Below are 54,310 nucleotides of genomic sequence, written 5' to 3' on the forward strand. Positions count from 1 at the left end.
CCGGCCACCCATTGGCTGACGATGGTTTCCGCCTGGAAGGGCGGGGTTTCGGGATGGTGGTAGCGGAAGACGGTCACCGCCGCCTCCAGCGCGTAGCGCTCCGGCTGGCCGCAGTCGCAGAGGCCGGCGTAGCAGCGCTGGACCGCGTCGCGGCAATTCAGGCTCACCGCCGGGTAGGGATCGATCGTCAGCCAGCGCATGCTCTTCATCGACGCTCCCCGTCTTCCCCAGAGTTGCCGTCCAGCGCGCCGCCGCCGTCGAGAGACACGCCGTCGAGCGGAACGCCGTAGATTTCCAGCCGGTGACCGACGATGCGGTAGCCCAGCTCCCGGGCGATGCGCTCCTTCAGCGCCTCCAGCTCCGGGCTGGCGAATTCGATGATCCGCCCGCTGCGCGTGTCGATCAGGTGGTGGTGATGGTCGGTGGAGGCTTCTTCATAGCGGGCGCGGCCGTCGCCCAGGTCCACCTTCTCGATCACCTGCGCGTCTTCGAGGAGGCGCATGGTGCGGTAGACCGTGGCGATGGAGATTCGCGGGTCGATCAGCACGGCGCGGCGATGGACCTCTTCCACGTCGGGATGGTCCTCCGACTCCGACAGGACCTGGGAGATGACCCGGCGCTGGCCGGTCATCTTCAGTCCCTTTTCCAGGCACAAGGATTCGAGCCGCGACGTCATTGCCCCACCGCCTTTGCCATCCGTTGCAGCGCCGTCCCCCGCGATCCGGGGCGCCATGCTGCAGCGCGGATCATAATACTGAAATTCATTCGCAATCCTATACCCCGTTTTTTTGTCCGGGAATTCCCGCGGCAAAATGCCTCACCCGCCGGAACATCACACCCAGCCGCCCCCACCGTCCCCTGGAACCGCCGCCCGTCCCAGGGACATTTCCGGTCCGGAACGGGGCCAAGGTCCTTGTTTGCTTGCCAAAAGCCGCCTCACCCCCTATGTGTGGTCGGTCGATTTTGCTTTGGGGCTGCCGGCTCCTCGTCGTCCCGGTACCGGCGCCGCTTGCGCCTTCCCACGGTGAATTGATGGCTCCGCGCACTCCCGCGGCGGAGCGCCCCAAGCCACGCCGCCCCGGCCTTGTCCGGGCACGGCCCAGGTGCAGCCTCTGTTCACGTGACCAGGACCCTCCCCGTATGACCGAATTCAGTGGCCTCGGCCTGATCGAGCCCCTTCTGCGCGCCGTCGCCGAAGAGGGTTACCAGACCGCCACGCCGATCCAGGCCGGCGCCATCCCCGTTCTTCTGGAGGGCCGCGACGTGCTCGGCCTCGCCCAGACCGGCACCGGCAAGACCGCCGCCTTTACCCTGCCGATCCTGCAGCGGCTGTTCCAGAACAAGAAGCGCGTGCAGGCCAAGGCGCCGCGCACGCTGATCCTGACGCCGACGCGCGAGCTGGCGCTGCAGATCGGCGAGAGCTTCCGCACCTACGGCCGGCACCTGCCGATCCGCCGCACGGTGATCCACGGCGGCGTCGGGCAGAGCCCGCAGGTCGCCGCTCTGGCCCGCGGCACCGACGTGCTGGTGGCGACGCCGGGCCGTCTGCTCGACCTGATGGCCCAGAAGCAGTGCGTGCTCGACCAGGTCGAGATCTTCGTCCTGGACGAGGCCGACCGCATGCTCGACATGGGCTTCATCCGCGACGTGCGGAAGGTGGTCGCGGTCCTGCCGAAGCAGCGCCAGACCCTGTTGTTCTCCGCCACCATGCCGGAAGCCGTGGTCGAGCTGGCGCACAGCATCCTGACCGACGCCGAGCGGATCGAGGTGGCGCCGCAGTCCACCACGGTGGAGCGCATCGCCCAGCGCGTGCTGTTCGTGGACCGCGCCGACAAGCGCCGCCTGCTCGCCGACCTCCTCCAGGAAGGCGCCATGGAGCGGACGATCGTCTTCGCCCGCACCAAGCACGGCGCCGACCGCATCGCCGACCATCTGAAGAAGGCCGGCGTCCCGGCCGACGCGATCCACGGCGACAAGTCGCAGTCGGCCCGCGTGCGCGCCCTGGAATCCTTCCGCAGCGGCGACCTGAAGGCGCTGGTGGCGACCGACATCGCGGCGCGTGGCATCGACATCGACGGCATCACGCACGTCATCAATTTCGACCTGCCGAACGAGCCGGAAAGCTACGTCCACCGCATCGGCCGCACCGCCCGCGCCGGCACCGACGGCAGCGCGGTGTCCTTCTGCGACGCGGAGGAGGTGGCTTATCTGAAGGCCATTGAGAAGACCATCCGCCAGCCGGTCCCGGCGGACCACGACCACCCCTACCACGCGTCGGTGGTGGCGGCGATCCACGCCTCCTCCGCCAAGCCGCCGAAGCCGGCGCCCAAGCAGCCCCGTCCGGGCCGCGGCCAGCCGCAGCAGCAGGCGGGCGGCAACAAGCCGCAGGGGCAGAAGCCGCAGGCGCCGAAGGCCCACGGCGCGAAGCCGTCGGCGCCGCAGGGCGCGCGGGTTGCTGGCGCCACCGGCGACCAGCCGCTGAAGGCCAAGGTGTCGGCCAACCAGCAGAACCGCCACAACCGCCGCCCCGCTCCGCACGGCGGTCAGCCGGGCGGGAGCAAGCGGTCCGCGGCCTGAAGTCTGTTCGGTGCGCGGCGGGATCACCGCCCGCCGCGTGCCGCCCGATTCGCCGCGGCCTGCTCGTCGATCACCGCGCCACGCGTCGGCGCCGCGCCGCTGTCACCGTAGCGCTGGACCTGGACGCTCCCCCCAATCTGTTTGGCGATGGCCGCGGCGATCACGTCCCGCCGCTGCGCTTCGGACAGGGCAGCGGTCTGCCGCTCCAGCGCGGTCCAGTCGAGCCGCGACGCAAGCCCGTTGCCCATCTGCGTCTGCCCATCCCGCCAGACGGCGGCGACGACCTGACCACCCTGCCGGAACACGGTGTGGGCCTGCACGGCGCGGCTTCGGGCCGCAACCGCCGGGTCCACGGCGTTCGGGTCCGCCGCGATCCTCATCTGCTGCTGAAAGGCGGAATCGCCGACCCCGACCCGCGCCATCATCTCCGGACTGGCCTTGGTCGCCGCGGAGAAGCGGGTGACCATGCCGCCGTTCAATGCGTGGATGCCGGATGATCCAACTCCTGGCATGGAGACGGACAGGCTGCTCATGAAACACCTCGGGGTTGATTGGTGAAACCGCTTTGGCAATCTGCTATTAGCAGGTTCCATGCCATCCCCGATGGCGCGTGAGCGCTGCCTTACGCTGAAGCGGCAGGGAAAATCGAACCGCCGGCATGGGCCGAATCTTCCCCTCCACGGTGAAGGAAATGCCGATGGCGTCGAAGCATTGCGGCCGGCGTCACCGCGCGAAAATCTGCCCCATGTCCTGAAAGCTTTTGAACTCCAGGGCGTTCCCGCTCGGGTCGAGGAAGAACATGGTGGCCTGTTCGCCCACCTGGCCCTTGAAGCGGATCTGCGGCTCGATGAGGAATCGCACCCCTTCGGCCTTCAGCTTGTCGGCCAGCGCGTGCCAGTCGTCCCAATCCAGAATCACGCCGAAATGGCTGGCCGGCACATCCTCACCATCGACCGGGTTGGTGGCGCGGGTTCCGGCCTCCTCCGTCACATGCGCCACCACCTGATGGCCGTAAAGGTCGAAGTCGATCCAGCGGTCGGATTCACGCCCCACCCCGCAGCCCAGCAGGCCGGCGTAGAAGGCGCGCGCCTCCTCCTTGTCGCGGACGGGGAAGGCGAGGTGGAAGGGCGGAACGGGTTTGCGGTCGGTTGCGCTCATGCTCGTCGGGGTCTTCGCCCCCTCCCTGCTGGTGATTGCCCGAGCAGTCTACTCGGACAATCACCAGCCTGTCTCGGGATCGAACAGGTGCGTCCCCTCCCCGTCCGGTACGCGGTCAGGCGATCCCTTCCGCCGCCAGCGTCGCGGCCACGGCCGGGCGCCCGGCGACGCGGGCCATGTAGGCGGTGATGTTCGGGTAGCCGTCCAGCGGCAGGCCGACCCGCGGCGCCCAGCGCAGCACCGTGAATCCGTAGGCGTCGGCCACCGTGAAGCGGTCGCCCGTCAGGTAATCCTTGCCGGCGAGTCCGGCCTCCACCACCGCGAACTTGGCCGTCAGCGTCTGCTTGGCGATGTCCTTGAAGGCGTCGGGCGTGGTCGGACGGAACAGCGGGCTGAAGGTCTTGTGCAGCTCGGTGCCGATGAAGTTCAGCCACTCCAGCACGCGGTAGCGCTCCATCGTCCCTACGGCGGGCAGCAGACCGGTCTCCGGCACGCGGTCGGCGACGTACTGAACGATCGCTGCGCCCTCGGTCAGGATGGCGCCGTCGTCGAACGCGAGCGTCGGCACCTGGCCCTTCGGGTTGACGGCCAGGAAATCGCTGCCGTCCTCCAGTTTCTTGGCGACGAGGTCGACGGCCGCGACGTCGAAGGCCAAGCCGCTTTCGCGCAGAACGATGTGCGGCGACAGCGAGCAGGCGCCCGGCTTCAGGTAGAGCTTCATGACGTTTCTTATCCTTGTTTCCGGCGGGACGTTACGGATCGACAGTGGGGCACGGGGCGGCTGCGATTGCAACAGCGCGCCCCGTTCAGTCCAGCACCCGCTCAATCCGGCGCCCGTTCAGTCCGGCAGGCGCCGCCCGGTCTCCGCGTCGAACAGGTGCAGGGCGTCGGGCGGCGCGCCGACGCGCAGGGTCTCGCCCTCGCGGCAGAACGGCAGACCGGCGACTCGGACCACCATTCCCTCCCCGTCCGGCAGGCGGCCGTAGACCACCGTGTCGGCGCCCAGCGCTTCCACCAGATCGACCGCGACGATCAGCGGTCCGTGACCGGGTGTGACGGCCAGATGCTCCGGCCGCACGCCGAGCTTGATCGGCCGTCCGGCCATGTCGGGGCGCGGGCGCGGCAGGAGGAAGGCGGTGCCGCCGGGCAGCGCCACCGCCTGCCCGGCACCGTCGAAGCGCGCGTCCAGCACATTCATCGGCGGCGACCCGATGAAGCCGGCCACGAACAGGCTGGCCGGGCGCTGGTAGACCTCCAGCGGCGTGCCGACCTGCTCGGCCACCCCGTGATTCATCACCAGGATGCGGTCGGCGAGCGTCATCGCCTCCACCTGATCGTGCGTCACGTACAGGCTGGTGATGCCCAGCCGGTCCTGGAGCCGCTTGATCTCGACGCGCATCTGGGTGCGCAGCTTGGCATCCAGGTTGGACAACGGCTCGTCGAACAGGAAGGCGGCGGGCTCGCGCACGATGGCGCGGCCCATGGCGACGCGCTGGCGCTGCCCGCCGGAAAGCTGGCTGGGCCGGCGGTCGAGGAAGCGGTTCAACTCCAGGATTTCCGCAGCCTTGGCGACGCGCGCCTGGATCTCCGCCTTGGGCAGGCCGCGGATCTTCAGCCCGTAGGCCATGTTGTCGAACACGCTCATGTGCGGGTAGAGCGCGTAGTTCTGGAACACCATGGCGATGTCGCGGTCCTTGGGCTCCAGCCCGTTGACCACCCGCCCGCCGATGGCGATCTCGCCGCCGGTGATGCTCTCCAGCCCGGCGACCATGCGCAGCAGCGTGGACTTGCCGCAGCCCGAGGGGCCGAGCAGCACGAGAAACTCCCCGTCCGCGACGCTGATGTCGATGCCCTTGATGGCCTCGACGGCGCCGTAGGACTTGCGGACCCGATTCAGATCGACCGTTGCCATTTCTTATTTCTCGCTGTCCACAAGGCCTTTGACGAACCAGCGCTGCATCAGCACGACCACCGCCACCGGCGGCAGCATGGCCAGCACCGTCGTCGCCATGATGAGGTTCCAGTCGGTCGCGGCCTCGCCGTTGCCGATCATCTTGGTGATGCCGATGACCACCGTCTCCATCTCCGCGCTGTTGGTGATCAGCAGCGGCCACAGATACTGGTTCCAGCCGTAGATGAAGAGGATGACGAACAGCGCCGCGATGTTGGTGCGCGACAGGGGCAGCACCACGTCCAGGAAGAAGCGCAGCGCCCCCGCCCCGTCGATCTTGGCGGCCTCCGCCAGCTCGTCCGGGATGGTCAGGAAGAACTGCCGGAACAGCAGCGTCGCCGTGGCCGAGGCGATCAGCGGGATGGTCAGCCCGGCGTAGCTGTCGATCAGGCCGAGGTTGGCCACCACCTCGTAGGTCGGAATGATGCGCACCTCCACCGGCAGCATCAGCGTGATGAAGATCATCCAGAAGAAGACCATGCGCAGCGGGAAGCGGAAGAAGGCCACCGCGTAGGCCGAGATGATCGAGATGGCGATCTTGCCCAGCGCGATGACCAGCGCCATGACGAGGCTGTTCCACATCATGATGCGCACGGGCGTGTGCATGACGCGGTTGCCCTGCGACTCGCTCCAGGCCGAGGCGTAGTTGTTCAGCATCTCCCCGCCGGGCGTCAGCGGCAGGTTGCCGCGTCCGATGGTGGCGGCGTCCCAGGTCGAGCCGATGACCGTCACGTAGATCGGAAAGGCGAAGATCAGGACGCCCAGCATCAGGATCAGGTGCGGGACCATGTCCATCAGGCGCCCGCCGGAGCGCGGGGTGTCGCGGTCGCGGGTCATGAGTAATGCACCTTGCGCTCGACGAAGCGGAACTGGATGGCGGTCAGCGCGATGACGATGACCATCAGGATCACCGACTGCGCCGAGGAACCGCCCAGGTCGTGGTTGACCACGCCGTCCTGGTAGACGCGGAAGATCAGCGTCTCCGTGGCCTTGCCCGGCCCGCCGTGGGTCAGGGCGTGGATCGTGCCGAAAGTCTCGAAGAAGGCGTAGACGATGTTCACCACCAGCAGGAAGAAGGTCGTCGGCGACAGCAGCGGGAAGGTGATCGTCCAGAAGCGGCGCACCGCCCCCGCCCCGTCGATGCTCGCCGCCTCAAGGACGGAGCGCGGGATGGCCTGCAGCCCGGCCAGGAAGAAGATGAAGTTGTAGGAGACCTGCTTCCAGCTCGCCGCCAGGATGACCATGGTCAGCGCCTGCCCGTCGTTCAGCCGGTAGTCCCAGGCGTAGCCGAGGTTGTTCAGCGCGCGGCCCAGGATGCCGATGTCCGGGTTGAAGATGAACATCCACAGCACCGCCGCCACCGCGGGGGCCAGCGCGTAGGGCCAGATCAGCAGCGTCTTGTAGGCCGACGCCGCCCGGATCTTCGAATCGGCCGTCACCGCCAGCCCCAGCGCGGAGGCCAGCGACAGGACGGTCACCGACGCGCTGAAGACGATGGTGGTCTTGACCGTCTCCAGATAGTTCGGGTCGCTCAGCACCGCCTCGAAATTCTCCAGCCCGACGAACTGGCTGCGCAGCCCGAAGGCGTCCTGGAGATGCACCGACTGCCACAGCGCCTGCGCCGCCGGCCAGATGAAGAAGATCAGCGTCACCGCCACCTGCGGCGCCAGCAGCAGGTAGGGCAGCGCCTTGTTGTCGAAAATCACGCGACGTTGCATGGAACCCTTCGGTTGTCTCCGGTTCTTTCAGCCCTCTCCCGCCCTGGGAGAGGGAAGGGGCCCGCGCCGCAGGCGTGGGAAGGGTGAGGGTGCTGCCAAGGACACCGCCTTGATCTTCGTACGACCCTCACCCGCCCGCTACGCGGGCACCCTCTCCCGGGACGGGAGAGGGGGACGAACCGCCGCGCCACTCAGGTCTTGTTGGCGCGCTCGAAGTTGCGCAGGACCGTGTCGCCGCGCTTCACCGCGTTGTCCAGCGCCTGCTGGGCGGTCTGCTGGCCCTGGAACGCCTTCTCCATCTCCTCCTGGATGATGTTGCGGATTTCCGGCAGGTTGCCCAGCCGCAGCCCCATGGTGTTCTCGGTGGTGGCGGTGCGGGTCAGCTGCTCCGCCGGCACCTCGGCGCCGGGGTTCTTGTCGTAGAAGCCTTCCTTCTTCGCCAGCTCGAAGCCCTGGAGCGTCACCGGGACGTAGCCGGTGTCCATGTGCCACTTGGCGTCCACCTCCGGACGGGCGAGGTGGCTGAAGAAGGCGGCCACGGCCTTGTACTCGTCGGCGGTGCGCTTGGGCGAGGTCATCACCCAGAAGGAGGCGCCGCCGATGATCGAGTTCTTCGGCGAGGCGATGGCGTCCGGCCAGTAGGGCAGCGGAGCGGCGCCCCAGTTGAACTTGGCCTCCTTGACGATGCGCCCGCGCAGGCCGGACGAGGCCTGGATCATCGCGCATTCGCCCGACGGGAACAGCGAGTCCGCGGCATTGTCGCGGCCGCCGTAGCGCAGCGCGCCTTCCTTCTGCAGGTCGATCAGCGTCTGGAGATGCTTCACGAAGAACGGGTCGTTGATCTTCAGCGTGGCGTTCAGCCCGCCGAAGCCGTTGGCCTCCGACGCGAAAGGCTTGTCGTGGAGCGCGCCGACCTGCTCGAACTGCGTCCAGGTCGGCCAGGAGAAGGTCATCGGGCAGGTCACGCCCGCCGCCTTCAGCTTGCGCGCCGCGTCGGCCACCTCCGGCCAGGTCGCCGGCGGCTTGTTGGGGTCGAGCCCGGCCTTCTGGAAGGCGTCCTTGTTGTAGAAGGTGATGGTGGTGGAGCTGTTGAACGGCAGGGCCATCATCTTGCCGTCCTTGGAGCTGTAATAGCCCCGGACCGCCGGGATGTAGGCCGCGGCGTCGAGGCCCGAGCCCGTCTCGCTCATCAGCTGGTGCACCGGCTTGATGGCCGGGCCGGCGGACAGCATGGTGGCGGTGCCGACCTCGAACATCTGCACGACGTGCGGGGCGTTGCCGGCGCGGAAGGCGGCGATGGCCGCCTGCATCGTCTCCGGATAGCTGCCCTTGAAGGTCGGGTTGACCTGGACCTTGTCCTGGCTGTCGTTGAAGCCCTTCACCACCTGCTCGAGCTGGCCGCCGAGCGGTTGGGGCAGGCCGTGCCAGAATTCGATGACGGTCTTCTGCTGGGCGTGGGCGGCACCGGTGAAGCCGGCGGCGAGCGCGAAGGCGGCCGTCGAGACGGCGAGCTTGCGGCGGGTCAGCATGGTGGTCTCTCCCTGGAACCAATCGATTGCGTGATGTGCTGACATGCAGGGCGCGGGTTGCGGTCCCGCGACGGTCTTGTGAAGATTTGGTGACGTGTCCCGAACACGCGCGCAGGGGCGCGCCGCATCCGCTCCTCGCGGTTGCAACGTCGGTCCTGCGTAAGGCATGGAACGGGACTTAAATCGGTGGCGGATGCTGCGCCGGCATCGATGGTTTTCCTCCCCGCATGTGTGTTTCTTTTTTGCAAGCCTTAAGGATAGAGGGGGAGGCTGTCAATCAGCCGTACGTATCAGTACGGTCTATCACCCTTACGTCATCTCTCGGGGTGCCCTGTTTGGGCGAGCGCCCACAGCGCGGCGTCGTCCCGGCACAGGGTCCCGGCCAGTTGCGACAGGCTGTCCCCCATCAGGCCGGAGGAGCGCAACAGGCAGTAGGACCGGCTCGGCGCCGACAGATAGAGCGACGCCGTCGGGGCCGCGACCGGCGGCGCGGGATACTGCGCGGCGGGCGGCGGGCAGTAATAGGGCTGCGCACCGGGGTTGTAGCCGGGCACCAGCCGGTCCAGGCCGGGCCGGGGACCGAAGACGCAGCCGCGCTGGTCCCAGTCCAGGCTCGTCGTCTGCGCGGCGGCGGGCAGGACGACGAAGGCGGCCATCGTCATCCCCGCCAGACAACCGGCCAGCCGGCACCCTGCTTCGCGATGCATGCTCCCCTCCGATCCCGGGCCGCGCCCGTGGCGCACCCAGACCATGACGCCAGGGCCGGCGGGCCGTGAACGGCCCCGGCCTTCGGAGGAAGTATGCGCGCTCCATCGACGCCCGGTGCGGCGCCGATGGACGGGTCGGCGGGCGCAAGCGAGGACGACGCTCTCTGTTCGTTCGGTGGGAGGGAGCGCTCCGGCTATTCCGGCAGGATGCCCATCGACGTCGCGAAAGCCGTCATGTCCGCCCGGAAGCTGTCCTCCACCGCGATGGCCACCGGAACATTCTCGGCGGCACGGGCGTAATCGTAGCCATCGTAAGCATGGCGCAACGCGTGCCGGAAGGAGCGCAGCTTTTGAAGGCGACCAGCCGTTTCCGACGTGATCATGGCCGGACGCAGCCCCGCGACGGGCGCGGCGGCGCGGCGGATCAACTCGGCATGATAGGCCACTCCGCTGGGCAAGCCGCCGTCCACCGCCTGCACCAGCCGCTCCAAGGCGCACTCCATGGCGCCATAACCATTGTGCAGCATCAGGCCGATCGCGTATTCGCGATCTATGCGCAGATCGCCGGAAAGCTCTCCACCCGCTTGAAGGGCATCGGCCCGCATCGCCGCGTTTCGGATGTTGGTCCGCGCGGCGTCCAGGTCCCGCTGGATGTCAGCCCAGAGCGCCGGGTTCGCAGCCATGGCGCATCACACGGTCTCGGAGGGACGGCGACAGGAAGCGATCCGGAATGACATCCGCCTCGAACCCGGCGATGGTCAGCAGGGTGTCCACATCCGCCGCCACGTCGCTGTCCATCCCCGCCGGCACGCCGATCAGCGCGACGTCGAGGTCGGACCGCTCGTGAAATCCTCCCTCGGCCAGCGATCCGAACACGACGAGCCGCCCGCCGGCACGGCGCGCCACGGCGTCGGCCTGTTTCAACGCCCGCAACGCCGCAGTGCGGCGTTCCTCAAGGCGGCGGCGTCGGATGTCGTCGTACCGTGGATGACTCGCGTTGGTGATCTCCATAGCCTTTGTCCGAACCCGATTGAAGCTGGCCCAGAAACGGACTGTACGGAAACGATCATATCCGAAATCAACCCCGGCCACGCACCAGATTCGCCAACGACCAAGTCACGCCGCGCTGCTGCTCTCGACCGGCAGTTCCGCGGCGCTCGCCGCCGCCAGCGGGACGTCCACCGCGAAGACCGACCCCTTCCCAGGCACCGAGCGCAGCGAGACCGGCAGGCCCAGCAGCGTCGCGAGACGCCGCACGATGGCGAGGCCGAGCCCCAGCCCGTGCCGGCGGTCGCGGTTCGGGTTGCCGAGCTGGTGGAAGTCGTCGAAGATCGCCGACTGGTCGGCGGGGGCGATGCCGAGGCCGGTGTCCCACACCTCGATGCGCAGCGCGCCGCCGCGCCGCCGCGCCGCCAGCAGCACGCCGCCCGACTCGGTGAAGCGCAGGGCGTTGGACAGGATCGGGCGCAGAAGCTGCTCCAGCAGCACCGGGTCGGTGCTCACCTCCGCGTCCGCGGGACGGACGTTGAAGCGCAGGGCCTTGGCGTCGGCTTCCGGCGCGAACTCGTTGAGCAGGCGGCCCAGCGTCTCGTCGATGGGGAAGGTCTGCACCTGCATCCGGACCAGCCCGGCCTCCAGCTTCGACACGTCCAGCAGGGCGCGCAGGAGCGCCTCCGCCGCCTCGATCGACATCTCCAGCTTCTCGCCCAGATCGCGCGCGCCGGGATCGGTCAGGCGTCCCATCAGCAGATGATGGAACAGGTGCATGGCCTGGAACGGCTGGCGCAGGTCGTGGCTGGCGGCGGACAGGAAGCGCCCGATGGCGGTGCGCCCCGTCTCGGCCTCCTGGCGGACCCGCTCGGTTTCGGCCCGCGCCCGCTCGGCCTCGGCGCGGGCGGCGGCCAGAGCGGCGGCGTTGGTGTCGGCGATGGCGGCGACCGCGGTGATCACCCCGTCCGCGTCGCGCACCGGGCTCAGCACCATTTCGCCCCAGGGCAGCAGGCCGAAGGCCGACAGCGGGGTCCCGGTGAGGACGACGCGGCGGACCTGGGCCTCGACCTGGGAGACGATGGCCGCCGGGACCCCCAGCTCGGTCAGATCCTTGCCGTCCGCCTCCTCCGGCAGGCGACCGAAGGCCGCGGCAAAAGCCTGGTTGACCACGAGAAGCCGAGCGTCCAGCCCAAGCAGAGCGTGAGCGGCGCCGTTGGCGGAGACCAGAGCCTCAAGCCAGATCGCACGATCCGTCATATGACCTTCGGTTGAGTTCTTTCCGGTATACTCGCCCACAACTTCACCGCTAAAACTGAGATTGCAGCACATTTATCCGGCCACTTGCCCGTCCGAGTCAAATATCACATGCAAAACTCACTTGGGACAAATTCCGTTTGAATGTGAAGGAGAACGGTCCCATTGGCCCCGATCGGCCATGCGGGCTATAAGTCAGGTATGCTCTTCCGCCGCAAATCCCACCCCTCCAAATCCCCGGCTCAACGCCCGAAGGCCCCGCGCGCCCTGGCGGTCGCCGGCCTGCCCGTGCCGCTGGAATTGCGGGAAAGCGCCCGCGCCCGCCGGATGACCCTTCGGGTGGATGCCGGACGCGGGCTGATCCAGGTGGTGATCCCGGTGGGCGTCCCGGAGGCGGAGGCGCTGCGCTTCGTCGGGCGTCACGACGGCTGGGTGCGGGCGCGGCTGGCCGCCCTGCCGCCGCAGCTTCCCTTCGCCGACGGGGCGGTGGTGCCCTATCTCGGCGTCGATCACGTCATCCGGCACGCCCCCGACCTGCGCGGGGCGACCCGGCGCGAGGATGGCGCGATCCTGGTCGGCGGCCGGGCGGAGCATGTCGCCCGCCGGGTGCGCGACTTCCTGATGGCGGAGGCGCGGCGCGAGCTGGCCGAGCGGTCGCGCGCCAAGGCCGCGCTGATCGGCGCGCGGGTCGCCGCCGTCACCGTGCGCGACACCAAGAGCCGCTGGGGAAGCTGCTCGGCCACCGGGCGGCTTTCCTTCTCCTGGCGGCTGATCCTGACGCCGGAATCCGTGCTGGATTACGTGGTGGGGCACGAGGTGGCGCATCTTCGCGAGATGAACCACTCCCAGCGCTTCTGGACGCTGTGCGCGCAGCTGACCGGCGACGTGCGCACGCCGCGCCTCTGGCTGAAGGCCAACGGCGCGCGGCTGCTGCGGTATGGCGAAGGGGGCGAAGGGGGAGCGGAAATGGTTTCACCTGCAAATGACGGTCATGCCGAAACGCCGTGACGGGGTCGCGCCGAGCCTCTGCTAGAGTGCGCCACCCCCACCGTCCCCGGCCCGGCTCTCTCTCCATGCCCCGTCCCGATTCCCTGACCGTCCGCGTGCTGCTGACGGCGCTCGTCGCCTTCGGCCCGCTGTCCACCGACCTCTACCTGCCTTCCCTGCCGACTCTGGTCAGCGTGTTCGACACCGACATCGCCACGGTGCAGCTCACCCTGTCGGTCTTCCTCGCCGGCTTCGCGGTGTCGCAGCTCGTCTACGGACCGGTGTCCGACCGCTTCGGGCGGCGGCCCGCCCTGCTCGGCGGCATCCTCATCTATCTGGTGGCGAGTGCCGCCTGCGCGCTGACCGACGACATCGAGACGCTGATCGTCGCGCGCTTCTTCCAGGCGCTGGGCGCCTGCTGCGGCCCGGTGGTGGCGCGAGCGGTGGTGCGCGACGTCTTCGGGCGCGACCGGGCGGCCACCGTGCTGGCCTACATGGCGATGGCGATGACGCTGGCCCCCGCCGCCGGCCCGATCCTGGGCGGCGTCCTGACGGAGTGGTTCGGCTGGCGGAGCAACTTCCTGCTGCTGACCGGCTTCGCCGCCCTGATCCTGGCCGCCACCTGGACCCTGATGGGCGAGACCAACGCCAACCGCGACGAGACGGCGCTCCAGCCCGGCCGGTTGCTTGCCAACTACGCGCTGCTGCTGCGAGACCGCGGCTTCGTCGGGCAGATGCTGACGGTGGCCTTCGCCTACAGCGGCATCTTCGCCTTCATTTCCGGGTCCAGCTTCGTGCTGATCGGGCGGTTGCACCTGACGCCCGCGCAGTTCGGGGCGAGCTTCGGCGCGGTGGTCCTGGGCTACGCGGTGGGCTCCTTCCTCGCCGGGCGGCTGAGCGTGCGGCTGGGCGGACCGCGGATGATCCGCACCGGCACGGCGGTCTCGCTGGCCGGCGGGCTGCTGGGGGTGGGGCTGGCGCTGGGCGGGGTGCTGCATCTGGCGGCGGTCATCGCCCCGGTCTTCCTCTTCCTGCTGGGCGCCGGGCTGACCCTGCCCAACGCCATGGCCGGGGCGGTCGGTCCCTACCCGATGATGGCCGGGCTGGCCTCCTCGCTGGTCGGCTTCGTGCAGATGACCGTGGCGGCGCTGATCGGCGTGGTGCTCGGCCACAGCCACGCGGACAGCCAGCTTCCCATGATGACGGCGATCGGGCTGGTCGCGCTGGGCGCGGCGCTCGCCCACCGGCTTCTGGTCAGTCCTCGGACTTGACGGAGTCGGGAATCCAGCGCAGGGCGTAGGAGAAGACGATGGTGACGGCGAGACAGAGCGCCAGCGCCATCCCCGCCAGCACGTAGAAGCCAGCCCCGCAGGCGATGCCCAGCGCGCCGGCCATCCAGATCAGCGCCGCGGTGGTCGCCCCGCGCACCGTGGTCCCGGCGCGGAACATCACCCCGGCGCTGATGAAGCCGATGGCCTGGGCGATGCCCTGGATGACGCGGGTGGGGTCCATGTCGCCCCCGCCGGTCCCCTTCCCGGCCATGCCCCAGTAAAGCTCCAGCGCAACCAGGGTGGTCACGGCCGCGCTGATGGCCACCAACGTGTGGGTGCGCAGCCCCGCCGCCTTGCCCCGGATCTCGCGGTCGAGTCCCAGCGCCGCCCCGCAAACCGCCGCCGCGGCCAGCCGGGCCGCCATGTCCCAGACCGGAATGGCCGTACTCAAGTCCATGTTATTCCTCCCTATTTTTACCTTTGCGTAACGCTTGCTACTTTTTTGCGCCCGGTCGCATTTTTCACTTTAAAAGGCGGTCCGTTCGATCTATGTAACCGCAACTCGCAAGCGCACGTGCCGCTGGCCCGCCCCTCGTCCTTTTCGAGATGTGGTTATGCAACGACGTAACGCGTGATCCCCGACCGTCCCTTAAGCAAGGCGGCGTCTTGGAGGTTACGATGGTTCATGTTGTTGTGGGTGGGCGCCGGCTCACCCGTCTCCGACTCTTTCCGGTTCTGTCCAGTCCGGTCCTTCCCCGCAAGGCAGCACGGCAGTCCAGTATGGGCGGCCTGAACGCCTGACCGTCTTTTCTTTCTGACCGGTCAGCAGCGTTCGGCCGCTCCGCCCCTGCTTTTTCACAATTCGTCCGACACCTTCATCTTGCGTCCGGGAGACTGAGATGACCGATAAGATTGCGCGCTTTTTCGAAGAGCAGCGTCCGCAGACCCCGTGCCTCGTCGTCGATCTGGACGTCGTGGAAGCGAACTACCACGACCTGGAGGAAGCGCTCCCGGACGCCAGGATCTTCTACGCCGTGAAGGCCAATCCGGCGCCGGAGATCCTCGGCCTGCTGACCCGTCTGGGCTCGGCCTTCGACACCGCCAGCGTCCCGGAAATCCAGATGGTTCTGGCCGCCGGCTGCGCGCCGGAGCGCATCTCCTACGGCAACACCATCAAGAAGGAAGCGGACATCCGCCGCGCCTTCGAACTGGGCGTGCGCCTGTTCGCCTTCGACAGCGAGGCGGAGCTGGAGAAGATCGCCCGCGCCGCTCCCGGCGCCCGCGTCTTCTGCCGCATCCTGACCTCCGGCGAGGGCGCCGAGTGGCCGCTGTCGCGCAAGTTCGGCTGCGACCTCGCCATGGCGCGCGAGCTGCTGCTGAAGGCCAAGGGCATGAACGTCGTTCCCTACGGCGTGTCCTTCCACGTCGGCTCGCAGCAGAAGGACCTGATGCAGTGGGATCACGCCATCTTCCAGGTGGCGCAGCTGTTCCGCGAGCTTGAGGTGCTGGGCGTCGACCTCGGCATGATCAACCTGGGCGGCGGCTTCCCGACCCGCTACCGCACCGACGTGCCGGAGACCACCGCCTACGGCCAGGCCATCTTCGAGTCCCTGCGCACCCACTTCGGCAACCGCCTGCCGGAAGCCATCGTGGAGCCGGGCCGCAGCATGGTCGGCAACGCCGGCATCATCGAGAGCGAGGTCGTCCTCGTCTCCCGCAAGTCGGCCAACGACGTGAAGCGCTGGGTCTATCTGGACATCGGCAAGTTCAGCGGTCTCGCCGAGACTATGGACGAGGCGATCCAGTACCCGATCCAGGTGATGGGTGACGACGGGGAAGGCGACACCGAGGCGGTCGTGCTGGCCGGCCCGACCTGCGACAGCGCCGACGTGCTCTACGAGCGCGCCGAGTACAAGCTGCCGATGGACCTGAAGGCCGGCGACCGCGTGCGCATCCACGCCACGGGCGCCTACACGACGACCTACTCGGCGGTCTGCTTCAACGGCTTCGCCCCGCTCCAGCAGATCTGCATCTGATCGGGCGGCGTTTCGACTGAGAAAAAGGCCACTCTTCCTTCGGGAGGAGTGGCCTTTTCTTTTGACCGCTTGCGGAACCCCCGAGACCCGAACGCGAAAAGGGCCGCTCCCTTAGACAGGGGCGGCCCTTTTCCTTGCGGTCTCCCGCAGCCGTGACGGCGGCATCAAGCCTTCCAGAACGGCTTGCTGATCTCGCCTTCGACGTCGATCTGGGAGATGCCGATGTCGTGCAGCATCCGGTCGTCCAGCCGAGCCAGCTCGCGGCGGGTGATGGTGCGCTGCCGCCACAGGGCGAACGTGTCCAGAACGCTGTCCAGCACATACGCCACCGGAGCAGGGCGCAGGGTACGGCCGGCGGGGGCCGTGCGCAGAGCGATTGCCATGGTGGTCATCCTATCTTTGAAGGTCCCGAGGGGGCCTGCCGGAAGTGGCCGCCGCACCCTCGCTTTGTGAGAAAGAATATTGCTCATCCCGCGCAAACCCGCCACCGCCATGTGGGTATGCGAGCCGTGAGCTTTCTCGATAGCTGTCGTAGGAATATCACCGATGCAAGAATAATGGACGAATGCACAGCTTTTGGGCGTCACAAATTGTGCAGTTCACCAACAAACCGGGTTTGAAACGGAGCGCTGGACAGGCGCCGCGGGGCGGCCTACCTGTGATCCCGACCGTCGTCCGACACCGAGTTCTTCCCATGATCGACACCATCGCCTTCGACGGCGACGACACGCTGTGGCACAACGAGTCCCTGTTCTCGATGACGCAGGACCGCTTCCGCGCGCTGCTCGCCAACCATCTGGCCGATCCGGCGGACATCGACCGGCGGCTGTTGCAGGCCGAGCGCGAGAACCTCCGCGTCTACGGCTACGGCATCAAGGGCTTCGTCCTGTCGATGATCGAGACGGCGGTGGACCTGACCGACGGCCGCATCGGCGGGCGGGACATCCAGAGCCTCGTCGAGTTCGGCAAGGCGATGCTGGAGCACCCGGTCGATCTGCTCGACGGGGTGCAGGAGGTGGTGGAGGGTCTGTCCGGGCGCTACCGGCTGCTGCTCGTCACCAAGGGCGACCTGTTCGACCAGGAAAGCAAGATCGCCCGCTCCGGCCTCGCCGGGCGCTTCGACGCCATCGAGATCGTCAGCGAGAAGGACCCGGCCACCTACCGCCGCCTGCTCGACCGCCACGGGGTGGACCCGGCACGCTTCGTCATGGTGGGCAATTCCGTGCGGTCGGATATCCTGCCCGTGCTGGCCGTGGGCGGCCACGCCGTCCATGTGCCGTACCACGTCACCTGGGCGCACGAGGTGGCCGAGCCGCCCACCGAGAATTACCGCCGTATCGACAGCCTGCACGGCCTGCCGCCGCTGCTCGCCGCCTGGTGAAAAGAACCTGGTGAATGGGAGACCGCGTGATGAGCTTCGCCCTGCTGACCGACCCCGCCCGCCCCGCCGTGGAACCCGAGACCGGCGGCCCGGCGCCCGACCGCATCCTGTCCGGCGCGCCGGTCTTCACCACCTGGAACGAGTACGAGTCGGCGGACGGCAAACGCTTCGCCGGACTCTGGCGCTCCACACCCGGTTCCTGGCGGATCGTCTACGACGAGTGGGAGTATTGCGAGATCCTGGAGGGCACCAGCGCCATCAGCCACGCCGACGGGCGCCGCTGGACGGTCGGCCCCGGCGACCGCTTCACGCTGGAACCCGGCTTCGACGGCGTGTGGGAGGTGCTGGAGACCACGACGAAACGCTACTTGGTCATCCTGCCCTGAGAGGCGCTCAGCCACGCTCTCCGAACAGGTGGATGGCGCCGAGGTCGGCGCGGTTCAGCACAACCACCGCCTTCCGCCCGATCTCCACGGCCAGAACGACCAGCGCCAGGATCGACACCACCAGGACGATCCGCGCGACGTCGCGCGCCCAGGCGCGCCGCTTGCGCCGCCGGGCCGCCAGATGGGCGGCCAGCTTTTGCCGCAACACGCTGCCGCGCCGCCCATAGCCGCGCGTCCACCCACCCCACCCCCGCTCCACGGGGGGCGGGTCATCGGGCGGATCGTTCGGCGTGGGCGTGGTGGGAACGGGCAATCCGGCGCCGTTCGGAGGCGGCGAACCGGTGTTGGGTGCGGCGGTTTGGCTGGCGGTCGCGCCGGGCGGGTCGGTCGCGGTCACGGCGGTCATCCTGCGGCGGAGGAACGGTCGATGAGCCGTTATCTACGCCCTTTTCATGAAAGCGCAACACGCCGCGCCCGAACGCCCGGAAAGGCCACGAGGAAACAAGCGGGGGAAACAAGCGGGGTCGCGGCGGAATGCCGCACCCCGCCGCTTCCGCATCAGCGCCGGCCGCGCGGATCGCGGCTCAGGCCCTTGGCCTCCAGCTCCGCCAGATACTCCGCCCACAGGCGATCCTGGTCCTCGCCCAGCTCGTACAGCAGCTTCCAGGAGTAGATGCCGCTGTCGTGCAGGTCGTCGAAGACGATCCGCAGGGCGTAATGGCCGATGGCCTCCAGGCTCATGATGCCGACGTGGCGGCGGGCCGAAACGGTCTGCTTCTGGCCGGGACCGTGGCCCTGCACCTCGGCGCTCGGGCTGTGGACGCGCAGGAACTCCGCCGGGTAGGAGAAGGTCCGGCCGTTGTCGAAATCGACCTCCAGCCGCTTCTCCTCCTTCTTCAGCCGGACTTCCACCGGCCAGTGCTTGGTGCCGAAGGCGTCCGACGCGAATTGCTCGTCGGACATCAGGCGGCCCCCGGCTTCCCGTCGAGGCTGCGGGCCTCGTCGATCAGCATGATCGGAATGCCGTCGCGGATCGGGTAGGCCAGCCCGGCGCGGTCGCTGATCAGCTCGGCGCGCTCGGCGTCGTAGCGCAACGGCCCCTTGGTCAGCGGGCAGACGAGAATCTCCAGAAGCTTCGGATCGACGCGCGCCTGCGTCTTGCCGTCGGCGGGCGTGTCGTCGTGGGGGTGGGCGCTCATGGATCGGGCCTCGCAGTCGGAAAGTGCAGTGTCGGTCAAAGGAAGCGGTCAGTGACGCAGCGCGTTGCCGCCGTCGCCCTCATGGCCGTCGAGAATGGCCATCTCGACCAGGGCGATCAAGAGCTTCGCGCGCTCCGGCAGGTCCGGCGTCTCCAGAAGGGCCTGCTTTTCGCTGGGCGAGAAGGGGCAGATCATCGCCAGCGAGGTGACCAGCCGCTCGTCCGGCGTGCCGTCGATGGCCTTCCAGTCCACCGACAGCCCCTGCATCTTGAAGTAGCCCTTCAGCCCGGCCAGCAGACGCGGGCGGTCCAGCGCGCATCCGTCGCCCATGGCTCCGCCGTGCTCCAGCGGATCGATCAGGTCGCCGGAGAAGCGGTCCCAGTCCGCGGCGACGCGGCGGTAGCCGCGCTGGCCCTCCAGCTCCCGCATGATGGCGAAGCGGCTGACCCCGGTCAGGGTGATGATGTAGCGGCCGTCCTCGGTCTCGGCGAAGCTGGTGATCCGCCCGGCGCAGCCGGTGCCGTAGACCGCCGGCTCGCGCAGCCGGCAGGCCGGATCGGTCGGCTGGACCATGCCGATCATGCGGTCGCCAGCCAGCGCGTCCTCGACCATCGCGAGGTAGCGCGGCTCGAAGATGTTCAGCGGCAGGCGCCCGCGCGGCAGCAGCAGGACCCCCGCGAGCGGGAAGATCGGGAGCTGCCGCGGGAAGCGGTCCGGTGACGGGTCGATGGGGTTCCGGCTCATGCGACGAATATAGAACCCCCGGACACGGCGAACAGAGCGCCCACGAACAGAGCGACGGCGAACGAAGCGGCCACCCACGAAACAGACTCGAACGAAACAGACTCGCGGCCCGGGGTCGCCCCCGGGCCGCGAGCCCCCGTGATCAGCGGAACAGGATCGAGGACAGGCGGCGGCGGCTCTGCACCGTCAGCGGGTCGGTCGGGCCGAAAGCCTCGAAGAACTTGACGAGCTGCTTGCGGGCGGCCTCGTCGTTCCAGGCGCGGTCGCGGCGCACCAGTTCCAGAAGCTCGTCCACCGCGGCCTCGCGCTTGCCGGCGGCGAACAGGGCGAGCGCGAGGTCGAAGCGGGCCTCGTGGTCGTCCTGGTTGTGGGCGACCTTCTCCATCAGCTCCGGGATCGGGCCGGCGTTGGCGGCCTGCTCGGCGACCTCCAGCGCGCTGCGCACCGCGGCGATCTCCTTGTCCTTGGCGATCTGCTCCGGCACCTTGTCGAGCATCTGCTTGGCGCGGGCCAGCTCGTCGTTGACGATCAGGCAGCGGACCAGCCCGGCGTAGGCCACGGCGTTCAGGTTCTCCGGATCGGCCTGCAGGATCTCGCCGTAGATCTCCGACGCGGTCTGGGTGTCGCCGGCCTCCAGCGCCTCCTTGGCCTGGGCCAGCGCCTCCTCCAGGATGTCGCCCTCGCCGCCGCCCGCGGCGCCGGCCAGCTTCAACAGCTTCTCCACGAAGGCCTTCACCTGCGACTCCGGCAGGGCGCCCATGAAGCCGTCCACCGGACGCCCCTGGAAGAAGGCGTAGACCGCCGGGATCGACTGCACGCGGAGCTGCGAGGCGATCATCGGGTCCTTGTCGGTGTCGATCTTGACCAGCCGCACCTTGCCCTTCGCGGCCAGCACCGTCTTTTCCAGGATCGGGCCGAGCTGCTTGCACGGGCCGCACCAGGGCGCCCAGAAATCGACGATCACCGGCACGGACTGCGACGCCTCGATGACGTCGGCCATGAAGGCGCGGTCGCTGCTGTCCTTGATCAGGTCACCGGCGGCGGCGGGGGCGGCGGCACCGGCGGCGACGGGCTTGTTGGCAGGCGGAATGGAGAACATGGCGGTCACGTATCCCTTTGCGATCTCGCGTGATAGATGAGCGCACGGGGCGCGTTAAGCAAGCGTCGGCTGAGAGTCCGGCGGCTCCTCGCCGAAGGGCACGATCAGCGGCTCGTGCCCGCCGGCCCGCAGGAAGCGCAGCAGGTCCGCGGCGGCGATGGCCGTGGTTCGGTCGTTCAGCAGCGGGTGGTAGTTCAGCGGGTCGTGGGCCAGCATCTGCTCCTGCAGCACCACCCTCACCCGCCGCTCGCGGTCGTTGACCACGGAGAAGGGTGTGACCGAACCCGGCCGCACGCCGAGATGCCGCCACAGCCGGTCGGCCGAGGCGAAGGACAGCCGCGCCGACCCGATCACCTTGTCGAAGCGGTTCAACTCCACCCGCGCGTCCTCCAGAGCGACGACCAGCCAGTGCTGCTCCTTCTTGTCCTTCAGGAACAGGTTCTTGCAATGGCCGCCGGGGAGCGCGCCGCGCAGCGCCTTGCTCTCCTCCACCGTGTGCAGCGGCGGGTGGCGGTGGGTCACGGTGCGGATGCCGAGCGCCGCGAGATGCTCCAGGAGCTGCTCCGGGCTCGTCGGCAGCGGCTCCTCGGCCCTGCCCTCGGGGGTGTCGCGGGTGTCCATGGAGTCATCTTTAGCGGGGCCGGTAACATTCGTCCGGGAAAATCCGTCGAGGCGCCCGAGAAAAGTGAAACATGACGCTTGCATTGCGCCGATCCATGAGTATAGTCCGCCGCACGCCGCCGGACGGCACCGAGCAAGGGTCCGAACGGCAGCGAAACGGAGCGCGGGCGTAGCTCAGGGGTAGAGCACAACCTTGCCAAGGTTGGGGTCGAGGGTTCGAATCCCTTCGCCCGCTCCATTCTCCCGACGGGGACGGTGGTCCTTCGAAGGGAAATAGGACGGCTGATGGAAAGGCTGGACCTTCGGGTGCCGGCCTTTTTCGTTTTTCTCCTCCCGGTCGCCCCCATTCTCCGCGCGTTGCGATTTCGCAACCGGCGCCTTCGTTTTTGAAACCGAGTCTGCGCCGCCCTCTTCCATTGGCCGTGACCGGCGCCTCACTCCCCGACCGGCCACCTCCGGACCAGCGCAGCCATACAGCGCGCGCCATGCCAAAAGGCGCAATTTAAAGGCGCAAAATCCGGTAAATGACATGCCTTTGTAGGTCATTCCCCGCGCACATACCCCATATGAAGACGTGAACAAATTTACTTGTTGGCAACCTACTTGCGTATGACCTCCGGAATGACTAAGCTTCAAAGACGAAACAAATAGAACTTTTATCCGGTTAGGGTTGTATGCACCATGGATGGTCTGGTCGCGTCGGACGGGCCGAGCCCGTGACTTTCCCGGATAGGATGTTCCTGTCCGGCCGGCGTCCGCCGCTCCGGCAACACCGGCCCTCCCCCGCCTGATCGTCATCGGCTCCGCTGTCGTCGCGCTGCGACCGGCGGTGCCGCTGGTCGCGCTTCCAAGCCCCGCTTCGTACAGCCCAGACGATAAGCCAGCCCAGACGGCAATCCATCCAGACGACGAGAGGTCCCTCCCATGGCTATGCAACGCTACATCGTGAACTTTCCGCGCCTGTCCCCGGACATGCTGGACATCTGGAAGACGGTCCCCAGCAGCATCGCGTCCGACGTGCAGAACCGCTGCCAGAGCATGGACGCCCGGATCAAGCCCTGCGCCCCGGGCATGCGCATCTGCGGGCAGGCCCGCACCGCCGTGTCGATGCCGGGCGACAACAGCATGCTGCTGACCGCCTGCAGCCTGGCCGAACCGGGCGAGGTGGTGGTGGTCGCCGGCGCCGGCCTGGAGGAGGTGGCGCTGGCCGGCGAATGGGTGGTCCGCGGCTGCAAGTCGCGCGGCCTGGGCGGTCTGGTGATCGACGGCTCGGTCCGCGACCTCCAGGAGATCCGGACCATCGGCTTTCCGGTCTTCGCCAAGGGCTCGGTGCCGCGCGGCCCGCACAAATCCTTCGGCGGCAAGATGGACGTGCCGGCCGGCGTCGGCGGCATGGTGGTCAACCCGGGCGACCTGATCATCGGCGACGATGACGGGGTGACCGTGGTGCCGCTGGCCGTGATGGACGAGGTGCTGAGGCGCTGCCTGGAGCTGATGGCCAAAGAGAAGATTTGGTCGCAGCAGCTCGACGCCGGCAAGTCGCTGATGGAGGTGCTGGGCGTGCCGGAACCGGAAATCGTCGAGACGCCCACCCTGCGCTGACCCCCTGCCATCAGCCGGACCACGCGCGCCGGCGACCCGCACAGCCCTTCGAGCCGCCCCAAGACCGGTTTCCGCCGCCATGACGCTCATCTTTCAAATCGTGCTGCCGATGTTCGTCCTGGTCGCGCTCGGCTTCTACGCCGGGAAATCGGGCAATTTCAGCAACACGGCGGCTCAGGGGCTGTCGCGCTTTCTCGGCATCTACGCCCTGCCGGCGCTGCTGTTCGCGGCGATGGCCAAGGCCAAGATCCCCGATCCCATCGAATGGGGCTTCGTGGCGTCCTTCTTCGTCGCGGCCTTCATCATCTTCGGGCTGGGTGCGGCCTGGATGCTGTCCATCCGGCGGCGGGACGAGGCGGCGATCGGCGGCTTCGCGCCCTCCTTCTCCTCCATCGGCCTGCTCGGCGCGCCGATCCTGATGGACGCCTACGGATCGTCGGTGGCCATCCCGGTGATGCTGCTGATCCTGTTCCAGTCCCCGCTCCTCTTCACCACGGCGACGATGATCGCCGAGGCGCAGCGGACGGCGGGCGGACGGCCGGTCGTCGCCGCGGTCAACGCCGTCAAGGCGACCCTGCTCAGCCCGATGATCCTGTCGATCGTCGTCGGCATGGGCTTCAACCTGAGCGGCGTCCATGTGCCGGACGCGGTCATGAAGGCGGCGGACTACGCCGCGGCCACCGTCCTGCCCTGCGCCTGCTTCACGCTGGGCACCTCCCTGTCCTTCGGAAAGCTGTCGGGCAAGTTCGGCCAGGCGCTGGTCCTGGCGGTGATGAAGACGGTCCTGCACCCGGTGCTGACCTGGGTGCTGGCGGTGGAGGTCTTCCACCTGCCGCCGGACTGGCTGGCCCCCGCCGTGACCGCGGCGGCGCTGCCCATCGGCGTCAACGTCTACGCCTTTGCCGAGCGCTACCAGACGGGGCGGGAGCTGGTCTCCATGTCGCTGCTGCTGTCCACCCTGATGTCCCCGATCTCGATTTCCGTCGCCTTCATGGTGGCGATGGGCTGACGCGGTCATTTCGACGCAGGCTCGTTTCATTATGCGTCCATTTGACGCTTTCTGCGCACACCCGATCGCGCGGAACTCCAAGAAACCACGCCCGATGGAAAGCATTCGTCGAAAATCGCTGTGATTTCCGGATATCCGGTTCGGTTAGCACGATTGATACACGAATAGAGACTCTGTATCTTCCACCTTGAAGCGTCAAAACCGCTTTCGTCTGGTCGATTTGACAGCGTTGGGTCTATGAACTGCTTCTTTTCGCGAGAAAGACGACCGAACCCCGCCGCCATGGCGGCGACGGGATCGGTCATCCATGAAGACAGACATACTGAAGTATGCACTCATCCTTCTCAAGGTCAGTATGACTCTTCGCTTCTCTTGTGACCCGAAATTGCAATGCTGTCAGAATCAACGGCCATCGATCTTTACGAGAATTTCAGAAAAGGAGGCCCAGCCTGTGTCCGCATCGGGACGGGCGGGATCTCCCGGGACCCCGCCGCGTCCGCGGCCAAGGGGGTCTTCCGCAATAACGCAGGAAAGAAGGGCATCCAGATGATCATTCGCAGCAAGTTCCTGGCGCTGGCGACCGGGACCCTGGCGCTGGCCATGTCGACGACCGCTCTGTCGACGGCCCAGGCCGCCTACCCCGAGAAGCCGATCACCGTGGTCGTCGCCTACGACGCCGGCGGGTCGACCGACGTGACCGCGCGCCTGCTGGCTCCCTTCATCGAGAAGCATCTGGGCGGCACCCGGATCGAAGTGGTGAACAAGCCGGGCGCCGGCGGCGAGATCGGCTTCGCGGCCATCGCCGACGCAGCACCGGACGGCTACTCCATCGGCTTCTGCAACACGCCGAACATGGTGTCGATCCCGATCGAGCGTCAGGCCCGCTTCTCGGCGGACCGGCTGGACGCGCTGGTCAACGTCGTCGACGATCCCGGCGTGTGGAGCGTTCCCGGCGACAGCGCCTTCAAGACGCTGAAGGACGTCGTGGAGCACGCCAAGGCCAACCCGAACACCGTCACCGTCGGCACCACCGGCGTGGGCTCGGACGACCAGCTCGCCATGCTGCTGGTGCAGCGCCAGGCGGGCGTGCAGTTCACCCATGTGCCCTTCTCCGGCTCCGCCGCCAATTACAAGGCGATGCTCGCCAAGAAGATCCAGATCAGCGGCCAGAACCTCGGCGAGGGGCTGCGCGGTCAGGCCTCCGACCAGATCCGCGTGCTGGGCGTGATGAGCAAGGAGCGCTGGAAGGCCGCCCCGGACATCCCGACCTTCGCGGAGCAGGGCTACCCGGTGCTGATGGCCTCGCTGCGCGGCGTCTGCGCGCCGAAGGGCCTGCCCGCCGACGTCCGCGCCAAGCTGGTGGACGCCGTCACCAAGGCCGCGACCGATCCGGAGTTCGTGGCGAAGGCCGAGGCCAAGGAGACCTTCCAGCCGCTGCGCGTCCTCGGCCCCGACGCCTTCACGGCGGAGCTGAAGCAGCTCGACACCGAGCTGAAGTCGCTGTGGCAGTCGTCGCCCTGGCTGAAGTGATCCGGGGCTGACTCGACCCGGGCGGGCTGGTCCGTCCGGGTCCGGCCCATCCGCGAAACCACCCGCCGCCGGCCGACCGGCCTGCGTCGGGTGCGGTTCAAGCCCCCCTGACCATCCGGCGCCAACGGACCGGCCAATGGTTGAAGCAGGTGCTCCATGACTTTCCTCAATCACCTCCACATTCCCACCAAAATGGGAATCCCGGCGGCGACAGCGATCCTGGGCATGCTTGCCATCGCGTTGCTCGGCGGCTCCGCCATCACGGAACAGTCACGCCTGCTGGACACGCTGTTCAACCGCTCCTTCACGCGGGAAGCGGACGTCCAGGCGTTGACCGACACGCTGACCGTCGCCCACGCCGGCCTCTACCGGACGGTGATCCTCAGCACCGCCAACGCCTCCCCCAAGGCGGTCGAGGATGAATCGAAGGCCCTGACCGAGCAGATCACCAAGTTGAAGAGCCAGGCGGACAAGATGAAGGGCCAGTCCGCCGCGACCGAGGAGGAGGGGCAGATCCTCCAGCGCTTCGGCTCCGACACCGCGGCCTATCAGGCGAAGGTGACCAGCTTCCTCGACCTGCTGAAGATGGGCGTCGATCCGCTCGACTTCCTGCAGGAGGTCCAGGCGGCCTACGGGCGCCTGAACGGCACCGCCCGCGACTACCTGACCTACCAGCGCCAGCAGTCGGCCGACGCCTACGCCAACGTGAACGCGTCGGTCGACGCGACCACCCAGGCCTTCATCGCCTCGGCGATCGTCGCCCTGCTGATCACGGTGGGCGTCGCGCTGTTCATCGGCTTCAACATCGCCCGTCCGGTGGTCCGCCTGACCACGGTGATGGAGCGGCTGGCCCAGGGCCGGCTGGAGGACGAGGTGCCCGCCGCCGAGCGCGGCGACGAGATCGGCCAGATGGCCCGCACCGTCCGCGTCTTCAAGGAGAACGCGTTGCGCGTCCAGGAGATGGCGCGCGAGCAGGAGGCCATGCGCGCCCGCGCCATGGAGGAGCAGCGCCGGGCCATGAACAGCCTCGCCGCCGACCTGGAGGCGTCGGTCAAGGCGATGATGGGCGAGGTGGTGCGCTCCGCCGACTCCATGCGCGGCGAAGCCAACGTCATGCTGGAGAACGCCCGCCAGACCAGCCACCACAGCGATTCGGTTGCCCACTCTGTGCAGGAGGCCACCAGCGAGGTGGAGAGCGTGGCCGCCGGTGCCGAGCAGCTCCGCGCCTCGATCGACGAGATCACCCGGTCCATCACCCAGTCGACCCAGCTCGCCCGCGGCGCGGTGGACGAGGCCGGGCGGACCGACTCCATCGTCCAGGGCCTCAGCGAGGCCAGCCGGAAGATCGAGGAGGTGGTCGGCCTCATCAACAACATCGCCGGCCAGACCAACCTGCTGGCGCTGAACGCCACCATCGAGGCGGCCCGCGCCGGCGAGGCTGGCAAGGGCTTCGCCGTCGTGGCGCAGGAGGTCAAGAGCCTCGCCAACCAGACCGCCAAGGCCACCGACGAGATCGGCGCGGAGATCGCGGCGGTGCAGGCGGCGACGACCGCGGCGGTCAACGCCATCCGCGCCATCGTCAACACCATCCGGCAGGTGGACGAATCGCTCAGCACCGTCGCCGCGGCGGTGGAGGAGCAGGACGCCGCCACCCGCGACATCAGCGAACGCTCGCAGCGCGCCGCCACCGACACGGTGGCCGTGCTCCAGGAGATGCGGCTGGTGCAGCAGGCGGCGGAGACCACCGGCCATTCCGCCGGCGCCGTCCAGACCACGACCGAGGAGCTGTCGCGCAGCTTCAACCGGCTGGACAACGAGATCGAAGCCTTCATCACCCGCATCACCGCGGCCTGACCCGTCAGGACACTGCCCACGAAAAAGGCCCCTCTTCCGCCTGGAAGAGGGGCCTTTCCTATGCGGCCTGTCCGGTTCGCTTCGCCCCGATCACTTCAGCCCAATCATTTCAACCAGGGGAACTCGCGCCAGAGGTTGCGGAAATCGCCGTCCAGCTCCTTCAGCTCCGCGGAGAAGGCTTCCGAATCGAGGATGCGCAACGGCTGGTAGGTGTCGCGGGCCTTGCTCTGGAACTCCGGGTCGTTGGCGGCCTTGGTCACCGCATCGATCAGCTTGGCGCGGATCTCCGGCGGCAGCCCCTTCGGCGCGCCGACGCCGCGCAGCGACGCCATGGTGATGTTGTATCCCAGTTCCTTGAAGGTCGGCAGGTCGGGCGCCATGTCCCAGCGCTGCGTGCTCATCACGCCGAGAATGCGGATGTTGTCGCCGCCGGCCTTGCCGCGCAGCCCCTCGCCCAGATTCTGGCCGCAGACCTGGGTGTGGCGGCCGAGCATGGAGCGGTAGTTCTCCGCGCTGCCGGGAAACGGCACATGGGTGAAGCGGACGTTGGCCTGCCGCTGGAGCAGCAGCATGGCCAGATGGTCGTCCGACCCGACGCCGGTGGAGCCCAGCGTGATGGTGTTCGGGTTGGCCTTGGCCTGGGCGATCAGATCCTCCACCGTCTTGTAGGGGCTGTCGCCGTGGACCGTCATGATGCCCGGATCGTCGACGACGTTGACCAGCGGGTCCAGCCGGTCGAGCGTGAAGCGGGCGTTGCGCTCGATCGGGATGGTGACGACGTTCGGCGTGTTGATGAAGCCGATGGTGTAGCCGTCCGGCGTGGCGTCGGCGATGGCCGCGAAGCCGATCTCCCCCCCGGCGCCGCCGCGGTTCATCACCACGATCCGCGCGCCGCCGCCCAGATATTTTTCGATGAAGGGCGCCAGCATGCGCGCGGTCACGTCGGTCGATCCGCCCGCCCCGTAGGCGACGATCATGGTGATCGGCTTCTCCGGATAGGCGGCCTGGGCCGCCGTCGCACCCAACAGCAGGGCGCAGGAGGTCAGAAGGCTTGAAAAGAAATGTCTGGCTTTCATGGTCGGCTCCGCCAAATGCTGCCGCCCGATTACCACAACGGAGCGCCGCCAAGGAGCGCGCCCGCGGCATCGGTTGCACAATTCATAGTAACACGATTTTTTGTACACTATAGTATTTATGGCGCAACCATAATGAGAGCGCCGGACACAGCGTCGCACCGGCCGGCATCACCGCAGGACGACGGCGAAACGGCCTTTCCACTTGGGAAAGGCCGTTCGGTCCGGTTCTGTCATACGGAGACGGAGGTCAGTTGATCGGTTCGGCGCGGTTGCCGAACAGAGCGCGCAGCTTGCGCCCGATGGCCGCCACCAGCATGCCCTGGTTGCCACCCTCCGGCTTGGGGAACCAGTCCGGCTCCTCGGTCTGGATGCGGCGGATCACCGTCAGGAACGCCTCGACCACCAGCGGGTCGAAATCCTTGCCCGCCCGCTCGGCGATCCAGGCGATGGCGTGCTCCACCCCCCAGGCCTTGCGGTATTGGCGGTCGGTGATGAGGGCGTCGAACACGTCGGCCACGGCCATGATCCGCGCCGACACCGGAATGGCCCAGCCGCGCAGCCCTTCCATGTAGCCCGACCCGTCGTAGCGCTCGTGATGGTAGCGGGCGATCTCCGCGGCGATCGACAGCAGGCTGCGCCCGCGCAGGGGCAGCGCCGCCTCGCTGAGGATGCGGTGGCCGATCACGGTATGGCGCTGGATGGCCGCCACGTCGTTGTTCGCCAGCTCGCCCGGAATGCCCAGCGTCTCGTCCGACACGCTCAGCATGCCGACGTCGTGCAGCAGGGCGGCCAGCCCGACCTTCTCGACCAACTCGTCGTCCAGCTCGTCGGCGAAGCGGCCGTGGACGCGCAGCTCGCGCGCGATGTCGCCGACCAGCCGCTCGATGCGCTGGAGATGGCCGGCGGCGGCGTTGTCCTTGTATTCGGCGAGCGACCCCATGGCCAGGACGGTGGCCTTCTGGGCGGTGTTCAGCTCCTCGAACAGCAGGGCGTTCTCGAAGGCGATGGAGCATTTGTTGCGGAACAGCTCCAGCAACTGCCACTCGCGCGCGGTGCCCTCGTTGTTGTGGCCCTCGACGTAGATCATGCCGATGATCCCGCCATGGGCGCGCAGCCGCAGGGCGCAATAGCCCGGCTCGACGATGGTCTCGGAACTCGGGCTCAGCCGCTCCAGCGCGGCGGCCACGTTGGGCTCGCCCAGCTCGGCGACGTCCACGTCCTTCCATTTGGCGAAGCGACCGGTGGAGGCGCGCACGCGGATGCGGCGGTCGCGCGGCAGCGTGTCGCCCTGGATGCACAGCAGGGCGTGCCGCCCGATGCCCAGCAGCCCGACGACGCGCGGCAGGATGTTGGGGAACAGCACGTCCGGGGTGCGCATCTCCAGCAGGCCGGTGGTCGCCACCAGCATGCGGGCCAGCGCCTTGCGCCCGGCCGCCTGGGTCTGCAGGTTGAGGAAGGCGCGCAGCCGCGGCACGACCGCGGTGCGCAGCGTGCGCGCCGTCAACCCGTCCTTCAGGCGGTAGTCGCTGACGTCGTGGCCCTCCACCACCTCCTCTTCCGGCGCCCGCTCGGGATGGGCGGTGCAGACCAGGATGCGGACGCGGCTGTTCCCCAGATCCTTGCGGATGTGGTCGATGAAGGCGAGCCCTTCGGGCGGCCCATCCGCCGCGGGGTCCAACACCGGCTCCAGCAGGACGGCGGCGGTGTTGGGGTTGCGGTACAGCGCCTCGCGCGCTTCGGCGGCGGTCGCGGCGGTCAGCACCGTCACCGGCGCCCCGTCCAGCGCGAAGCCGTCGAGCGCGGCGCGCGTCAGCCCGGCCAGCGCCGGATCGGGATCGACCACGAGCACATGCAGGCGGGGCTTGGCGGGCGGAACCGGGGTGGCCTCCGGCGGGCGGGCGTCGTCGTTGGGCATGACCGTCTCGATGGTTGCGCACCGCAGGCGCGCTTGCACAAAAAATACGCCTCCTTTCCGATTCATTCAACTTTCATCGGTTTGGACACGAAGGGCCGCTCCGTAATAACCGCCTCTTCCGGTTACGCCCCTCCGCCTGTTGCCTGTCGCGGCAAATCGGCTACCCTCTGCCTACAACGGCGGCAAACCGCCGCAAAAAATCAGGGAAGGATTGGAGCGATGGCTCTCAGGGCCGAACAGCTCAAGGACGAGCTGACCGAAGAGGTCGTGCGGCAGGTTCGCGAGCGGCTGGGCCGCAGCCGCGCCGCACCGGCGGAGCGCTTCGTACGGCAGTTCTACGACAACGTCCCGCCCGACGACATCATCCAGGCTCCGGCGGAGCAGCTCTACGGTGCTGCCCTCGCCATGTGGCAGTGGGGCCAGCAGCGCGAGGCGACGGACCGCGCCAAGGTCCGCGTCTACAACCCCCGCGTCGAGGAACATGGCTGGCAGTCCCACCGCACGGTGGTGGAGATCGTCAACGACGACATGCCCTTCCTGGTCGACTCGGTGACCGCGGAGCTGAACCGCCAGGGGCTGACCGTCCATCTGGTCATCCACCCCGTGGTGCGGGTCAAACGCGACGCCGACGGCCAGCTGGTGGAGCTGTACGAGCCCGCGGCGGCCCCCACCGACGCCGCCCCCGAATCCTTCATGCATGTGGAGGTCGGCGCGGTCACCGGCGCCACCGCGCTCGACCAGGCCCGCGAGGGGCTGGAGCGCGTGCTGGCCGACGTGCGCGCCGCCGTCGCCGACTGGCGGGCCATGCGCCAGCAGGTGCGCGCCGCCATCGCGGAGGCCGACTGCGCCCGCGCCGCCGTCCCGGCCATCATCCCCGACGACGAGGTGGACGAGGCCAAGGCCTTCCTGTCCTGGGCGGACGACGACCATTTCACCTTCCTCGGCTACCGCGAATACCGCTTCGAGAGCGGCGCCGACGGGGCGGACTCCTCGCTGGGGCTGGTCGCCGGCAGCGGCCTGGGCATCCTGCGCGACGACTCGGTCACCGTCTTCGACGGGCTGCGCAACTACGCCACCCTGCCGCCCGACGTGCGCGACTTCCTGCGCAACCCGCGCGTCCTGATGGTGACCAAGGGCAACCGCCCCTCCCCCGTGCACCGCTCCGTCCCGATGGACGCCATCCTCATCAAGCGCTTCGACGCCGAGGGCCGGATCGTCGGCGAGCGGCTGGTCGCCGGCCTCTTCACCTCCGTCGCTTACAACCGCAGCCCGCGCGAGATCCCCTACCTCCGCCGCAAGGTCGCGGAGGTGATGGAGCTGGCCGGCTTCGACCCGCAGGGCCATGACGGCAAGGCGCTTCTGCACATCCTGGAGACCTACCCGCGCGACGAGCTGTTCCAGATCCAGGTGCCGGAGCTGCTGGACATCGCCGTCGGCATCCTGCATCTGCAGGAGCGGCAGCGGCTGGCCCTGTTCGTGCGCAAGGACCCGTTCGAGCGCTTCGCCTCCTGCCTCGTCTACGTGCCGCGCGACCGCTACGACACCACGCTGCGCCGGCGCATCCAGGCCATCCTGGAGGCCGCCTACGACGGCACCTGCACCGGCTTCACCACGCAGCTGACCGAAAGCGTGCTGGCCCGCCTGCATTTCATCATACGGACTGAGCCGGGCCGCGTGCCCACCGTCGACGCCACCGATCTGGAGGCGCGGCTGGTCCAGGCGTCGCGCGGCTGGGACGACCATCTGCGCGACGCGCTGGTCGAGGCCCACGGCGAGGAGCAGGGCCGCACCCTGTTCCGCCGCTACGCCGACGCCTTCCCCACCGCCTACCGCGAGGAGTTCAACGCCGAGGCCGCGGTCTTCGACATCGAGCGGATCGAGAAGGCGACGGCCCAGGGCACGTTGGGCATCAACCTCTACCGCCCGCTGGAGGCCGAAGGGGACGAGCTGCACGTCAAGATCTACCACGAAGGCCGCCCGGTGCCGCTGTCCGACGTGCTTCCCATGTTGGAGCACATGGACCTGAAGGTGATCACCGAGGCGCCCTTCGAGATCGCCATCGCCGGCCACGCCGCCCCGGTGTGGATCCACGACTTCACCGCGCGCTCCCAGAACGGGCTGCCCATCGACTGCGCGATGGTGAAGGAGAAGTTCCAGGACGCCTTCGCCGCCGTCTGGGACGGCCGGATGGAGGATGACGGCTTCAACCGCCTCGTGCTCCGCGCCGGCCTGACCGCGCGGGAGGTGACGGTGCTGCGCGCCTACGCCAAGTATTTGCGCCAGGCCCGCATCCCCTATGGGCAGGACGTGGTGGAAAGCACGCTGGCCGGCCATCCGGCCATCGCGCGCAAGCTGGTCGCCCTGTTCCACAGCCGCTTCGACCCGGCCCGCCGCCCGCAGAACGATCCGGGGCTGGCCGCGGAGATCGAACGCGCGCTCGACGGGGTGAAGAACCTGGACGAGGACCGCATCCTGCGGCGCTTCCTCAACCTGCTGTGCAACACGCTGCGCACCAACGCCTATCAGAACGGCGCGGACGGGCGGCCCAAGACCTACCTCTCCTTCAAGATCGACAGCCGCCACATCGACGACCTGCCGCTGCCCCGCCCGATGGTCGAAGTGTTCGTCTACAGCCCGCGGATGGAGGGCGTCCATCTGCGCGGCGGCAAGGTGGCGCGCGGCGGCATCCGCTGGTCCGACCGCCGCGAGGATTTCCGCACGGAGATCCTCGGGCTGATGAAGGCGCAGATGGTCAAGAACACCGTCATCGTGCCGGTCGGCTCCAAGGGCGGCTTCGTGGTGAAGCGCCCGCCCCCGCCGTCCGCCGGACGCGAGGCGGCGCTGGCCGAGGGCATCGAGTGCTACAAGACGCTGATGCGCGGCCTTCTGGACATCACCGACAACCTCGACGCCCAGGGCGCGGTGGTGCCGCCGCCCGAGGTGGTTCGCCACGACGAGGACGACCCCTATCTGGTGGTCGCCGCCGACAAGGGCACGGCGACCTTCTCCGACATCGCCAACTCGGTGTCGGTGGACCACGGCTTCTGGCTGGGCGACGCCTTCGCGTCGGGCGGCTCCGCCGGCTACGACCACAAGAAGATGGGCATCACCGCCCGCGGCGCCTGGGAGTCGGTGAAGCGCCATTTCCGCGAGCTGGGGCACGACACCCAGACGCAGGACTTCACCGTCGTCGGCGTCGGCGACATGTCGGGCGACGTGTTCGGCAACGGCATGCTGCTGTCGAAACACATCCGCCTGCTCGCCGCCTTCGACCACCGGCACATCTTCGTCGATCCCGACCCCGACGCCGCGCGGAGCTGGGAGGAGCGGCAGCGCCTGTTCGACCTGCCCCGCTCCTCCTGGGCGGACTACGACGCGGCGCTGCTGTCCGCGGGTGGCCGCGTCTTCGACCGCTCCGCCAAGTCGCTGGAGCTGACGCCGGAGATCCGCCAGCGCTTCGGCATCGCCAAGGACCACGTCACCCCGCTGGAGCTGATGCAGACCCTGCTGAAGGCCGAGGTGGACCTGCTGTGGTTCGGCGGCATCGGCACCTACCTGAAGGCGGCGGAGGAGACCAACGCCGAGGTCGGCGACAAGGCCAACGACGCGCTGCGCATCGACGGGCGCGACGTGCGGGCCAAGGTGATCGGCGAGGGCGCCAACCTGGGCGTCACCCAGCGCGGCCGCATCGAGGCGGCGCAGCACGGGGTGCGGCTGAACACCGACGCCATCGACAATTCGGCGGGCGTGGACACCTCCGACCATGAGGTGAACATCAAGATCCTGCTGAACGACGTGGTCGTCCGCGGCGACATGACGCTGAAGCAGCGCGACCAGCTGCTCGCCGCCATGACCGACGAGGTGGCCGGTCTGGTGCTGGCCGACAACTACCTGCAGAGCCAGGCGCTGACCGTCGCCCGCGCCCAGGGTCCCGACGCGCTGGAGGCGCAGGCCCGGCTGATCCGCTCGCTGGAGAAGGCGGGCCGGCTCAACCGCGCCATCGAGTATCTGCCCGACGAGGAGGAGCTGTCCGCCCGCATGGCCAACCGCGAGGGGCTGACCCGGCCCGAGCTGGCGGTGCTGCTGGCCTACGCCAAGATCACGCTCTACGACGATCTGCTGGCCTCGGACCTGCCGGACGATCCCTTCATGGCCGACGACCTCACCCGCTACTTCCCCAAGCCGCTGCGCAAGGCCCATGCGGAGGCGGTGGGACGGCACCGGCTGCGGCGGGAGATCATCGCGACCAGCGTCACCAACAGCCTCGTCAACCGCACCGGCCCGACCTTCGTCAAGGAGATGATGGAGAAGACCGGCATGGGGCCGGCGGACGTCGCCCGCGCCTACACCATCGTGCGCGACGCCTTCGGCCTGCGCTCGCTGTGGACGGGGATCGAGGACCTCGACACCGTCGTCCCGGCCGCGCTCCAGACCAGCATGATCCTGGAGACGGTCCGCCACATGGAGCGCGCCGCCGCCTGGTTCCTGGCGAGCTGCCAGCAGCCGCTGGACATCGCCCGCGAGACGGAGGCCTTCCGGCCCGGCATCGAGACGCTTCTGGCCGGTCTGGACAACGTGCTGGACGCCGAGGAGACGGCCCGCCTGACCGCCCGCGTCGCCTCCTACCAGGAGCAGGGCGTTCCCGCCGAGCTGGCCCGCCGCATGGCGGCGCTGCCGGTCCTGGCCGCCGCCCCCGACCTCGTCCGCATCGCCGGGCGCACCGGGCGCGGGGTCGCGGACGTCGCCGCGGTCTACTTCATGCTGGGCCGCCGCTTCGGCCTGGAGTGGCTGCGCGACAAGGCCGCCGCGGCGAAGGCGGAGAACCATTGGCAGAAGCAGGCGGTGGCCGCCCTGGTCGACGACCTGTTCGCCCACCAGACCGCGCTGACCACCCGCGTCCTGGAGTCGGTGGACCAGCTTCCCGCGGAAGCCCCCGTGGAGGCCTGGATCGCCCACCGCCGCCCGGTGGTGGAGCGGGTGGAGCAGCTCCTGTCCGAGCTGCGCACCCAGCCCAACGTCGACCTGTCGATGCTGGCGGTGGCGAACCGGCAGCTCCGCGGCCTGACGGCGGGGTAAACAGCTTGAAAACCCCTCGTCCGGCCCCCTTCGGGCGGGTCCGGACGAGGGTTTCCCATGCGTCCCGCCCGCTTTCCGGCTATGGTGCGGCCATTCCAAGGAATGTCCGCCCAACCGGAGCCGCCGCGATGACCGACCCCCAACCGACCCTGAACGACGCCATCCGCCTGCTGCGGACGAACGATCTGGGCGGGGCGGAGGCGGCCTGCCGGGCGATCCTGGCGACCGACCCGCACAACGCGCAGGCCCTGCACCTGCTGGGCGTCGTCGCCGCCCACACCGGCCATCCCGACGGCGCGCTCGACCTCTTCGCCCTCGCCATCGCCGAGGACGGCAAGGACCCATCCTTCCACAACAGCCGCGGCAGCCTGCTCTTCCAGCTCGGCCGCGCGGCGGAGGCGGAGGAGGCGTTCCGCGCCGGCATCGCCCTCAACGATCGCCTGCCGGAGCTTCACGGCAACCTGGGCAACGCGCTGAAGGCGCTGGGCCGGCTGGAGGACGCCGAGGGCGCCTTCCGCGCCGCTCTGGCCCTGCGCGGCGACGCGCCGGAGATGCACAATTTCCTGGGCACCACCCTGCGCGAGCTGGGCCGGCTGGACGAGGCGGAGGCCGCCTTCCGCGCCGCTCTGGAACGGGCGCCGGAGTATCTGGAGGCCCGCTACAACCTCGCCGAGGCGCTGAGCACCCGCGGCGCCCTGGAGGAGGCGGAGGAGGCCTTCCGCGTGGTGATCGCGGCGGCGCCCCGCTTCGTCCCCGCCCATGTCGGCCTCGCCCATACGCTGCAGAGCCTCGACCGCGCCAACGAGGCGGTGGAGGCCATCGAGGCCGCCCGCGCCATCGCGCCGGATCACCCGCTGGTGCAGTTCACCCGCCGGCTGATCCATTCCAACGCCGTCCCCGGCTGGCACCTGCCGATGATCAACGACTTCGAGCGCAACGACGCCTACGAGGCGGCGCTGAAGCGTGCGGTGACCCCGGACTCGCTGGTCCTGGAGATCGGCACCGGCTCGGGCATCGTCGCCATGATGGCGGCGCGCGCCGGGGCGCGGAAGGTGGTCACCTGCGAGGTGAACCCGATCCTCGCCCGCATCGCCCGCGAGACCGTCGCCAACAACGGCTACGCCGACCGCATCGACGTGGTGCCGAAGCTGTCCACCCGCCTGTCGGTGGGCGCGGGCGGCGACCTGCCGGAGAAGGCCGACGTCTTCGTGTCGGAGCTCATCAACATCGGCATGCTGGCGCCGCGCATGCTGTCGGTGCTGCAGCACGCGCGCACCCATCTGGTGAAGCCCGGCGGCGCGATCATCCCGCGCGCCTCGACCGTTTACGCCATGCTGGTGGAGACCCCGGAGCTGGCCCGCATCAACCCGGTGAAGCGCATCGGCGGCTTCGACATGTCGGCGTTCGACGTGTTCCGCTCCCCCGGCTACCAGCAGATCGACCTCGGCGCCGAAACCCACACGCCGCTGTCGGCCGCCTTCACCGCGCTCGACTTCGACTTCACCCGCAACATGCCCGAGGAGGGCGGCCGCGAGATCGCCGTGGAGATCACGGCGGAGGGCACCTGCCACGGCGTGGCCTTCTGGTTCGACCTGCAGATGGACGAGGAGGTCACCTACCGCTCCGAAAGCCGGGCGCGGACGAACCACTGGAAGCAGGCGATGACCTATCTGGAGACGCCGATCCGCGTGCGCCCCGGCGACCGGCTGACCATCGTCGCCCGCTACGACAACAACCAGATTTCGTTCGGCGTGGGCGGTTGAGGCGGCGCCCCTTCGCCGCAGGGGACGCAACGACCGGCTTTTTGACAACCAAAGCCTGAACGCTGTAGGCTGCCGTCAACGATTGGCGGCAGCGGCAAGACGCCCGCCTGGACGGCCGGGAGGGTCCTCGATGTCGATCACGGCGACGAACGCGCAGGCGTCCGGCTTCAGTCTCAAGGCGGCCTTGACCGTATTGGGAACCGACAAGGGCGCCTCTGCGAAGACCGCCGCCGGCCAAGCGGCGTCGACCTCCGGCGGTTCGGCCGTCTTCGTCACCCTGTCCGTCGAAGCCCAAGCCTTCATGGCCACCACCTCCGCGTCCAAGTCCGGCAAGACCGCAAGCGGTGTTGCCGGGCCCTACACCGCCTATTTCCCGACGCGCGACGGCAAACCCGCCACGGCGCTGGCCAAGGCGGTGTCCGATCCGGGGGCGGTGTCCAGCTCGGCGGGCCTGAGCGGGCCGGACATCGCCAAGGACGCCCGCGCCCGCATGGACGCGCAGTACGAGGCCATGAAGGCCGGCGGCGAGCCCTTCGACTTCGACAGCTTCGAGGGCCGGGACTGGTACTCCCTGATGGGCGATCTCGACCGCCGCTCGCTGGAGGCGGTGCGCAGCAACGCCGGCGGCCAATTCTCCAAGCAGGAGCAGGACATCGCCCAATCGATCATGGCGCAGCAGGAGGGGCTGGCCATGGGACTCTACAACGGCCCGATCAGCCAGGAAGCCAGCTTCACCGATCCGTTCCGCGGCGACGAGGCCGCAAGGATGAAGGCGAACCTCACCTTCCTGGACGCCGTCGGCCCGGAGGAGAAGACCTCGACCGAATGGGCGACACGCCGGGCGTCGGCGCAGGTGTCCTACGAAATCCACACGAGGGAGAAGGGCGATGAACCGGAAAAGCTCGAAAGCGACAACCCGCTGGCGGCGCTGATCAAGCAGGCGATGGACCGTTCGCAGTCCGACCCGCTGCGGCAGATCCTCAAGACACCGGACGAGTTGAAGACACAGGCGTGGTTCAAGGGCTTCGAGTCCCGACTGGACGCCACCGTCGCCCAAAACGTGGCGCAAGGCATCGCCCAGGGCATCGCGCTGGCGAAAGCCACCACGCCGGGGGCGGACTCCGCCAAACCGGCGTAACTCCGCCCCCGGGTTGGCATTCCCGGCCGGTTTGCCTAGAGTGGGCCATCCCGGACAACAGACGGCCGATCCTTCAGCATGCCCCACACCGCCGAGGCGCCGAGCCGCCGCGCCATCGCGTCCTGGTGCCTCTACGACTGGGCGAACTCGTCGTACAACACCATCATCACGACCTTCATCTTCTCCGTCTATTTCGCCCGCGGCGTGGTCGGGGACGAGGTGGCCGGGGCCTCGCGCTGGAGTGCCGCGCTGACCGTCGCCGGGTTGCTGATCGCCCTGCTCAGCCCCGTGCTGGGTGCGGTGGCCGACCGGACGGGGCGGCGCAAGCCGTGGATGGCGCTGTTCACCGCCCTGACCGTGGTCTTCTGCGCCGCTCTGTGGTGGGTGAAGCCCGACCCGTCCCACGCTCTGTTCGCCCTGGTCTGCGTGGTCATCGGCACCGTCGCCTTCGAATTGGCGAACGTCTTCTACAACGCCAGCCTGACCGCGCTGGCGCCGCCGCGAATGCTCGGGCGGATTTCCGGCTGGGGCTGGGGCATCGGCTATTTCGGCGGGCTGGCCTGCCTGGTGGTCGCCCTGTTCGTCTTCGTGAAGTCGCCCACCCCGCTGTTCGGCCTGCTCGACACGGTGGAGCAGGCGCCGGTGCGCGCCACCGCCCTGCTCGCCGCCGCCTGGTACGGGCTGTTCGCCCTGCCCTTCTTCCTGTTCGTTCCGGACGTGCCGGCGACCGGGCTGGGCATCCGGCAGGCGGCGCGGGAGGGCATGGCGACGCTGCGCCGGACGCTGGCGGAGACGCGCAAGTTCCGCAACACCCTGCGTTTCCTGATCGCCAGCGCGATCTACCGCGACGGCATCAACACCATCACCGCCTTCGGCGGCATCTTCGCCGCTCACGCCTTCGGGATGAGCTTCGAGGAGATCCTGCTCTTCGCCATCGCGCTGAACGTGGTGGCCGGCGTCGGGGCCATCGGCTTCGCCTGGGTGGACGACCGGATGGGGGCCAAGCCGACCATCCTGGTCAGCCTGATCGGCCTGACCGCCTTCGGCGTGCCGCTGCTGCTGGCGACGGAAAAGGCGTGGTTCTGGGTGCTGGCGCTGGGGCTGGGCGCCTTTTTCGGGCCGGCGCAGGCGGCCGGGCGGTCGATGATGGCACGGCTGGCCCCGCCGGGCATGGTGGGGGAGATGTTCGGGCTCTACAGCCTGACCGGCCGCATGGCCGGCTTCGTCGGGCCGCTGGCCTTCGGGCTGGCGACCGCGCTGTTCGAGAGCCAACGGGCCGGCATGGCGAGCGTTGTGGCTTTCTTCGTCATCGGTTTTGGGCTTATGCTGACGGTTCGGGAGCCGGCACCGGGCGATGCGAATACGGTGCGACAGTCCGCCGCGGCATGACGGCGGATTCACCCAGCGGAAGCTGCTAACTTGCCTTTTGCTGCGACGCACAACGATCTTGGCGCGGAGAGCGGAACGGACATGTTGCACATCAAGGACATCGAGGCCTTCGCGCACATCAACGAGGCGCTGGCCCGCGACCACGCCGCGGCGCGTGGGGAAAACGACTCGGCGGGGCATCCTTCGCCCCACCATCCGGCGATGCATCCGGCGATGCTGATCGCCATGGCGGCGACCGGGCGCCTGAAGCCGGAAGACGGTGCGGACGGGAAAACCCCGCAGGCCGAAGCCGCCGCCCTGCTGGCGCGGCTGATGGGGGCGCGGCGGGGATAAAAAGTACTGGGACCGTCGGCGTATTGCCCCCACCCCGACCCTCCCCCGCTAACGCAGGGGAGGGAGAACGGTTCCCTCCCCTGCGAAGCGGGGGAGAGTTAGGGAGGGGGCAATGGATGCGCCCCCTCCCGTCTTAGTGCCGGAAGTGCCGCATCCCCGTCAGCACCATCGCCAGACCCTTCTCATCGGCGGCGGCGATGACGTCGTTGTCGCGGATCGAGCCGCCGGGCTGGATCACCGCCGTCACGCCGGCCTCCGCCGCGGCCAGCAGGCCGTCCGCGAAGGGGAAGAAGGCGTCCGAGGCGACCACCGACCCCTTGGTCAGCGGCTCGCTCAAGCCGGCGGCCTTGGCGGCCTCCGCCGACTTGATGGCGGCGATGCGGGCCGAGTCGACGCGGCTCATCTGGCCGGCACCGACGCCCACCGTGGCGCCGTTCTTCGCATAGACGATGGCGTTCGACTTCACATGCTTGGCGACGCGGAAGGCGAAGAGCAGGTCGGCCAGCTCCTGCTCGGTCGGGGCGCGCTTGGTCACCACCTTCAGGTCGTCGAGCGTGATGCGGCCGTTGTCGCGGTTCTGGAGGAGGAAGCCACCGGAGAGCTGCTTCACCATCATCCCCGGCTCGGCCGGGTTCGGCACGTCCTTGGTCAGCAGGACGCGCAGGTTCTTCTTGCTGGCGAGCAGGGCGCGGGCCGCGTCGTCGGCGTCCGGGGCGATCACCACCTCGGCGAACAACTTGGCGATTTCCTCCGCCGTGGCGGCGTCCAGCGGGCGGTTGACGGCGATGATGCCGCCGAAGGCGCTGACCGGGTCGCACAGCAGGGCCTGCTTGTAGGCGTCGAGCAGGTTCGCCCCCTCGGCCACGCCACAGGGGTTGGCGTGCTTGATGATGGCGACGGCCGGGCGCTCGAACTCGGCGACCAGCTCGAAGGCGGCGTCGGTGTCGTTCAGGTTGTTGTAGGACAGCTCCTTGCCCTGGAGCTGGATCGCCGTCGCCACACCCGGACGCTGCTCGCCGGTGACGTAGAAGGCCGCCTGCTGGTGCGGGTTCTCGCCGTAGCGCAGGGTCTGGCTGAGCTTGCCCGACAGGGTGGTGCGCGGCGGGAAGGTCTCGCCGAGCTGGCCGGCCAGCCAGGAGGAGATGGCCGCGTCGTAGGACGCCGTGCGGGCGTAGGCGCGCTGGGCCAGCGTGCGGCGGAGCGTCAGCGTGACGGCGCCGTCATGGGTCGCCAGCTCGTCCAGAACCGCCTCGTAATCCTCGGGGTCGGTGACGACGGTGACGAAGTCGTGGTTCTTGGCCGCGGCGCGGATCATCGCCGGGCCGCCGATGTCGATGTTCTCCACGCAGTTGGCGTAGTCGGCGCCCTTCGACACCGTCGCCTCGAACGGGTAGAGGTTCACCACCACGAGGTCGATCGGCGGGATGTCGTGGGTGGTCATCGCCTCGGCGTGGATGTCGCGGCGGGCCAGGATGCCGCCATGCACGCGCGGGTGCAGCGTCTTGACGCGCCCGTCCATGATCTCCGGGAAGCCGGTGTGGTCGGAGACCTCCGTCACCGGGATGCCGGCCTCGGCCAGCCGCTGGGCGGAGCCGCCGGTGGACAGGATCTCCACGCCCTTGGCCGCCAGCGCCTGACCGAGCGCGACGAGGCCCGTCTTGTCGGACACGGAGATCAGCGCGCGCGTGATGCGGACCAGATCGGGGGCGGGCGAGTGGGCAACGTTCGGCGGGCTCATCGGGGCATCCTGGCTGTCATGGAACCGGCTGCGGCGAACCGGGCATGGGAAGACGGGGCCTGAGAAGACGGGACCCGGAAAGACGGAAAAGCGAAACACCCCGCTTCGTCACCCCCGCCTGGGCGGGGATCACGGTCGCAGGGCGAACACTCCACAGACTCTCGAAACAGGCACCGATCCGTATTCCCACGGCCTGTCCGCCGCGGATGCGCGCGGTTTACCCCCCCTTGCGCTCGCGGCGCAAGGCCCATTTCACCGTCTTGATGGCGGGGCCGGTATGTCCGGAGACGGCGATCTGGGTGGTCCGCCGCGGCTCGTCGCCGCTGCCCAGATAAATGCTCTCCTCCAGCTCCAGCGTGGCGCCCGACGCGCGCAGCCGCCAGGCGGCGCCGCTCGGCAGCTTCAGCTGGACCTGCCCGCCCTGGACGAGGCTCGCCTGGACCGCCGGGTGCAGGTGGAAGCGGATGGTGAAGGGCCGCGGCTCCGGCGTGGCGCCGATCACCGGCTCCAGCATGTCCTCGCCGCGCAGGTCCTCGCCGTTCTCCGCCAGATAAACGCGGCGGCGGTGCAGGTAGCCGAAGTTGCGGCTGTAGCCGTTGTGGGTGGCGACGACCAGCACCGCCCCGTCGTTCTCCTGCCGCTCGCAGCCGACATGGGAGGGGCGGCGGCCGAGCCCGCCCGCCTCGATCACCTCCGACGAGTTGGTCTCGGCCAGCACGACGGTGGAATGGGCGGCGGTGCCGGCCAGCGCGGCGCGCCACGGGCCGGTCTTCACCGGATGGGCGCCGCAATTGACGATCAGCCGCTCCTTGCCGACCGACATCTCCAGCGACAGGGTGCCGGCGTGGGCGGTGGCGTCCAGCCCGGTGACCGGCGGCACGCCGGTGTCCATCAGCACCATGGTCCGCCCGGCGATCAGCCGCTCGAAGCCGGTGTGCGGCGCGCTCTTCAGCGGGCGCCCGCGGGCGTCGGCCTGGGCCAGCACCGTGTCGACCAGCGCCGCGTCCTCCTCCCGCCCGCCGTTGAACAGGGCGAGGCCGCCGTCGCCGTGGCGGAAGAAGCGCAGGGCCGGGGTCATGCGGTCGATGGCGTGCTGCAGCGCCTCCGGCACGTCGGCGCGGGCGGTGCGCAGGACCGACCGCATGTCGATCAGGTCGCGCAGGATGCGCAGCTGCACCGAGGGGCAGCGCTCGACATGGCCGCCGTCCGGCAGGATCTGGCGCGGCAGCTCCCGCTCCAGCAGCTTCAGCGCGTCCTGGCCGATCCGCTCATGCTCCGGCAGGCAGAAGCCGCCATAGACGAGGCCCTTGGCCGCGGTGACCAGCGCCTTGCCGTCCAGCGCGCCGGGCACCACGCGGGTCAGATGCTTGACCTGCCGGGCGAGGCTGTCGAAGACCGCGGCGCGGAACTCGTCGTCGGCGGAGGCGCAATAGAAGTCGTGCAGGCCGATCCAGGCGGCGATGCGGGCGCCCAGCACCTCCGGCGCCCAGGTCTGGGCGTTCCAGCCGCCGTTGTGGTCCAGCCAGGACAGCACCAGCGCGCGGGCGCGCCGCCGCGCCGTGTCGCCGCCGACCGCGCGCAGGTCGCGCAGCCAGTCGAAGCCGTGCAGGGCGTCCTGCCAGACGATGCTGCCGGCCCGCCAGTTCGGCGCGCCGTGGGCGTCGGCCGCCGCGGCCTGCCCGCCGAAGCGGAAGACGCCGGCCAGGATCGCCGAGCCGTCCCCGGCGTCGCCCGGCCAGGGGTCCGGCGGCACGGCGGACAGGGCCGTCGGCGCGCGGCCGCCCAAGGTCAGCTTGTAGATCGGGTTGCCGAAGGCGATCTGCGCGACGCCATCCCGCAAGCGGCCCATTTTCCCACGCCCGGCGCTCATCGGCTCACCCCGTCACACGGCAGGGGGAGGCGATGGCCGGCGCTTCGCTGAAGGCATTCGGGCGATCGGGGGGATGCATCCTGTTGTCGTATCAAATTCGCCTCGACCCCCGCAAGCCGGTGGTGCCCTAATCGTGCAGACGTCGCAGCCGTGCCACGAAGAACCCGTCGATCCCGCCGAGGTCCCCGAGCATGCCCGGCAGGGATCGTACCTCACCGCGCTCGTTGATCAACTCGGCCAAATTGCCATCCCCCGCATGGCCGCCACCCAGATCAACCGGTGTGATGGGCAGCCGCTCCACCCGCTTGTCGCGGGCCAGGATGCGGTCGATCTGCGCCTCGCCCTCCTCCGGCTGGATGGAACAGGTGCAGTAGACCAGCGTTCCGCCGGGCTTCACCAGATCGACGGCGTGGGCCAGCAGGCGGCTCTGCGCCTTGGCCAGCTTGCCGATGTCCTCCGGCGTCTTGACGCGCAGGATGTCGGGATGGCGGCGGATCGCCCCGGTGGCCGAGCAGGGGGCGTCGAGCAGCACCGCGTCGGCCGGCTGGTCGGGGGTCCAGGTGGCGGCGTCGGTCGCCAGCACCTCCGCCGACAGGTTGAGGCGGGCCAGATTCTCCCGCACCCGCTCCAGCCGCTTGGCGGAGCGGTCGACCGCCGTCACCTGCGCGCCCTGCGCGACGAGCTGCGCGGTTTTGCCGCCGGGAGCGGCGCACAGGTCGTAGACGCGCTTGCCCGCCAGATCGCCGAACAGCTTGGCCGGCAGCGAGGCGGCGAGGTCCTGCACCCACCAGGCGCCCTCGGCGAAGCCCGGCAGCTCGGTGAGGTTGCCGCCGGCGGCGCGGCGCAGCGTGCCGGTGGGCAGCAGCCGGGCCTCCAGCCGCTCCGCCCACAACGCGGGGTCGGCCTTGACGGTGATGTCCAGCGGCGCCTCGTGCAGATGCGCCTCGACGATGCCGCGGGTGCGGCCGATGCCGTAGGCCTGCCGCCAGGCCAGCCACAGCCAGTCCGGCGTGTTCAGGCGCCCGGCGTCCTGCTGGGCGGCCAGCTCCGTCCCCTCGCGCCCGATGCGGCGCAGGACGGCGTTGATCAGGCCCTTGTAGGGTTCGGCCCCCTTGGCCGCGGCCAGCTCCACCGCCGTGTCGACGGCGGCGTGGGCGGGCGTGCCGAGGAAGACGAGTTGGGCCGCGCCCAGCCGCAGGATGTCGTGCACGGTGGCCTTGGGCAGGCCCGGCTTGGCGAGGCTGCCCTGGATCAGCGCGTCGATCTGGCCGAGCCGGCGCAGCACGGTGGCGGTCAGCAGCCGCACGAAGCCGCGGTCGCGCGGGTCGAGCCCGCGCAACTCCGGATGCGCGTCGAACGCATCGTCGAAGGGAATGGACTTGCGCAGCACGTCGCGCAGAAGGTCGAGCGCGGCGGAGCGCGCGGCAAGGGAGGCGTCGGACATGCCGCTGGATGTAGCGCGCCGGACGGCGGGTGTCGAGTAGCCGCAGCGCGGGGCCGAACGGATTCCGGCTCCCTCAGCGGGCCAGGGCGCCGCGCCGTCCGCCTTCGTGGTCGGGATAGGGGCCGACGTCCTCGACGACGAAGCAGGCGACGCCCCGCAGCTCGTCCCGGCGCAGGATGAAGCGGTTGCCGTTGCCGGCCTTCATCCCCCACAGCGCCGTTCCCGCCAGCGGGCTCAGCTCCAGCTCCGGCGGCACCGGGTCCTCGCCCAGCCGCTTGAGGAAACGGTCGGCGCGCACGCGGTCGTCCGGCGGCAGGCTGCGCGCGGCGCGGGCGTCGTAGCGGTCGCTCTTGACGTAGCGGGTCCCCGTCCCCTGGATGGGGCTGGACGGCCCGCCGGGGTCGGCGGCGGCGCGCTCCAGCATCAGCGCCCAGCGCGCGTCCCGCGCCATGGCCAGGGCGCGGCGATGGACGGCGCGGCAGTGCTCGGCCAGCTCGTGGAAGCGGGGCATCAGGTCGCGCTTGCGAAAGCCGACCTCCATCATGACGCGCTCCACCGCCCCGTCCGCCGCCGTGCCGGACGCCGGGATGCCGCGCGTCTCCAGCGCCAGCAGGGCGTCGATGCGCCGGTTGCGCTCCGCCGCTGCTATGCCCCGGGTCAGCGTTTGCCCAAGCTGCTCCAGCGCCGCCTCGGCGCGGCGCTCGGCCTCGGCGATGCACAGGAGCACGTCGTCACGGCTGGTGGCGGCGGACACGCCCAGCCAGCCCGCATCGAACAGCGGGGTCTTGTCGAGAAACAGGTCCGGCACGATTCCCGTCAGCCGTCGGCGCGCATGCGCCCGACGATCTCCTCCAGCACCGTCTCGGCCTTGTCGTTGTCCACCTGGCAGGTGCCCGCCGCCTCGTGCCCGCCGCCGCCGTATTCCAGCATCAGCGGACCGATGTTGGTCCTGGAGCTGCGGTTGATGATCGACTTGCCGCAGGCCAGCACCGTGTTCTGCTGCTTCAGGCCCCACAGCACGTGGATCGACACGTTCGCTTCCGGGTACATGGCGTAGATCATGAAGCGGTTGCCGGCGTAGATGGTCTCCTCCCGCCGCAGGTCGACGACCACGACGTTGCCGCGGATCGTGCTGCAGCGGGCGAGCTGGTCGGAGAACTTCGCCTCATGCTCGGTGTAGAGGTCCACCCGCTCCTTCACGTCGGGCAGGGCGAGGATCTCGTCGATGCCGTGGCTGCGGCAATAGTCGATCAGCTCCATCATGAGCTGATAGTTGGAGATGCGGAAATCGCGGAAGCGCCCGAGGCCGGTGCGCGCGTCCATGATGAAGTTCAGCAGGGCCCAGCCCTGCGGCTTCAGGATGTCCTCGATGCCGTATTGGGCGGAGTCGGCCTGATCGACCGCGGCCATCATCGCGTCGGAGATGGTCGGGAAGCGCTCCTTGCCGCCGTAGTAATTGTAGACGACGCGGGCGGCGGAGGGGGCGTCGGCCTCGATGATGTGGTTGTCGCGCTTGCCGACGCGGATCGTCTCCGACAGATGGTGGTCGAAGGCGAGATGGACGCCGGGCACATAGGGCAGGTTGGTGGTGATGTCGCGGTCGGAAATCTCGACCTTGCCGTCCTGCATGTCCTTGGGATGCACGAACTTGATCTCGTCGAGGATGCCCAGCTCCTTGAGGAGCACGGCGCAGACCAGCCCGTCGAAGTCGGACCGGGTGACGAGGCGGTATTTCGTGACATCGGACATGCGGTGTTCCCCCTGATCGCCCCACAATCGGCAAGCGGAGGGAAGGTAGACGTACGTCTTTCGGCGTGCAACCGCGAACCGATCCGTCTCCGCTCACCCCCAGGGGCTGCGCGGCATGAAGGAGGGGCCGGCCATGCCGCGCAGGCGGCGGACCCGTTCCTCCATGTTCGGATGGGTCGAGAACAGGCTGTCCAGGCTGCGCCCGTGCAGCGGGTTGGCGATGAACAGATGCGCCGTCGCCGGGTTGGATTCCGCCGCGTAATTCGGGATCTGGTGGGCGTAGGTGTGGATGCGGGTCAGCGCGTCGGCCAGCCACAGCGGGCGCCCGCAGATCTCCGCGCCGATGCGGTCGGCCTCGTACTCGCGGGTGCGGCTGATCGCCATCTGGACGATCATCGCGGCGAAGGGGGCCAGGACGGCGATCAGGATGCCGCCGATCAGCCCCAGCGGGTTGCCGCCCTGCCCGTTCTGGCTGTTGCTCTGCGACGCGCCGAAGAACATGCCGAAGTTGGCGAGCATGGAGATGGCGCCCGCGATGGTCGCGGTGATCGTCATGATCAGCGTGTCGCGGTTCTTCACATGGGCCAGCTCATGCGCCATGACGCCGGCGATCTCCTCCGGGCTCAGCAGGCGCAGCAGGCCGGTGGTGGCGGCGACCGCGGCGTTCTCCGGGTTGCGCCCGGTGGCGAAGGCGTTGGGCTGGTCGTTCTCCATGATGTAGACGCGCGGCATCGGCAGGCCGGCGCGCTCGGCCAGCTGCTGGACGATGCCGTAATATTCGGGGGCGGTGTAGGCGTCGACCTCCCGCGCGCCGTATATGGACAGCACCATGTCGCCGGAGTTCCAGTAGCTGAACAGGTTCATGCCCAACGCCATGACGAAGGCGATCATCATGCCGCCCTTGCCGCCGATCAGATAGCCGATGCCCATGAACAGGGCGGTCAGGCCGGCGAGGAGGATGGTGGTCTTCACATAGCTGCTCATGGCGATATTCCGGGCGATCTTCTGGACGGTTTCACTGTTGGTTGGACGAGACGGCCCCGGCGGGGCTTTCCGAGGGGCCTGTCTGGTGATATGGGCTTGGCGGAAGGCATCGTTCAAGATGGCCCAGCACCGCACCCGACCCCAGAGGACGGCCATGACCGAGACGAAGACCACCGGCCCGGCACCGCAGGAGGCCTTGAAGCCCGATGCCGCGAAGCCTGACGCCGAGGCGCCCCCCGAAACCGGCGCCAAGGGACCCGAGCAGATGCCCGGCGAGATCGGCGGTCCGCAGGGACCGGAGCCGACCCGCTTCGGCGATTGGGAGTTCAAGGGCCGCTGCTCGGACTTCTAAGCCGGCGCCCATAGGACCGATTGCCTGAACACCCCTGTCCTGAAATTGAATACATACGTAACCAGGACATAATGCCTAGGTTGTGCTTGATGCGTTCCTCTTCGCGCCCTACTCTGTGACCGGTTCGCCCCTTCGCGGACCGGTGCCCGGAGAGGTCGCGTCATGGGATCGTTCAAGTCCATCACCCCATGCCCGTCCCGCTCCGCCGGGATATGGCTGGCACTTCTCTGCACACTGCAGGCCGGCACCGTCCAGGCCGCTCCACCCGCCCTGCCCGGCCCGATCCCGGCGGAGGTGCTGGAGGTTCTGGACGGCGACACGCTGCTGGTGCGCGCCACCATCTGGCTGGGTCAGGTGGTGGAAACCCATATCCGGGTGGACGGGCTGGACGCTCCGGAAATACGAAGTCATCCCAATAGGCAACGCCTTTAGGGTCTGGCTATTTCGCGCTCAATAGCAGATCGAAGGCCACGAAGCGCAAAAATGTTCATAGCGCACTGTATCCCCCTTAAAAGAAAACAATCTTTCCTTAGGCCAATGATCTCCGCATGACGGCCTTCGGAGGAGTGCTATGAACAATCCAGAAACCACCACCAATGAAGAGGTCTTTGTTTTTATCAACCATACAGAAACGTCTGGCCTCAAAAAGAGAGAGCCGGCTCTTTTTTTTACACCTAGCATGCGTCTTTTTGCGAGCCCCACAACCTTCCTCCGCGAACGGTATACTCAAAGCGGCCGTTCTCCGTCACCGAACACTTGGGCCAACATCGCTTATGCTCTAGCTGGCTGGTTCAACTTTCTGTTCGAGATCGATGTCGATGATTGGCGCCGCGCATCGCGTGATGACCTGATCGCCTATCGGGATGTCTACTCCCAGGCGGTTTCTCCGAAGACCGGCCACCCTTATGCAACGGGCACGATCGCGGGCCGCATGGCCGCAATTCTCGGGTTCTACAAGTTTGCCGGACAGCGCTGCTGGTACGATGGCGACATTCTTGGCGAACCTGAGAGCCGACAACCAACCGGAGGAGTAGGTCTCGCTACCCCCGCTTCAGCAGATACCCGCAATGTCCATTGCATGAGGACGCTCGCGGATCTTATGCCAAGGCGACGTCCCAGCCGGAGCGCCGTTCGGCCGTTCTTTGATGCTGAACTGAGGGCTTTTCTCTCAGCTTTGGGACCACGCGCAAGCGAGCGTGGAAATGGCGATGCGCGCCCCTGCCGGGACCGGCTGATTGGCGATATCGGCGTCTTTGTTGGATTGCGGAACGATGAAATCCACCAACTGACGAAATATCAGTTTCTCACCATGCACCCTGATGCAGAGGCTCCCTTGGCAGATCAACGATTGACAATCACGGGGAAAGGACAGGTGGCACGGACTGTTGCAATCCCTAATTGGCTTGCCTTGGACGTTCTTGCCTACATCGACGGTGAGCGAGCGCAAGCGGCGCGCGCCGGCCGACAGACGGGGCGTAAAGAGGCACCGGACCTTTTCTTGGCCGGAGTGGAGAGCAACGCGCCGGGCCGGCCGCTTACGCATCGACGCTTTCAGCAGGTCGTCGAGGAAGCGTGTCTTCGGGCGGGCATCATCCGCATCGTTTCTAGAATTGATCCGGAAACAGGGGCCGTTACTGAGGTCAAAAAGGCCAAACACTGTGTTCATGACCTCCGTCACACTTATGCGGTTCTAACCTACTGGGCCGAAAAAATGGGAGGAAATGCTGAGCCCTGGAAAAAAATCCAAGCACAACTTGGCCACAGGCATTTAAACACGACCATAAATACTTATCTCTGCTACGTCGATATTTTCGGGAAACGCGAGCGTCTCATTGATGTCCACAAGCTGATTGGTCTCTGAGCCATGTCTCGAATCAAGCCTTCTGTTCCGGCCTCAGTCGTGAAGCAGGCGCGGAATGCAGCTGACATCGCACCGTTCTACACCTCGAAGCTGGCTAGATCTGAGATCGTACGAGGTATCAAGCCGCACACCGGCGTACCTTTCCTAATGGCAGTCTTTCCGCGACCGCAATCTGGCCGGCAAGAGATCGAACTATCCTTTTTGCTTGAGACCCCATATCTCGCCGAACCATTTTCCGAAGCATTCTTGTTGTGGGCTAGGTCAAAAACAGAATGCACCCGCCGAAATAAATCTTATATTCTTCAAACAGGCTTTTTCCGTTTTCTTATGGAAGCTGGCGTAAAATTGATCGCACTCGATAACATAGATCAAGTGTTGTTACGTGCCTTTATAGCTTGGCTCAACCGATCGACAGCCACACAGGCTGGAAAGCCAGCATCCCCAAAATCCCGTTCAATGTACTGGGGAGTTCTTTCATCGATGATCCAAGCTCTCAGGAAGGTTCCAAGATGGGCGATGGCGGCCAACACAATCATCGATTCGATGCCTTCGACCCCCTGGCCATTACTGGATCACAAGGTCACTCCCGTCCAACGCTTAGATCGCGAGCACCTAATTGCTATAAAGAACGCTGCCGAACGCGACCTTCTTGCCTTTGCCACTCGTTGGAAGGAAGGCCAAGCCCTGCTGAACGCTGGTTGCGAGGCACTACAGGCAGCGCCTCCTAACTACCAGAGTCTAGCCACCTGTGTTGCGGAGGTCGATCGAAGCTATCCACAAGTCATCCCCACTCTATCCGATATCCGTGCCGACAACCCTGCTCTCTATAGAGCAATTCGCAAGTCAGGTATGGGCTTGACAAAAATCTTCAGGCATCTCTATCCGTTGCCACGAGACATTGTTCCTTTTGTCATACTATTTTCGATTGCGACAGCGTTCAATACCGAGACGATTCTTAGTTTAGATACAGCAAAAGTTGAGCGCTCAACCCGCTTTGGTGTGCCAATCGTCCGGATCATAGGTCGAAAAGAACGCGCGGCCGAGGATCCTATGGTGGTGCTTGACGCCAGCCAAACACCAGGAGTCGGGGTAGCGATGTTGCTGGATCTTTTGGAAAGTATGCTGGCCCGTACTCGTGGACTGGTCGCTGATCCACGGGACTACTCGCGGCTGTTTCTCTTCATCAAGCCAAGAGGCAACAAAGCGGCGAAAGCCTTCCGGGGTGTATTAGGTCCTTCGCAGGATAGCTGTTGGCGTGTGGCCTTGGCGAGTTTCATCACCGACCACGCACTCAAGCCGTTCACTTTGCGACAGATTCGGCCGACCCTTCTTGACGAAGTCCATCTGCTCACAGGCGATATCCTGCTGACAAAGGCCGTGGGCCGGCAGAAGGACGCAGCGGTCGTCTGGTCTCACTACACCTCCGACGGCACAAAGCGGCGATATCAAGAGAGGCTGGGTGAGATTTTTCTGCTTCGAGAACGCTGGCGAGTGAGCTACGGCGTAATCGACCCACGCGCACGCGTGCTCACCGCGGGCATGGACCGCGGCGCGGCGACACCGGGATTTCTCTGCCTTGATCCTATGGAGAGCCCCCGCCCGAACCAGTCGAAAGGTCGCCTCTGCACCGCCTACGGTGAGTGCCCAAGTTGCCCACTCGCCGCGGCCAATGTCGATGATGCAGCTTCGGTCGCTCTCTACTTGGCACTTCACAGGGCGATCTACGACGCGCAGAGTCGACTTCCGGCAAAAGCGTGGTTGATCCGGTGGGCTCCTGTTCTGACCGATCTTACAACCCTGATCGCGCTCGTGCCGGCTGCGAAGAGGGTTGAAGCCGCCAAATTCGCTTTTGACCTTCCGCCGGTGGGGTAACGCTTATGCTGACCGCTGAGATTCTGCAATCCAGCACCGCATCGCCTCTGTACACACGCATGGATCCCGGACTGATCCGAGAGCGTGTGTCGAGCCGAAGCTGTTGGGGTGACGACTGTTGGATCTTCGACAACCCCCTGCCAGGAGCGCAATATAATGAAGCTGCCATCGTTTGGAACTTTGGCCTTCCGGACGGTCGTCGGCTCACCGACCCGGTGCATCACGACCTCCTTGACTGGCTGCGACGATTCATCTGGTCGCTCTTCACAGTCGGCGGCAACCGACGCAAACCACTCGGCCCAGGCTCAGCCGGCCAACTGAATACAGGCTTGAGGGTTTTCGTTATTTGGATGGTAAAGAACAACTTTAGGATGCCGTCTGAGTTGGGCAGCAGCGCGCTAGCCGCCTATTGGAACGATATGGCCGAGGCCTTGGCGGACGACAACGAAAGCGGCGTCAGCACCACCCAAGCCATTTCCAGATTGCGAATTCCCATCCTTCTCTGGCAACAGCGCAAGATATTGGCGACGGCTGGAATCGCTTCTATGCCAGCCACTCCGTGGGACGGTCGTACGATCAAGTCGCTGGCCGCCGACCTCGCGACCAAATCTTTGGGCTGGATCAAACCCCTGCCTGACGAAGTGGCAATTCCCATCCTGAACAAAGCGGCTTGGTTCCTTGGCCCTCCTGCGGACGACGTCATCCGCTTGCATCAGAAATGTGTGAGCGCCCGCGACCGCAGCCCTGGACGTCATAAAAATGGGCCAGGCACTCAACGGACAGCGCGGTATCAGCGGCAGAGGCTGGTCGCCGAGTCGTTCGAATTTTCATGGCTGCCTGGGGAGACGTCTCCTTGGCATGGCAGCCTTCACGATATCCGCACCTCGCGCTGCGGCAGAAAACCCGTCGTTGGGTGCCTGCGCAGTCTTATCCATGCCGTTCGCGAAGCCGCGGTTATTACGATTCAGGCCGGCACAGGCATGCGCATATCCGAGATCTGCGGGCTTCCTGCAGGTATGGACCCTCTGACTGGCCTTCCCTCTTGCGTCCGTATCGACCTGAGTTCCACGGGCTTGAACGAGATATTCATTGTCCGCACCGTCCTTACCAAGACAGAGGAAACGCCGCGTGAGGTAGAATGGGTGATTGGCATGCGCCCGGTTGGCAGTACAGACACTCCCTTGCCGGTTCGCGCCTTGATAGTTTTGAATGTTCTTTTTGCCCATTATCGCACATTGTCGGGTATCAATCGCTTGCTGATCACATTCCCTCATGGCGGGCTCTCGATGTCTGGAACGACCATCGCCGTGATGAAATCAATGAACCTGCGCAGGAATATCAAACATTTTGTCGGGAACTGGGTTTCACTGTCACATCTTCCGGATCAATCAGCACACCCCGTAGACGACAATGACCTTGTTCAGTACAGAGAGACACGAGGCCGCTGCATCAAAACACACCAACTCCGTAAGCTATACGCAAATTTTGCATTAAGCGTCGACCCTACATTGCTTCCAGCCTTGCAGATGCATTTCCACCATCTAAGCCAGGCCATGACGGAGGAAGGTTACTGGGGACGAAATCCACTTCAGATTGAGCCTCTGTCGACAGTGCAGAGACAGCAAACCAATCTTTTGATGTTCGAAATGGCCACCGGCCGGAGTTTGGTCGCCGGCCGTATGGGTGAACAGTTAGAACAGCACATTGCCGAACTTAGCGCGCGATTGAGGGGTCAAAGCATCACTGAGGGTTGGAAAACGACTCAGAGATTCGTCAATGAATACGACTTACGCCTTTGGTTTGCCCCCCACGGGAATTGCTTGCCCATGGTACCAGAAAGCATGCGCTGTCATGCGCTCGCAGGCACCACATCATGGCTGAACAGGGCACCGAATTTCGCCACCCGGGAGCCTTCGGTGTGTGCCGGCTGCGCGTGCTTCGTCATTGACGGGCGCCACACGGGATTTTGGATAGACCGCTATACCCGCAACCAGCTGGCGTACAAGCAGGCGGAGCGCCTGGGCCAAGCACACCGGTTCCGCGTTATACGGTAAGCGTTACGAACGCCCCCTTCTTCCCGAACCGGGTTCCGTGATCGAGATTGCGCGCGGGCTCACGGGACGCGGAGGGTACGATGGAGGATGGCG

The 54,310-nt window shown here is 67.6% G+C and carries 49 protein-coding genes and 1 tRNA gene (1 of these 50 only partly in view); 21 read left to right on the plus strand and 29 right to left on the minus strand.

The window, feature by feature from the left end:
- Together ACFPMG_RS07020 and ACFPMG_RS07025 are read right to left on the minus strand one after the other, a co-directional pair.
- Positions 1–209 carry the 5' portion of a hypothetical protein gene (locus ACFPMG_RS07020; RefSeq protein WP_014241688.1) on the minus strand. Its footprint begins 16 nt before the window's first position, so 209 of the gene's 225 nt are visible here — the first part of the coding sequence; it begins with the start codon at positions 207–209; its stop codon lies off the left edge, out of view.
- Complete coding sequence (locus ACFPMG_RS07025; RefSeq protein ID WP_376994479.1) at positions 206–676, minus strand: Fur family transcriptional regulator; 471 nt, start codon at positions 674–676, stop codon at positions 206–208. The genes ACFPMG_RS07020 and ACFPMG_RS07025 overlap by 4 nt, the downstream gene beginning before the upstream one ends.
- Before the next feature lie 464 nt (positions 677–1,140).
- Here ACFPMG_RS07025 and ACFPMG_RS07030 point away from each other — a divergent pair, with 464 nt between their 5' ends.
- Entirely contained in the window at positions 1,141–2,577 is a 1,437-nt protein-coding gene (locus ACFPMG_RS07030; protein ID WP_376994480.1) for a DEAD/DEAH box helicase, read from the plus strand.
- Positions 2,578–2,600: 23 nt separating this feature from the next.
- Here ACFPMG_RS07030 and ACFPMG_RS07035 read toward each other — a convergent pair whose 3' ends face one another.
- From ACFPMG_RS07035 to ACFPMG_RS07085, 11 genes are all read right to left on the minus strand, one after another.
- Positions 2,601–3,110, minus strand: a complete 510-nt coding sequence (locus ACFPMG_RS07035; protein WP_376994481.1) for a hypothetical protein — start codon at positions 3,108–3,110, stop codon at positions 2,601–2,603.
- A gap of 190 nt (positions 3,111–3,300) precedes the next feature.
- On the minus strand, positions 3,301–3,735 hold the full coding sequence (locus ACFPMG_RS07040) for a VOC family protein (RefSeq protein WP_137139823.1): 435 nt from the start codon (positions 3,733–3,735) through the stop codon (positions 3,301–3,303).
- Between the two features lie 115 nt (positions 3,736–3,850).
- Positions 3,851–4,456 (minus strand): glutathione transferase GstA, encoded by a 606-nt coding sequence (gene gstA / locus ACFPMG_RS07045; RefSeq protein WP_376994482.1) that lies wholly within the window; start codon positions 4,454–4,456, stop codon positions 3,851–3,853.
- A gap of 117 nt (positions 4,457–4,573) precedes the next feature.
- Complete coding sequence (locus tag ACFPMG_RS07050; RefSeq protein WP_376994483.1) at positions 4,574–5,647, minus strand: sn-glycerol-3-phosphate import ATP-binding protein UgpC; 1,074 nt, start codon at positions 5,645–5,647, stop codon at positions 4,574–4,576.
- 3 nt (positions 5,648–5,650) lie between these two features.
- Positions 5,651–6,523 (minus strand): sn-glycerol-3-phosphate ABC transporter permease UgpE, encoded by an 873-nt coding sequence (gene ugpE / locus ACFPMG_RS07055; protein ID WP_376994484.1) that lies wholly within the window; start codon positions 6,521–6,523, stop codon positions 5,651–5,653.
- Complete coding sequence (ugpA, locus tag ACFPMG_RS07060; protein WP_376994485.1) at positions 6,520–7,404, minus strand: sn-glycerol-3-phosphate ABC transporter permease UgpA; 885 nt, start codon at positions 7,402–7,404, stop codon at positions 6,520–6,522. The genes ugpE and ugpA overlap by 4 nt, the downstream gene beginning before the upstream one ends.
- A gap of 191 nt (positions 7,405–7,595) precedes the next feature.
- Complete coding sequence (gene ugpB / locus ACFPMG_RS07065; protein ID WP_376994486.1) at positions 7,596–8,933, minus strand: sn-glycerol-3-phosphate ABC transporter substrate-binding protein UgpB; 1,338 nt, start codon at positions 8,931–8,933, stop codon at positions 7,596–7,598.
- Positions 8,934–9,247: 314 nt separating this feature from the next.
- On the minus strand, positions 9,248–9,640 hold the full coding sequence (locus tag ACFPMG_RS07070) for a hypothetical protein (protein ID WP_376994487.1): 393 nt from the start codon (positions 9,638–9,640) through the stop codon (positions 9,248–9,250).
- Positions 9,641–9,834: 194 nt separating this feature from the next.
- Positions 9,835–10,323, minus strand: a complete 489-nt coding sequence (locus tag ACFPMG_RS07075; protein ID WP_376994488.1) for a ribonuclease toxin HepT-like protein — start codon at positions 10,321–10,323, stop codon at positions 9,835–9,837.
- Positions 10,295–10,651, minus strand: coding sequence for a nucleotidyltransferase family protein (locus ACFPMG_RS07080; RefSeq protein WP_376994489.1), 357 nt, complete (start codon positions 10,649–10,651; stop codon positions 10,295–10,297). Before ACFPMG_RS07080 ends, ACFPMG_RS07075 begins: the two co-directional genes overlap by 29 nt.
- A 105-nt stretch (positions 10,652–10,756) precedes the next feature.
- Complete coding sequence (locus ACFPMG_RS07085) at positions 10,757–11,887, minus strand: sensor histidine kinase (protein WP_376994491.1); 1,131 nt, start codon at positions 11,885–11,887, stop codon at positions 10,757–10,759.
- A gap of 198 nt (positions 11,888–12,085) precedes the next feature.
- On the opposite strand from ACFPMG_RS07085, the gene ACFPMG_RS07090 reads away from it, so the two are divergent.
- Together ACFPMG_RS07090 and ACFPMG_RS07095 are read left to right on the plus strand one after the other, a co-directional pair.
- Complete coding sequence (locus ACFPMG_RS07090; protein ID WP_376994492.1) at positions 12,086–12,892, plus strand: M48 family metallopeptidase; 807 nt, start codon at positions 12,086–12,088, stop codon at positions 12,890–12,892.
- A gap of 65 nt (positions 12,893–12,957) precedes the next feature.
- Positions 12,958–14,142 (plus strand): multidrug effflux MFS transporter, encoded by a 1,185-nt coding sequence (locus ACFPMG_RS07095; protein ID WP_376994493.1) that lies wholly within the window; start codon positions 12,958–12,960, stop codon positions 14,140–14,142.
- Here ACFPMG_RS07095 and ACFPMG_RS07100 read toward each other — a convergent pair.
- Entirely contained in the window at positions 14,126–14,599 is a 474-nt protein-coding gene (locus ACFPMG_RS07100) for an MgtC/SapB family protein (protein ID WP_376994494.1), read from the minus strand. The genes ACFPMG_RS07095 and ACFPMG_RS07100 overlap by 17 nt on opposite strands.
- Before the next feature lie 442 nt (positions 14,600–15,041).
- On the opposite strand from ACFPMG_RS07100, the gene ACFPMG_RS07105 reads away from it, so the two are divergent.
- Entirely contained in the window at positions 15,042–16,178 is a 1,137-nt protein-coding gene (locus ACFPMG_RS07105; RefSeq protein ID WP_145682421.1) for a type III PLP-dependent enzyme, read from the plus strand.
- Positions 16,179–16,342: 164 nt separating this feature from the next.
- On the opposite strand, the gene ACFPMG_RS07110 is transcribed toward ACFPMG_RS07105, so the two are convergent.
- Positions 16,343–16,561 carry a DUF1127 domain-containing protein gene (locus ACFPMG_RS07110; RefSeq protein WP_014238561.1) on the minus strand — a complete coding sequence of 73 codons (219 nt, stop codon included), beginning with the start codon at positions 16,559–16,561 and terminating at the stop codon, positions 16,343–16,345.
- A gap of 311 nt (positions 16,562–16,872) precedes the next feature.
- Between ACFPMG_RS07110 and ACFPMG_RS07115 the strand changes: the two genes are divergently transcribed.
- Both ACFPMG_RS07115 and ACFPMG_RS07120 read left to right on the plus strand, forming a co-directional pair.
- Positions 16,873–17,559, plus strand: coding sequence for an HAD family hydrolase (locus ACFPMG_RS07115; protein WP_137103981.1), 687 nt, complete (start codon positions 16,873–16,875; stop codon positions 17,557–17,559).
- 29 nt (positions 17,560–17,588) lie between these two features.
- Complete coding sequence (locus tag ACFPMG_RS07120; protein ID WP_376994495.1) at positions 17,589–17,945, plus strand: cupin domain-containing protein; 357 nt, start codon at positions 17,589–17,591, stop codon at positions 17,943–17,945.
- Positions 17,946–17,952: 7 nt separating this feature from the next.
- On the opposite strand, the gene ACFPMG_RS07125 is transcribed toward ACFPMG_RS07120, so the two are convergent.
- The 6 genes from ACFPMG_RS07125 to ACFPMG_RS07150 form a co-directional block, all read right to left on the minus strand.
- Complete coding sequence (locus ACFPMG_RS07125) at positions 17,953–18,342, minus strand: hypothetical protein (protein WP_376994496.1); 390 nt, start codon at positions 18,340–18,342, stop codon at positions 17,953–17,955.
- A 161-nt stretch (positions 18,343–18,503) separates the two neighbouring features.
- Entirely contained in the window at positions 18,504–18,908 is a 405-nt protein-coding gene (locus ACFPMG_RS07130; protein ID WP_109072064.1) for a gamma-butyrobetaine hydroxylase family protein, read from the minus strand.
- Complete coding sequence (locus tag ACFPMG_RS07135; RefSeq protein WP_014238566.1) at positions 18,908–19,144, minus strand: Trm112 family protein; 237 nt, start codon at positions 19,142–19,144, stop codon at positions 18,908–18,910. The genes ACFPMG_RS07130 and ACFPMG_RS07135 overlap by 1 nt, the downstream gene beginning before the upstream one ends.
- Positions 19,145–19,192: 48 nt before the next feature.
- Positions 19,193–19,888, minus strand: a complete 696-nt coding sequence (locus ACFPMG_RS07140) for an LON peptidase substrate-binding domain-containing protein (RefSeq protein WP_376994497.1) — start codon at positions 19,886–19,888, stop codon at positions 19,193–19,195.
- Between the two features lie 142 nt (positions 19,889–20,030).
- Positions 20,031–20,987 (minus strand): tetratricopeptide repeat protein, encoded by a 957-nt coding sequence (locus ACFPMG_RS07145; protein WP_376994498.1) that lies wholly within the window; start codon positions 20,985–20,987, stop codon positions 20,031–20,033.
- A gap of 54 nt (positions 20,988–21,041) precedes the next feature.
- Positions 21,042–21,608 carry a prolyl-tRNA synthetase associated domain-containing protein gene (locus tag ACFPMG_RS07150; RefSeq protein ID WP_038529754.1) on the minus strand — a complete coding sequence of 189 codons (567 nt, stop codon included), beginning with the start codon at positions 21,606–21,608 and terminating at the stop codon, positions 21,042–21,044.
- A gap of 163 nt (positions 21,609–21,771) precedes the next feature.
- Here ACFPMG_RS07150 and ACFPMG_RS07155 point away from each other — a divergent pair.
- From ACFPMG_RS07155 to ACFPMG_RS07175, 5 genes are all read left to right on the plus strand, one after another.
- Positions 21,772–21,846, plus strand: a tRNA-Gly gene (locus ACFPMG_RS07155).
- Positions 21,847–22,532: 686 nt separating this feature from the next.
- Entirely contained in the window at positions 22,533–23,210 is a 678-nt protein-coding gene (locus ACFPMG_RS07160) for an RraA family protein (RefSeq protein WP_103040412.1), read from the plus strand.
- Between the two features lie 79 nt (positions 23,211–23,289).
- Entirely contained in the window at positions 23,290–24,219 is a 930-nt protein-coding gene (locus tag ACFPMG_RS07165; protein ID WP_014238572.1) for an AEC family transporter, read from the plus strand.
- 546 nt (positions 24,220–24,765) lie between these two features.
- Entirely contained in the window at positions 24,766–25,749 is a 984-nt protein-coding gene (locus ACFPMG_RS07170; protein ID WP_376994499.1) for a Bug family tripartite tricarboxylate transporter substrate binding protein, read from the plus strand.
- A 156-nt stretch (positions 25,750–25,905) separates the two neighbouring features.
- Entirely contained in the window at positions 25,906–27,603 is a 1,698-nt protein-coding gene (locus ACFPMG_RS07175) for a methyl-accepting chemotaxis protein (RefSeq protein ID WP_376994500.1), read from the plus strand.
- 104 nt (positions 27,604–27,707) lie between these two features.
- Here the strand turns inward: ACFPMG_RS07175 and ACFPMG_RS07180 are convergent, their stop codons facing one another.
- Together ACFPMG_RS07180 and ACFPMG_RS07185 are read right to left on the minus strand one after the other, a co-directional pair.
- A complete protein-coding gene (locus tag ACFPMG_RS07180; RefSeq protein ID WP_376994501.1) occupies positions 27,708–28,679 on the minus strand; it encodes a Bug family tripartite tricarboxylate transporter substrate binding protein in 972 nt (323 codons plus the stop codon).
- Between the two features lie 247 nt (positions 28,680–28,926).
- Entirely contained in the window at positions 28,927–30,594 is a 1,668-nt protein-coding gene (locus ACFPMG_RS07185; protein ID WP_376994502.1) for an HD domain-containing phosphohydrolase, read from the minus strand.
- A 219-nt stretch (positions 30,595–30,813) separates the two neighbouring features.
- Between ACFPMG_RS07185 and ACFPMG_RS07190 the strand changes: the two genes are divergently transcribed.
- From ACFPMG_RS07190 to ACFPMG_RS07210, 5 genes are all read left to right on the plus strand, one after another.
- Positions 30,814–35,670 (plus strand): NAD-glutamate dehydrogenase, encoded by a 4,857-nt coding sequence (locus ACFPMG_RS07190; protein WP_376994503.1) that lies wholly within the window; start codon positions 30,814–30,816, stop codon positions 35,668–35,670.
- Between the two features lie 128 nt (positions 35,671–35,798).
- Complete coding sequence (locus tag ACFPMG_RS07195) at positions 35,799–37,433, plus strand: tetratricopeptide repeat protein (RefSeq protein ID WP_376994504.1); 1,635 nt, start codon at positions 35,799–35,801, stop codon at positions 37,431–37,433.
- A gap of 130 nt (positions 37,434–37,563) precedes the next feature.
- Positions 37,564–38,571, plus strand: a complete 1,008-nt coding sequence (locus ACFPMG_RS07200) for a hypothetical protein (protein ID WP_376994505.1) — start codon at positions 37,564–37,566, stop codon at positions 38,569–38,571.
- A gap of 78 nt (positions 38,572–38,649) precedes the next feature.
- On the plus strand, positions 38,650–39,960 hold the full coding sequence (locus ACFPMG_RS07205) for an MFS transporter (protein ID WP_376994506.1): 1,311 nt from the start codon (positions 38,650–38,652) through the stop codon (positions 39,958–39,960).
- 81 nt (positions 39,961–40,041) lie between these two features.
- Positions 40,042–40,293 carry a hypothetical protein gene (locus ACFPMG_RS07210; protein WP_376994507.1) on the plus strand — a complete coding sequence of 84 codons (252 nt, stop codon included), beginning with the start codon at positions 40,042–40,044 and terminating at the stop codon, positions 40,291–40,293.
- Positions 40,294–40,426: 133 nt separating this feature from the next.
- Here the strand turns inward: ACFPMG_RS07210 and purH are convergent, their stop codons facing one another.
- From purH to htpX, 6 genes are all read right to left on the minus strand, one after another.
- Positions 40,427–42,031 carry a bifunctional phosphoribosylaminoimidazolecarboxamide formyltransferase/IMP cyclohydrolase gene (gene purH, locus ACFPMG_RS07215; protein ID WP_376994508.1) on the minus strand — a complete coding sequence of 535 codons (1,605 nt, stop codon included), beginning with the start codon at positions 42,029–42,031 and terminating at the stop codon, positions 40,427–40,429.
- Positions 42,032–42,248: 217 nt separating this feature from the next.
- Positions 42,249–43,880: a heparinase II/III family protein gene (locus ACFPMG_RS07220; protein WP_376994509.1), complete on the minus strand. Its 1,632-nt coding sequence runs from the start codon at positions 43,878–43,880 to the stop codon at positions 42,249–42,251.
- Positions 43,881–44,028: 148 nt separating this feature from the next.
- Positions 44,029–45,345, minus strand: coding sequence for an RsmB/NOP family class I SAM-dependent RNA methyltransferase (locus ACFPMG_RS07225; protein WP_376994511.1), 1,317 nt, complete (start codon positions 45,343–45,345; stop codon positions 44,029–44,031).
- Positions 45,346–45,418: 73 nt separating this feature from the next.
- The gene (locus tag ACFPMG_RS07230; RefSeq protein ID WP_376994512.1) at positions 45,419–46,153 is read right to left on the minus strand and encodes a hypothetical protein; all 735 of its coding nucleotides are present in this window, start codon (positions 46,151–46,153) and stop codon (positions 45,419–45,421) included.
- A gap of 8 nt (positions 46,154–46,161) precedes the next feature.
- The gene (locus ACFPMG_RS07235) at positions 46,162–47,094 is read right to left on the minus strand and encodes an exopolyphosphatase (RefSeq protein ID WP_035676730.1); all 933 of its coding nucleotides are present in this window, start codon (positions 47,092–47,094) and stop codon (positions 46,162–46,164) included.
- A 93-nt stretch (positions 47,095–47,187) separates the two neighbouring features.
- Positions 47,188–48,078, minus strand: a complete 891-nt coding sequence (htpX, locus tag ACFPMG_RS07240) for a zinc metalloprotease HtpX (protein WP_376994514.1) — start codon at positions 48,076–48,078, stop codon at positions 47,188–47,190.
- A gap of 154 nt (positions 48,079–48,232) precedes the next feature.
- Between htpX and ACFPMG_RS07245 the strand changes: the two genes are divergently transcribed.
- The 5 genes from ACFPMG_RS07245 to ACFPMG_RS07265 all read left to right on the plus strand — a co-directional run bounded on the left by ACFPMG_RS07245 (position 48,233) and on the right by ACFPMG_RS07265 (position 54,217).
- A complete protein-coding gene (locus ACFPMG_RS07245) occupies positions 48,233–48,430 on the plus strand; it encodes a DUF1674 domain-containing protein (RefSeq protein WP_376994515.1) in 198 nt (65 codons plus the stop codon).
- A 162-nt stretch (positions 48,431–48,592) separates the two neighbouring features.
- Positions 48,593–48,862, plus strand: coding sequence for a thermonuclease family protein (locus ACFPMG_RS07250; protein ID WP_376994516.1), 270 nt, complete (start codon positions 48,593–48,595; stop codon positions 48,860–48,862).
- Positions 48,863–49,001: 139 nt separating this feature from the next.
- Positions 49,002–50,291 carry a tyrosine-type recombinase/integrase gene (locus tag ACFPMG_RS07255; protein ID WP_376994517.1) on the plus strand — a complete coding sequence of 430 codons (1,290 nt, stop codon included), beginning with the start codon at positions 49,002–49,004 and terminating at the stop codon, positions 50,289–50,291.
- 3 nt (positions 50,292–50,294) lie between these two features.
- Entirely contained in the window at positions 50,295–52,163 is a 1,869-nt protein-coding gene (locus tag ACFPMG_RS07260) for a hypothetical protein (protein ID WP_376994518.1), read from the plus strand.
- A gap of 5 nt (positions 52,164–52,168) precedes the next feature.
- Positions 52,169–54,217, plus strand: coding sequence for a hypothetical protein (locus tag ACFPMG_RS07265; protein WP_376994519.1), 2,049 nt, complete (start codon positions 52,169–52,171; stop codon positions 54,215–54,217).
- The last annotated feature ends 93 nt before the right edge of the window (positions 54,218–54,310 follow it).

Source organism: Azospirillum himalayense (assembly GCF_042657465.1).
Taxonomy (GTDB): domain Bacteria; phylum Pseudomonadota; class Alphaproteobacteria; order Azospirillales; family Azospirillaceae; genus Azospirillum; species Azospirillum himalayense.

Coding starts and splice junctions, on each gene's coding strand:
- ACFPMG_RS07025 (WP_376994479.1), bottom strand. CDS start 676: ATGACGTCGCGGCTCGAATCCTTGTGCCTGGAAAAGGGACTGAAGATG.
- ACFPMG_RS07030 (WP_376994480.1), top strand. CDS start 1,141: ATGACCGAATTCAGTGGCCTCGGCCTGATCGAGCCCCTTCTGCGCGCC.
- ACFPMG_RS07035 (WP_376994481.1), bottom strand. CDS start 3,110: ATGAGCAGCCTGTCCGTCTCCATGCCAGGAGTTGGATCATCCGGCATC.
- ACFPMG_RS07040 (WP_137139823.1), bottom strand. CDS start 3,735: ATGAGCGCAACCGACCGCAAACCCGTTCCGCCCTTCCACCTCGCCTTC.
- gstA (WP_376994482.1), bottom strand. CDS start 4,456: ATGAAGCTCTACCTGAAGCCGGGCGCCTGCTCGCTGTCGCCGCACATC.
- ACFPMG_RS07050 (WP_376994483.1), bottom strand. CDS start 5,647: ATGGCAACGGTCGATCTGAATCGGGTCCGCAAGTCCTACGGCGCCGTC.
- ugpE (WP_376994484.1), bottom strand. CDS start 6,523: ATGACCCGCGACCGCGACACCCCGCGCTCCGGCGGGCGCCTGATGGAC.
- ugpA (WP_376994485.1), bottom strand. CDS start 7,404: ATGCAACGTCGCGTGATTTTCGACAACAAGGCGCTGCCCTACCTGCTG.
- ugpB (WP_376994486.1), bottom strand. CDS start 8,933: ATGCTGACCCGCCGCAAGCTCGCCGTCTCGACGGCCGCCTTCGCGCTC.
- ACFPMG_RS07070 (WP_376994487.1), bottom strand. CDS start 9,640: ATGCATCGCGAAGCAGGGTGCCGGCTGGCCGGTTGTCTGGCGGGGATG.
- ACFPMG_RS07075 (WP_376994488.1), bottom strand. CDS start 10,323: ATGGCTGCGAACCCGGCGCTCTGGGCTGACATCCAGCGGGACCTGGAC.
- ACFPMG_RS07080 (WP_376994489.1), bottom strand. CDS start 10,651: ATGGAGATCACCAACGCGAGTCATCCACGGTACGACGACATCCGACGC.
- ACFPMG_RS07085 (WP_376994491.1), bottom strand. CDS start 11,887: ATGACGGATCGTGCGATCTGGCTTGAGGCTCTGGTCTCCGCCAACGGC.
- ACFPMG_RS07090 (WP_376994492.1), top strand. CDS start 12,086: ATGCTCTTCCGCCGCAAATCCCACCCCTCCAAATCCCCGGCTCAACGC.
- ACFPMG_RS07095 (WP_376994493.1), top strand. CDS start 12,958: ATGCCCCGTCCCGATTCCCTGACCGTCCGCGTGCTGCTGACGGCGCTC.
- ACFPMG_RS07100 (WP_376994494.1), bottom strand. CDS start 14,599: ATGGACTTGAGTACGGCCATTCCGGTCTGGGACATGGCGGCCCGGCTG.
- ACFPMG_RS07105 (WP_145682421.1), top strand. CDS start 15,042: ATGACCGATAAGATTGCGCGCTTTTTCGAAGAGCAGCGTCCGCAGACC.
- ACFPMG_RS07110 (WP_014238561.1), bottom strand. CDS start 16,561: ATGGCAATCGCTCTGCGCACGGCCCCCGCCGGCCGTACCCTGCGCCCT.
- ACFPMG_RS07115 (WP_137103981.1), top strand. CDS start 16,873: ATGATCGACACCATCGCCTTCGACGGCGACGACACGCTGTGGCACAAC.
- ACFPMG_RS07120 (WP_376994495.1), top strand. CDS start 17,589: ATGAGCTTCGCCCTGCTGACCGACCCCGCCCGCCCCGCCGTGGAACCC.
- ACFPMG_RS07130 (WP_109072064.1), bottom strand. CDS start 18,908: ATGTCCGACGAGCAATTCGCGTCGGACGCCTTCGGCACCAAGCACTGG.
- ACFPMG_RS07135 (WP_014238566.1), bottom strand. CDS start 19,144: ATGAGCGCCCACCCCCACGACGACACGCCCGCCGACGGCAAGACGCAG.
- ACFPMG_RS07140 (WP_376994497.1), bottom strand. CDS start 19,888: ATGAGCCGGAACCCCATCGACCCGTCACCGGACCGCTTCCCGCGGCAG.
- ACFPMG_RS07145 (WP_376994498.1), bottom strand. CDS start 20,987: ATGTTCTCCATTCCGCCTGCCAACAAGCCCGTCGCCGCCGGTGCCGCC.
- ACFPMG_RS07150 (WP_038529754.1), bottom strand. CDS start 21,608: ATGGACACCCGCGACACCCCCGAGGGCAGGGCCGAGGAGCCGCTGCCG.
- ACFPMG_RS07160 (WP_103040412.1), top strand. CDS start 22,533: ATGGCTATGCAACGCTACATCGTGAACTTTCCGCGCCTGTCCCCGGAC.
- ACFPMG_RS07165 (WP_014238572.1), top strand. CDS start 23,290: ATGACGCTCATCTTTCAAATCGTGCTGCCGATGTTCGTCCTGGTCGCG.
- ACFPMG_RS07170 (WP_376994499.1), top strand. CDS start 24,766: ATGATCATTCGCAGCAAGTTCCTGGCGCTGGCGACCGGGACCCTGGCG.
- ACFPMG_RS07175 (WP_376994500.1), top strand. CDS start 25,906: ATGACTTTCCTCAATCACCTCCACATTCCCACCAAAATGGGAATCCCG.
- ACFPMG_RS07180 (WP_376994501.1), bottom strand. CDS start 28,679: ATGAAAGCCAGACATTTCTTTTCAAGCCTTCTGACCTCCTGCGCCCTG.
- ACFPMG_RS07185 (WP_376994502.1), bottom strand. CDS start 30,594: ATGCCCAACGACGACGCCCGCCCGCCGGAGGCCACCCCGGTTCCGCCC.
- ACFPMG_RS07190 (WP_376994503.1), top strand. CDS start 30,814: ATGGCTCTCAGGGCCGAACAGCTCAAGGACGAGCTGACCGAAGAGGTC.
- ACFPMG_RS07195 (WP_376994504.1), top strand. CDS start 35,799: ATGACCGACCCCCAACCGACCCTGAACGACGCCATCCGCCTGCTGCGG.
- ACFPMG_RS07200 (WP_376994505.1), top strand. CDS start 37,564: ATGTCGATCACGGCGACGAACGCGCAGGCGTCCGGCTTCAGTCTCAAG.
- ACFPMG_RS07205 (WP_376994506.1), top strand. CDS start 38,650: ATGCCCCACACCGCCGAGGCGCCGAGCCGCCGCGCCATCGCGTCCTGG.
- ACFPMG_RS07210 (WP_376994507.1), top strand. CDS start 40,042: ATGTTGCACATCAAGGACATCGAGGCCTTCGCGCACATCAACGAGGCG.
- purH (WP_376994508.1), bottom strand. CDS start 42,031: ATGAGCCCGCCGAACGTTGCCCACTCGCCCGCCCCCGATCTGGTCCGC.
- ACFPMG_RS07220 (WP_376994509.1), bottom strand. CDS start 43,880: ATGGGCCGCTTGCGGGATGGCGTCGCGCAGATCGCCTTCGGCAACCCG.
- ACFPMG_RS07225 (WP_376994511.1), bottom strand. CDS start 45,345: ATGTCCGACGCCTCCCTTGCCGCGCGCTCCGCCGCGCTCGACCTTCTG.
- ACFPMG_RS07235 (WP_035676730.1), bottom strand. CDS start 47,094: ATGTCCGATGTCACGAAATACCGCCTCGTCACCCGGTCCGACTTCGAC.
- htpX (WP_376994514.1), bottom strand. CDS start 48,078: ATGAGCAGCTATGTGAAGACCACCATCCTCCTCGCCGGCCTGACCGCC.
- ACFPMG_RS07245 (WP_376994515.1), top strand. CDS start 48,233: ATGACCGAGACGAAGACCACCGGCCCGGCACCGCAGGAGGCCTTGAAG.
- ACFPMG_RS07250 (WP_376994516.1), top strand. CDS start 48,593: ATGGGATCGTTCAAGTCCATCACCCCATGCCCGTCCCGCTCCGCCGGG.
- ACFPMG_RS07255 (WP_376994517.1), top strand. CDS start 49,002: ATGAACAATCCAGAAACCACCACCAATGAAGAGGTCTTTGTTTTTATC.
- ACFPMG_RS07260 (WP_376994518.1), top strand. CDS start 50,295: ATGTCTCGAATCAAGCCTTCTGTTCCGGCCTCAGTCGTGAAGCAGGCG.
- ACFPMG_RS07265 (WP_376994519.1), top strand. CDS start 52,169: ATGCTGACCGCTGAGATTCTGCAATCCAGCACCGCATCGCCTCTGTAC.